Annotated in this window: 26 protein-coding genes; 15 read left to right on the top strand and 11 right to left on the bottom strand. The window is 69.1% G+C overall.

What is annotated here, in order from left to right:
- The coding region (locus ACFVU9_RS22195; RefSeq protein ID WP_387595700.1) for a hypothetical protein at nucleotides 1-188 on the top strand (188 nt) is incomplete at its 5' end.
- Between the two features lie 89 nt (nucleotides 189-277).
- On the opposite strand, the gene ACFVU9_RS22190 is transcribed toward ACFVU9_RS22195, so the two are convergent.
- The 4 genes from ACFVU9_RS22190 to ACFVU9_RS22175 form a co-directional block, all read right to left on the bottom strand.
- The gene (locus tag ACFVU9_RS22190; RefSeq protein WP_387595697.1) at nucleotides 278-1,162 is read right to left on the bottom strand and encodes an LLM class flavin-dependent oxidoreductase; all 885 of its coding nucleotides are present in this window, start codon (nucleotides 1,160-1,162) and stop codon (nucleotides 278-280) included.
- 333 nt (nucleotides 1,163-1,495) lie between these two features.
- Complete coding sequence (locus ACFVU9_RS22185) at nucleotides 1,496-2,179, bottom strand: HAD family hydrolase (RefSeq protein ID WP_387595769.1); 684 nt, start codon at nucleotides 2,177-2,179, stop codon at nucleotides 1,496-1,498.
- Nucleotides 2,180-2,278: 99 nt separating this feature from the next.
- Nucleotides 2,279-2,830, bottom strand: coding sequence for an NUDIX hydrolase (locus ACFVU9_RS22180; RefSeq protein ID WP_387595694.1), 552 nt, complete (start codon nucleotides 2,828-2,830; stop codon nucleotides 2,279-2,281).
- Between the two features lie 117 nt (nucleotides 2,831-2,947).
- On the bottom strand, nucleotides 2,948-3,592 hold the full coding sequence (locus ACFVU9_RS22175) for a dihydrofolate reductase family protein (protein WP_387595691.1): 645 nt from the start codon (nucleotides 3,590-3,592) through the stop codon (nucleotides 2,948-2,950).
- 164 nt (nucleotides 3,593-3,756) lie between these two features.
- On the opposite strand from ACFVU9_RS22175, the gene ACFVU9_RS22170 reads away from it, so the two are divergent.
- Nucleotides 3,757-4,206, top strand: coding sequence for a very short patch repair endonuclease (locus ACFVU9_RS22170; RefSeq protein ID WP_387595689.1), 450 nt, complete (start codon nucleotides 3,757-3,759; stop codon nucleotides 4,204-4,206).
- A gap of 39 nt (nucleotides 4,207-4,245) precedes the next feature.
- Nucleotides 4,246-5,580 carry a DNA cytosine methyltransferase gene (locus ACFVU9_RS22165; RefSeq protein WP_387595686.1) on the top strand — a complete coding sequence of 445 codons (1,335 nt, stop codon included), beginning with the start codon at nucleotides 4,246-4,248 and terminating at the stop codon, nucleotides 5,578-5,580.
- Here ACFVU9_RS22165 and ACFVU9_RS22160 read toward each other — a convergent pair.
- The 3 genes from ACFVU9_RS22160 to ACFVU9_RS22150 are packed head-to-tail and all read right to left on the bottom strand — an operon-like array spanning nucleotide 5,505 to nucleotide 9,549.
- Nucleotides 5,505-6,410, bottom strand: a complete 906-nt coding sequence (locus ACFVU9_RS22160; RefSeq protein WP_380497648.1) for a DUF6339 family protein — start codon at nucleotides 6,408-6,410, stop codon at nucleotides 5,505-5,507. The genes ACFVU9_RS22165 and ACFVU9_RS22160 overlap by 76 nt on opposite strands.
- Nucleotides 6,407-7,408, bottom strand: a complete 1,002-nt coding sequence (locus ACFVU9_RS22155; protein WP_387595683.1) for a hypothetical protein — start codon at nucleotides 7,406-7,408, stop codon at nucleotides 6,407-6,409. The genes ACFVU9_RS22160 and ACFVU9_RS22155 overlap by 4 nt, the downstream gene beginning before the upstream one ends.
- Nucleotides 7,405-9,549: a helix-turn-helix domain-containing protein gene (locus tag ACFVU9_RS22150; protein WP_380497646.1), complete on the bottom strand. Its 2,145-nt coding sequence runs from the start codon at nucleotides 9,547-9,549 to the stop codon at nucleotides 7,405-7,407. The genes ACFVU9_RS22155 and ACFVU9_RS22150 overlap by 4 nt, the downstream gene beginning before the upstream one ends.
- Before the next feature lie 608 nt (nucleotides 9,550-10,157).
- On the opposite strand from ACFVU9_RS22150, the gene ACFVU9_RS22145 reads away from it, so the two are divergent.
- The 4 genes from ACFVU9_RS22145 to drmB are packed head-to-tail and all read left to right on the top strand — an operon-like array spanning nucleotide 10,158 to nucleotide 21,965.
- A complete protein-coding gene (locus ACFVU9_RS22145; protein WP_387595679.1) occupies nucleotides 10,158-14,924 on the top strand; it encodes a DEAD/DEAH box helicase in 4,767 nt (1,588 codons plus the stop codon).
- Nucleotides 14,921-16,837, top strand: a complete 1,917-nt coding sequence (locus tag ACFVU9_RS22140; RefSeq protein ID WP_387595676.1) for a UvrD-helicase domain-containing protein — start codon at nucleotides 14,921-14,923, stop codon at nucleotides 16,835-16,837. Before ACFVU9_RS22145 ends, ACFVU9_RS22140 begins: the two co-directional genes overlap by 4 nt.
- Nucleotides 16,834-20,103: a helicase-related protein gene (locus tag ACFVU9_RS22135; RefSeq protein WP_387595673.1), complete on the top strand. Its 3,270-nt coding sequence runs from the start codon at nucleotides 16,834-16,836 to the stop codon at nucleotides 20,101-20,103. Before ACFVU9_RS22140 ends, ACFVU9_RS22135 begins: the two co-directional genes overlap by 4 nt.
- Nucleotides 20,100-21,965 (top strand): DrmB family protein, encoded by a 1,866-nt coding sequence (drmB, locus tag ACFVU9_RS22130; RefSeq protein WP_387595670.1) that lies wholly within the window; start codon nucleotides 20,100-20,102, stop codon nucleotides 21,963-21,965. The genes ACFVU9_RS22135 and drmB overlap by 4 nt, the downstream gene beginning before the upstream one ends.
- A 97-nt stretch (nucleotides 21,966-22,062) precedes the next feature.
- Here drmB and ACFVU9_RS22125 read toward each other — a convergent pair whose 3' ends face one another.
- Nucleotides 22,063-23,070: a DNA cytosine methyltransferase gene (locus ACFVU9_RS22125; protein WP_387595766.1), complete on the bottom strand. Its 1,008-nt coding sequence runs from the start codon at nucleotides 23,068-23,070 to the stop codon at nucleotides 22,063-22,065.
- Between the two features lie 268 nt (nucleotides 23,071-23,338).
- The gene (locus ACFVU9_RS22120; RefSeq protein WP_387595763.1) at nucleotides 23,339-23,842 is read right to left on the bottom strand and encodes a DEAD/DEAH box helicase; all 504 of its coding nucleotides are present in this window, start codon (nucleotides 23,840-23,842) and stop codon (nucleotides 23,339-23,341) included.
- Nucleotides 23,843-24,081: 239 nt separating this feature from the next.
- On the opposite strand from ACFVU9_RS22120, the gene ACFVU9_RS22115 reads away from it, so the two are divergent.
- On the top strand, nucleotides 24,082-26,004 hold the full coding sequence (locus ACFVU9_RS22115; protein WP_387595667.1) for a DNA/RNA helicase domain-containing protein: 1,923 nt from the start codon (nucleotides 24,082-24,084) through the stop codon (nucleotides 26,002-26,004).
- 104 nt (nucleotides 26,005-26,108) lie between these two features.
- Here the strand turns inward: ACFVU9_RS22115 and ACFVU9_RS22110 are convergent, their stop codons facing one another.
- The gene (locus ACFVU9_RS22110) at nucleotides 26,109-27,038 is read right to left on the bottom strand and encodes a phosphorothioated DNA-binding restriction endonuclease (RefSeq protein WP_387595664.1); all 930 of its coding nucleotides are present in this window, start codon (nucleotides 27,036-27,038) and stop codon (nucleotides 26,109-26,111) included.
- 246 nt (nucleotides 27,039-27,284) lie between these two features.
- On the opposite strand from ACFVU9_RS22110, the gene ACFVU9_RS22105 reads away from it, so the two are divergent.
- Together ACFVU9_RS22105 and ACFVU9_RS22100 are read left to right on the top strand one after the other, a co-directional pair.
- The gene (locus tag ACFVU9_RS22105; protein WP_387595661.1) at nucleotides 27,285-27,890 is read left to right on the top strand and encodes a hypothetical protein; all 606 of its coding nucleotides are present in this window, start codon (nucleotides 27,285-27,287) and stop codon (nucleotides 27,888-27,890) included.
- Nucleotides 27,891-29,580: 1,690 nt separating this feature from the next.
- Nucleotides 29,581-30,327, top strand: coding sequence for a DUF5131 family protein (locus tag ACFVU9_RS22100; protein ID WP_387595658.1), 747 nt, complete (start codon nucleotides 29,581-29,583; stop codon nucleotides 30,325-30,327).
- Here ACFVU9_RS22100 and tcmP read toward each other — a convergent pair.
- Complete coding sequence (tcmP, locus tag ACFVU9_RS22095) at nucleotides 30,317-31,468, bottom strand: three-Cys-motif partner protein TcmP (protein WP_387595655.1); 1,152 nt, start codon at nucleotides 31,466-31,468, stop codon at nucleotides 30,317-30,319. The two genes, ACFVU9_RS22100 and tcmP, sit on opposite strands and share 11 nt — an antisense overlap.
- A gap of 349 nt (nucleotides 31,469-31,817) precedes the next feature.
- Between tcmP and ACFVU9_RS22090 the strand changes: the two genes are divergently transcribed.
- The 5 genes from ACFVU9_RS22090 to ACFVU9_RS22070 all read left to right on the top strand — a co-directional run bounded on the left by ACFVU9_RS22090 (nucleotide 31,818) and on the right by ACFVU9_RS22070 (nucleotide 42,922).
- Complete coding sequence (locus ACFVU9_RS22090) at nucleotides 31,818-33,938, top strand: N-6 DNA methylase (protein WP_387595652.1); 2,121 nt, start codon at nucleotides 31,818-31,820, stop codon at nucleotides 33,936-33,938.
- A 79-nt stretch (nucleotides 33,939-34,017) separates the two neighbouring features.
- Nucleotides 34,018-36,009, top strand: coding sequence for an N-6 DNA methylase (locus tag ACFVU9_RS22085; RefSeq protein WP_387595649.1), 1,992 nt, complete (start codon nucleotides 34,018-34,020; stop codon nucleotides 36,007-36,009).
- Between the two features lie 32 nt (nucleotides 36,010-36,041).
- A complete protein-coding gene (locus tag ACFVU9_RS22080) occupies nucleotides 36,042-37,322 on the top strand; it encodes a restriction endonuclease subunit S (protein ID WP_387595646.1) in 1,281 nt (426 codons plus the stop codon).
- Entirely contained in the window at nucleotides 37,319-40,501 is a 3,183-nt protein-coding gene (locus tag ACFVU9_RS22075; protein WP_387595643.1) for a type I restriction endonuclease subunit R, read from the top strand. Before ACFVU9_RS22080 ends, ACFVU9_RS22075 begins: the two co-directional genes overlap by 4 nt.
- Before the next feature lie 285 nt (nucleotides 40,502-40,786).
- Nucleotides 40,787-42,922 (top strand): AIPR family protein, encoded by a 2,136-nt coding sequence (locus ACFVU9_RS22070; protein ID WP_387595640.1) that lies wholly within the window; start codon nucleotides 40,787-40,789, stop codon nucleotides 42,920-42,922.
- Nucleotides 42,923-43,151 lie beyond the last annotated feature (229 nt).

Genomic DNA, 43,151 nt, shown 5'->3' with positions numbered 1-43,151 from the left:
TCGCCGACCTCGACGGCGACGGACGCACCGACCTCATCTACGACCAGCCCGCAAACAACCCCCAGAACGACCCCGACGGCACACTCCGCGCCTGGCACAACGACAACGGCTTCACCACCGCCCCCTTCGGCAACTCCATCATCATCGGCCAAGGCTTCACCAACCCCACCAGCACCTACTTCGCCTGAGCCCCCAGCTCTCAGCCCCGCAGCCCCACCCCCCGGAAGCCACCTGGCCACCCCAGGTGGCTTCCGCCGTCGGCCGCCCCCGAAAGCGCTCACCCCAGCTGGGCCAGGCCCTCGGTGGCGATGCGCTCGAACACAGCGAGGTCGGCAGCGAAGCGCGAGTCCGGGATCGGCCAGTGCACGACCAGCTCGGTGATCCCCAACTCCCGGTAGATTCCGGCCCATTGGACGAAGGCGTCGAGTGAGTCGAGCGGCCGCTCGCCGGTGAAGCCCTGGAGGAGCAGCCGGTCGAGCGAGGCCGCGTCCCGCCCCTCGGCCTCGCACGCGGCGGTGAGCTTCGCGAGCTGTGCGGCGACGACGCCCGGGGCCCGCTCCGCCGGGACGTCCGGGTCGGCCGGGTCCCCGCAGGTGACCCAGCCCTGGCCGTACCGGGCGGCGAGCCTCAGCCCGCGCGGGCCGGTCGCGGCCACGCAGAAGGGCACGCGCGGGCGCTGGACGCAGCCGGGGATGTTCCGGGCCTCGACGGCCGCGTAGTAGCGGCCGTCCCGCGTGGTCGCGTCCCGGCGCAGCAGCGCGTCCAGGAGGGGCACGAACTCGCCGAAGCGGTCGGCCCGTTCCTTCGGGGACCACTCCTCGTGCCCGAGCACCTGCGCGTCGAAGCCCGTCCCGCCGGCGCCGATGCCGACCGTGAGCCGTCCGCCCGAGACGTCGTCGAGCGTGATCAACTCCTTGGCCAGGGTGACCGGGTGGCGAAAGTTGGGGTTGGTGACGAGGGTCCCGAGGCGGATGCGTTCGGTCGCGGTGGCCGCCGCCGTCAGGGTGGGCAGCGCGCCGAACCAGGGTTCGTCGCGGAACGACTGCCACGACAGGTGGTCGTAGGTGTAGGCGGCGTGGAAGCCGAGCTCTTCGGCCCGCCGCCAGAGCTTCCGTCCCTCGCCCCACCGGTGGACGGGGAGGATCACGGTGCTGAGGCGCATGCGGCCGACTGTAACCCGTCGGTTCCGCGCGCCGGCGGCGACAGGCCCCGGTCGGCGGTCGGCCCTCGCGGGGCGGCGCCCCTGGCCGCAGCGCCGTCGGCCGGGTGGAAGCGGTGCCTCCACTCCTCCGTCGCTGTCCTCAACTACCCGTCTCCTCGTATCCGTTCCGCGCCGTCACGCGCAGCAGCGGATCCGGGGAGCCGACCGCCCCGACACAGCGATGAACCCCTATCCGACCGCCCCCACCCCACTACCGGGCGCTCCGCGGGCATGCGAAAGGGGACGGCCCCCCTGGTGTGGGAGGGCGGCCGTCCCCGATGTCTTCACCTCACGTCAGAAGTGCCGCAGCAGCTCGCCGAAGCGCGCCAGTCGCAGCGTCGCGTCCTCGGGTCGCAGCTCTTCGTGCTCCATGACCCAGGTGTGCTCGTGCGGGATGAAGACGGCCTTCAGCCCGGCACGGACGGCGGGCAGGATGTCCGACTTGGGCGAGTTACCGATCATCCAGGTGCGGCCGGCGTCCAGGCCGAGCTCGGCGGTGAGCCGCCGGTAGGTGTCCTCGTCCTTCTCCGGCACGATGTGGACGCTCCGGAAGTGGTGGGCGACGCCGGAGGCGTCCACCTTCCACTGCTGTTCCTCCACCGCTCCCTTGGTGAGCAGCAGCAGCTCGTGGCGCGGGGCGAGGGCGGCGAGCGTCTCGGCCACGCCTTCGATCAGCTCGACCCGACGGTCCGTCAACGGCCGTAGCAGCTCGGTGATCCGGGCGTCGTCCTCATCCGTCGCCACCCGGCCGCGGACCTCCTGGAGGCACTCGCGCAGGCTCAGCCGGAACACCTCGGAGCCGTAGCCGTGCGCCGCCACGTTCCGCGCCTCGATACCGTCGAGCAGGGCCCTCGTCCGCGCCTCGTCCCCGGGAGCGGCCACCCAGTCGATGAAGCCGTCGATGACGCGCTCGAAGAGAACGTTGTTCTCCCACAGTGTGTCGTCGGCGTCGAAGACGAGCGTCTGGCCCTTGAGCATCTGCTCCACTGATCCACCTCACGTGTACGGCAGGACGCCCGACGCTACCCGTTCCGCTTCCGCCCGCCACCCGATTTTCCCGGCCGCCCGGCACCGCGCTCAGGCCCCCAGCAGCCGCCCGGCGCGGTCGATCGTCTCCCGGAAGTTCGCCTCCGTGGTCCGCTCCCGGGCCTGCGCCACCGTGAGCCACTCCAGCGGCGACTGCGGGTTCTCCGGCCGTACGGCCTCGGGCGTCGCGGTGGCCAGCAGGAAGCGCAGGTCCGCGTGCTCGTGCGCCGGCTCGCGGATCGAGGCGGGCACCGGCACCACGGCGACGTGCACGAGCGCCGCGTCGGGCCAGGGGGCGAGGTCCGTCAGCCCGGTCTCCTCCAGCCCCTCCCGCAGCGCGACCGCCAGGGCCTCGGTCTCCCCGGGATCGCCGTGCCCGCCGACGTGCAGCCACGCCTGCTGCCGCACGTGCCACCGCAGCAGCACCCGCCCGCTCTCCGGGTGCACGATCAGCGCGGACGCCGTGAAGTGCAGCGGCGTCCCGCGGTCCCACGCGTCCACGCCGCTCCCGAGGAGCCTGCGCGCCCGCTCGACGTCCGCCGCCTCGACCGCTCCCCGCGCCCGGTACTCCCCGAGGAGTTCCGCGGGCCCCGTCCCACTCACCACGCCGACACCCTCCACACGCCCCTTGCCCCGCAAGCCCGTTGACCACGTCAGCCCCCCACCGTACCGGGCACGCGCGCTCCCCCGGCCGCATTGAATCCGGGCCGGCCGTCGCCCCTACGGCCGCGTGAACGTCACGTGCGTGACGCCGCTCGGGGTCGTGACCGACTCCACCTGGAAGCGCTCCTCCAGGCCCTCCAGGCCGTCCCACAGGCGCTCGCCGCGGCCGAGGACGATGGGGACGACCACGACGTGGAGGTGGTCGACCAGGTCCGCGGCGAGGAAGGCGCGGACGGTGCTCGGGCCGCCGCCGATCCGCACGTCCAGGCCGCCCGCGGCCTCGCGCGCCCGGTGGAGCACCTCGTGCGGGGTGCCGTCGACGAAGTGGAAGATGGTGCCGCCGTCCATCTCGACGGACGGGCGCGGGTGGTGGGTGAGGACGAACACCGGGGTGTGGAACGGCGGGTTGGCGCCCCACCAGCCGGTCCAGTCGTGGTCCTCCCAAGGCCCCTGCTGGGGGCCGAACTTGCGGCGTCCCATGATCTCCGCCCCGATGCCCTCACCCCACGCGCGCGCCACGGCGTCGTCGACGCCCGTGCTGCCGCCCTCGGCCCCTTGCATCTCGCGGAACGTCCGGGTCCCGAAGAACCACTGGTGGAGCCGCGTCCCGGCGTGGCCGAACGGCTGGTCGAGGCTCTGGCCCTCCCCGGTGCCGTAGCCGTCGAGGGAGATCGAGAAGTTGTGGACTCGCACGCGGGACACGACGTGGCCTCCTGCCATCGATCCGGGGTGCGGCGGCTCACCGCACTCACCGCTGCCGAGCGTAACCGCGCCCGGCACCGGATCCCGGCAGCCCCCGGCCGCGCGTCGTACCGCCCACCGCGGCCGCCCGCGATCCTGTCGGTGCTCCGCGCCAGAATGGGACCATGCACTCCCTGGAGACCACGCCCGAGACCCGCGATCGGATGAGCAAACAACGCAGCCACGACACGAAGATCGAGGTGGTGCTCCGCAGCACCCTGCACGCCGCCGGACTGCGCTTCCGGAAACACCGCAGGCCACTCACGGGGGTGCGCCGAGAGGCGGACATCGTCTTCGGTCCTTCGCGCGTCGCGGTCTTCGTCGACGGCTGTTTCTGGCACGCCTGCCCCGAGCACGCGACGTGGCCGAAGAACAACGCCGAGTTCTGGCGGGAGAAGATCGAGAAGAACCGCGCGCGGGACCGCGACACGGATGCCCGCCTCGCCGAGGCCGGCTGGTTGGCGGTCCGGGTCTGGGAGCACGAGAAGGCCGCCGAGGCCGCCGAACGGATCGCCGCCGTGGTCCGGGAACGGCGACCGCAGCGCAGGGCTGCGCGTAGCACGAACACGGACTGAGTAGGTCGTGGCAGCCGTCGCCGGCTAGACTCTCGCCACATGACCAGCTCGGACGCCGCCGCCTTCCATCTCGAGGTTCCGTACATTCTGGACCTCTTCGCCGGTCCAGGCGGTCTGGACGTGGCTGCGCACATGCTGGACGTGCCGTCGCTCGGGATCGAGTGGGACAAGGACGCCTGTGACACGCGGTACGCGGCCGGGCTCAAGACGTGGCACGCGGACGTCAGCGAGGTCCGTCGCAACCGCTTCCACGAGCTGCCTCCCGGCCTGAACGTCCTGGCCGGCGGTCCGCCCTGCCAGACGTACTCGGTCGCCGGCAACGGCGCCGGGCGCAAGGCGCTGGACAAGGTCGAGAAGCTCATCCACGAGTTGGTGGCCGGCGTCGGCGAGAAGGAGATCGACGAGGAGCTGAAGAAGCTGGGCGGCGACGGCAGGACCGCCCTCGTCCTGGAACCGCTCCGGTACGCGATCAAGGCCCTCGACTGCGAGAACCGCGACAAGCGACCGTTCGACGTGATCGTCCTGGAGCAGGTTCCCGCGGTCAAGGCGCTGTGGCAGGTCTACAAGGAGGCCTTGGAGACGGGTCTGCCCCGGGAGGACGGCACGAGGGTCCGGTACAAGGTGGCCGAGGTGAAGACCCTGCACACCGAGGCGTACGGCGTCCCCCAGACCCGCCGCCGGACGATCCTGATCGCGCGGCTCGACAAGCACCCCGCTCCCCCGCTCCCCGCCCCCACCCACCACACCTTCAATCCGCACAAGCCGGAGCAGGGCGGCCCGGAGGAGAAGCAGACCGCGCTGCCGGTGGACGGGACCACCGTGCTGCTCGAACCGTGGGTCTCGATGGAGAGGGTCCTGACGAGCCGTAAGGGCCCCTTCGAGATCGTGTCGAACTACGGCAGCGGAGGCGATCCCAAGAAGCGCGGCATCCGCACGTACCGGCAGCCGTCGTTCACCGTCACGGGCAAGGTCTCCCGCAACGCCGTCCGTCGACACCCGGACGGCCCGGCACTGGACCCGGACCGCCTGACCATCCCCGAGGCCGGCATCCTCCAGACGTTCCCCCCCGACTACCCCTGGGACGGCGGCGACCGATCGCAGCAGGTGGGCAACGCCGTGCCTCCGCTGTTCGGCATGCACGTGCTCGCGGCAGCGCTCTCCCTGCCCCTCCCGCCGGAGGAGAAGCTCCGCGGGAGCTGGGGCCGACTCGACCCGAAATCGGCCGAATACGCGCAGCTGCGTACCGACGGTTGCAAGGCTCCGGACGGTTGCGGACCCGACTGTCCGGAGCCCGAGGGTCAGTCCGCTCCTTCTTCCTCCTCCGATTCGTCCCGCCCGCGGACCGGCGCGTCCGCCAGGAGATCGGCGAAGTAGTCCGCCAGGACGGTGACCGAGAGCTCCGGCGCGCGTTCCTCGTCGGGACCGGTCGGGAGCACGTTCCTGGACACCTGGCGCGCGGTCTCGGCCTCGTCGATCCAGTCGAGCAGCGGACGGGGGTCCCGCTCCGGGTGGTCGGGGGCGATCACGTCGTACATCAGCGTCGCCGCGGCGGCGTTGACGGCGCCGGCCAGGGCGTTGGCCTCGCGGCCGGTGGCGACCGAACCCTTCTCGACCAGCCGGACGATCGCCTGGGCGGTGGGTCGGTGGTTGACGAGGGACATCCGGAGCGCGGTGTTGAGGATGTCCTGGTTGCCGCAGGCCGTGACCACGGGACCGTAGTCCGAGCCGTCACGGAAGAGCTCCGCCGCCCACCAGAGCCGGGCGAAGGCCTGCTTGTGGTACGAGCCCCGGAAGCGTTCGGCTGCCACCTTGGCGACCTTGCCGTCCTTGGGTTCCGAGAGGTGCCGCCAGACCACGTAGTCCGGGGCGACCCCGAGCGCGAGGTAGTTCCAGAAACCGGGATCGGCCGCCTCGCGGCGACTGAGGCGGAGCACCGAGTGGAGGCGGGGGGCGAGCCAGGCGTCGGCCTGGGTGGTCTTGAGCCCGCCGTTCCGGCAGTAGGCCATGGCGTCCTCGGCCAGGTCGCGGACGGGCCGCAGCTCGCCGCGCCGGTCGGCGTGCGGGAGCGGTTCGGTGACCTGGTTGAGCGCGATGCTCGGCACGTCCTCGCGGCCGGTGAGCAGGCCCTCGGTGAGGAAGTCGCCCACCTCGGCGTTCGGCAGCAGGGCGAGGCGCTCCGGGAAGTGGCTGGGCCGGTCGGTCATGCGTCCCCCTGCGTGAGGCGTTCCAGATCGCGGATGGTGGTGGAAAGCGTCCGGGGGACGTTGGCCCGCCGGGAGGCGGCGAAGTGGATCCGGGACTGGAGTTCCCCCCACCCTGCGGCGGAGGAACCGATGCGCGCCGCGTGAACCTCCCGAAGCGCCTCCTCGGGCCGGCGGTCGGGGTACATGTCGGGAAGCATCTCGAGCAGCACCTCGCCCTGCCAGCCGTGCGGGAACACCGGGGTACCGTCGTCCTCCACCTCGAGGTCTCCGACGGCCGAGTGGAAGACGGCCGTCCAGACCTCGGAGCACATCTGCGCGAGGAGGAGTTCCCGGACGGTCTTCTCCGGGCCCGTGCCGCCGTCGGCGCCGATCAGGTCGCCGAGGCCGTCGAAGTCGATGTTGACGCGCACGGCCGGGATCCGGCCGGTGGTGTCGACCAGCCAGGGAGAATCCTTGTAGCGCTGGAGTCGACTCGCCCCTGCGCCGAAGTTCACCATCTTGACTTCGAGTTCACGGGCGAGCAGCGGCACGACCTCGATGACGTCGACGAACCACTCCGCGTCGGAGGTGGCGATCACCCGGCCGGGCACGCCGTCGACGGTGGCCACGACGTGGACGACGAGCGATGCCCGGTCGAGGAGGTCGCGCCGGTAGAGGTACAGCTCGGCGGTCCGGTCCCGGCCGTCGTCGGAGACCGGGGAGAACTCCACGCTCGTCCGGGTGTTGGTGGCCCGCTCGGTCAGGACCGCGACGACCTTGACGTCCTGCCACGGCCCCGAGGGATCGAGCGCCCTGACCGGGAGGCCTACGGAGAGCCGCAACCGGGCCTGCGTCCAGTCGGGGCGGTCCTCGTCCGGCCCGAGTGCGACGACGCGCTCGACGGTGGAGAGGTACTTGCTCTCCACGTCCTCCCACGGCTCGCCCTCGGCCTTGGTCTGGGCGCTCTCGACGCGCCAGGACACGTTGCCGGTCAGCCGCCGGTAAGGGTAGACCTTCACGCCTGCTCCCCCTTTCCGATGCGGAGTTCGACGACCAGCCCGGTGAGTTGGGCCCGGACCGGGTGGCGCGACACGTCGGTGACACCGCGGAAGACAGCCTTGCGGCTGCCCGGCGACAGCTGCAGGGCCCCGTCGACGACCTCGCACCCGCTGATGGCGACGAGGTCCCTCCAGGGCGCGGCCGGACGAGGGCCGGAACGCACGTCGAACTTTGCGACCGGTGTGACCGGACGGTCCGTGTCCGCGCCGGACGGGACCCTGAGGTCCACGGTGACCGACCAGGCTCCCGTCTCGTCGATCAACGCGTCCACGTTGTCCAGTTCGGGCAGGACCGCGGCCGCTGCAGGGCGCGGCTTCTTCGCGCCGCCGCCCACCTTGAGCCGGCCGGCGATCTTGGCCTCTCCCCCGTTTCGGCGCTTCGCCCGCGGCACGGCGACCAGGTCGCGCACCGCGGTGTTCGCCGCCGTGGTCAGGGCGGCGATGCGCCGGTAGGCGGAGGGCGAGTAGGCGAGGCGCAGTTCCTCCGTCTGCCCCCACTTGTCGTGCTCGGGCGGTTCGGAAGCACGGAGGAACTCCTCGGCCGCCTCGGCGCCGGGGGCGTCCGGGCCCGCCGCACGACCGGTGAGGAGGATGGCCTGGAAGGGGTCGGTGCCGATCGGGAGGTTGGTGACCGGACTGTCCTTGACGGTCATGCGGTTGCCCCGCATGGAGACCAGCCGGTTGGAACCGCCATCGGCGTCTTCGGCGGCGGTGACCAGGACCACCGCCTCGTGCGTCACTCCACCGCGCACCTGGCCTCCGTGCAGAGGCACGTTGAGCGTGACGGCGGTTCGGGCGACCTGCCCGGGGCCCGTGAGGCGGTCGACGGTGGTCCCCTCCAGGAAGGCACGCAGGGCACGGGTACGGGAGGGCTGGGTGACGACCGGATCCACGTCCTCGTCACGCACGAGGGAGCCGTCGATGTAGGTACGGACGGACGCTTCCAGGTGCGGCTTGTGGTCGCCACCGCCGGTCATGGCGGCCCAGAAGTTGCGGCCGAGCGCGTCGACGAGCCGGGCGTGCATGCGGAGGACGGCGTCGTGCTCGTTCTCCTCGGCTTCCACCTCGTCTTCGGTGCCCTTGGCGGGCACTCGGCTGGCGACGTCGTGAGCACCGACGATGAGGAAGGAGGTGCCGGGCGCCGCGCTCTCGCGGGTGAGGTAGAGCTTCTCGACGGTATCCTCGTCCGCCCACCAGGAGCGGGCCACGTCCGCGGACTTGGTGGTCGAGTCGGGGCGCCCGAACCAGGCCGGCCCCGCGAACTCCCGGCCGTCGACCTCACGCCAGGGCAGATCGAGCCGGCCGATCAGCCGACGTTCGGTTCGACCCTCGTGAGGTTCCGAGAGCGTGGAGTTCATCAGCACGAGGCCGAGCCGGCTGGTCGCCCACAGGGTGGCCTTGCCCAGGCCGTAGGAACCGCCCGCCCCGAGGTCCCGCTTCTGGCTGTCGAGTTGACGCCGGACGACGGCAGCGAAGATCCCGTCGTCGTAGTCGCCACCGGTCAGGCCGGTGGCGTTGTAGTCGTCGATCCGGAGCAGCACCAGGCGGTGGCTCTGGTACATGTCACGCAGTCCACCGGCGATCGTGCGCGCGACCTTGCCCTGCTTGCCGTTGTCGACGGTCAGCGCGTCGTAGTGCGGAAGGAGGTTCTCCCAATCGATGGCCTCACGGAACCGGGCAACGGCCTCGCCGGAGAGGTGGTGCAGCGTGTAGCGCACCCGAACCGGCTCCGCCGGGTCAAGGCGCGCGTCGAGACTGTTCTGCGTGGCCTCGCGGGCGAGGACCTCGACGTCGGCCTCGAACGCGAACGCGGCGGCGTTGCCGTACTCGCGGCCGCCGTCGGCGTGCGCCGGCCGGTGGTACCAGGAGACGGGAAGCCCCAGTTGAGCGTCGGCACTGCGCGTGTGGATGGTCTCCAGGTCGGTGTTGAGCACCTCGGCGATCAGCCGGATGGTGTCGTCGCGGGGCACCGAACGGCCCACGATCCAGGCCGAGACCGCAGCCCGGGTCACGCCCAAGTCCTCCGCGAGCTCCGTCTGGCTCTTCCCTGCGTTCTTGAGCTGGCGCGCCAGCCAGGGGCCGAAGTCCTCAGCCGCCTTCACGTCCCACCTGCTTCCGCATGGCTTGTTTCACGAGGTGGGAGCCACGCTACCGCACCACTGTTGACAGCGACACCCCATTGTCAATCAGCCTTTGACGGGTGCCATGTCCGGCGCAAACAAACCCCGAACGCAATCGAAAATTCCGACCCGGGACCCGATCCCATTTGCCCGAATTCCCCCAAAAAAGCCTCGAATAGGCCCGGCGAACCTGGGCCCACAGGCCCCCCATCAGGCCTCTTGCGCGCCGACGGAGCCCGTGGCAGACTTGTCGCCACTTCCACGGCGAACGTCGTGGAAGTGGCCCTCGAATGGGCCCGGCTTCGTTGTTTTCCTGGGGGGAATTCATTACGGCCGCCTCCGGAATCGCTTCCTGGATTCCGTGGATTCTCGCGCGGTCCGCTTTCCCTCCTGCCCCACCTCGCACCACTTCGTCGCATGGTCCACGAAAGCGAAAGCGCAGGTAACCCCGGTGTCCCCGCAGAATTCCCCGCGTGCCATTCAGTTCATCTGCCGCACCGCCATGTTCACCGTGCACCAGGACCGTTGACGGAACGTCCGACGTACAGCGCCGCCCGACCTCTCCCTCCGCACCCGAAGTGGAACCATCCGTGGCCGACCTGCAGTCCCCCGTGATCCGCACCGTCGTCGAACAGTCCCTCCGCGTCCTGGAGACGTACGGCATCGACGCGGGCCTGATCCCCGAACACGCCAACGGCGAACGCCGCATCACCCAGGGCGGGTACGGCGACCGCCAGCTCTTCGAGCTCGTCCAGAACGCGGCCGACGAGCTGCGTGACGAGCCCGGCGGCCGGATCCACGTCGTCCTCACCGAAACCCATCTGTACTGCGCCAACCAGGGCAACCCGGTGACCCCCGAGGGCGCGGAGACCATCCTGCGCATGAGCATGTCCCGCAAGCGCGGCGGGCAGATCGGCAGGTTCGGCGTGGGGGTGAAGTCCGTCCTGGTGGTGACGGACGCACCCGAATTCTTCTGCCTCGAAGGGAGCTTCGGCTTCGACCGGGCCTGGTCCTACGAGTTGATCCGCAACGTTCCCGGTGTGCGCGAGCGGCTCGGCGAGGACTTCGAGGCGCCCGTACTGCGCATGGCCCGCGAGCTGGACATGGTCGCCGAGCGCCTCCGCGACCAGGTATTGGACGAACTGCTGGAGTGGGCCACCACGGTGGTCCGCCTGCCGCTGCTCCCCGGCGCCGCCGACCGGCTGGGCAAGGACATGCACGGGCACCAGGGCGTGGCCGGTCACGACACCCGCGAGGAGTTCCCCTCCGGCTTCCACCTCTTCTCCCCGCACGTGGGGCAGGTCGGCCTGGAGGACCGCCGGCCCCGTCCGATCGCACGCCGGGCGCTGCGCTCCGAGCGGGCCGGCAGCCTGCACACGATCCACGAGGAGCGGGTCGGCAAGCCGCCGGCAACGTCGCAGTGGCGGGTCTTCACCCGCACCCACGAGCCCACCGAGGTCGCCCGGCGCGACGCCGGCGAGCTGCACGACCGACTGACCGTCGACCTGGCCTGGGCGGTCCCGGCGTACAGCCCGGACGAGCGGACCGGACTGCTCGGCGCCGCCGACGCGCGGGGGCGCGGCCGGTTCTGGTCGTTCTTCCCGACCAAGTACGAGATGACTCTCAGCGGCATCCTGAACGGGGCGTGGAAGACCAACGAGGACAGGCAGAACCTGCTGGACTCCTCGCCGTTCAACATCGAGATGATCCGGACCGCCGCCGGTCTGGTGGTCGATTCCCTGCCCGAACTCGCGCCGGCGGAGGACCCCGGGGCGTACCTCCCGCTGTTGCCGGGCCGTTCCAAGGGCGTGGAGACGATCAGTTGGGCCGACCGGCTGCTCACCGAGCAGATCTGGGCCACCACCGCGGTGCGCCCGTCGCTGCCCGACCAGGACGGTGTCCTGCGCGTTCCGGCCGGCCTGAACATCCACCCGGATCTGGGCAAGGACAGCACTGCGGTCAACCGCTGGCTGCGGGCCTGGCACGCGTACCCGGGGCGCCCGCGCAACTGGGTGCACCCCTCGGCCGAGGCCACCGACCTGCGGACGGGCAAGGTCCAGCACATCCTCGCCGCGGCCCGTCGGCAGCGGGCCTCGATCGTCGAGTGGCTGGAGGCGCTGGTCTCCGACGGCACCGCGGAGGCTTCGGCGGCCGCGATCCGGATCGTCGCCGACATGATCGCTTCGAACGCCGGCTGCGCCGCCGAGGCCCGCACGGCCAGGATCGTACTCACCGAGGAGAACGGCCTGGTCGCCCCGCGGGGACGCGAGGTGTACCGCCGGACCGAGGAGGACGGCCTGCGGGAGTCGCTGGTCTACGTGGATCGCGCTCTGTCCGACGACCTGTCGCTGCACTCCGCCCTCACCGCTCTCGGCATCCAGGAGGCCGACGTCCGGGGGCGTTTCGTAAGCGTCCTCGACCAGGGCTTCGGCTCGTACGGCCCGCAGGAGTGGAACCGGTTCTGGGAGCTCTTCCACCGTGCGGGCGCCTCCGTCGTGGGCCACGAGGTGACCAAGCGGGTGGAGTCGCCGCTGGAGACGCTGATGGTGCGAACGGCTGACGGCCATTTCCACGCCATGCGCGAGTGCATGCTCCCCGGTGTCGTCGTCGCCGCGGAGAGCGACCCCGCGATCGCGGTGGACATGCGCTTCCACTCCGACGACGCGGGATTCTTCCGCGAGTTGGGCCTGCGGGACCGCCCGACCGGCAAGCACAGGCCCGAGGAGGAGCCCTGGTTCGAGGAGTACCGGACGGCCGTGCACGCGGCGTACTGCCGCACGCTGGACGACCGGGCGAGTCGACCGACCCTGGCCAGGATCAGGATCGAGGGCTCGCCCGTCGGCGGGCCGCTCCACCTGCTGCCCCGTCTCTCGGAGCCCGCACGCGCGGCCTTCCTCCGGGAGCTGCCCGAGGACGCGCTGGTCGAGCACTGGACCCGGCAGATCGGGGCTCAGGTCGACTCCCGCCGATCGGTGTCGTCCCCCATCCGTTGGATGCTCTCCCGACACGGACTCGTCGAGACCTCGCAGGGCCTCAAGCCTCTCAAGGAGGCCGTGGGGCCACAGCTCGGCGCCTATCGCGACGTGCTTCCGGTCGCGTCGATCAGCGGGGAGAAGGCCCGGAAGCTGGGGCTCGCCGACAGCGTCGAGAAGGTCCGTCCGAAGCAGTGGGAGCAGCTCCTGGAGAAGCTTCAGGAGAGTGAGGACGACACGTTCGTCGGATCCACCTACGCCCTGCTGACCCGGCTGGAGATCCCCTTCCCCGAGGACTCGCTGACCCGGTGCCGGGTCGGCGACGCCTGGGACACCCGGGTGGACAGCGAGATCGCCGTGGCCGCGAACCCGGAGGAGTACCGCTCCTTGCAGACCGAACGGGTGCCTGCGCTGCTGATGCCGAACCAGGAGTCCGCCGACCTCATGGTCGAGCACTGGGGCATGCTGCGCCACGACGACGTCGTGAGTCGGGAGACCCGGCACGAGTCGAGCGTGGAACCGGTTCCGCTGGTCGAGGAGTTCCCGACGCTGCGACAGAAGATGGGCACTTCCGTCGGCACGTACTCCCTGCTGCGCTGCTCCACGCTGGAGGAGGTCGTCCGCACTCCGCACGGCGCACGGGCGAAATCCCTGGAGAGCGCCCGCCAGAACAACGTGATCAAGGTCCTGGACTCCCTGGACCGCCTGGGCACGCTCCGGGCGGTGGATCGCGAATTGGGTCTGCGGATGGGAGAGGCCGGCTGCCGGTCCCTCCTGGAGGCCCAAGCCCGTCAGGAGCAGGACGAGAAGGTGCGGTCCGCGCTCAAGGCGATCCGCGAGGCCACGGACGTAACGACCAAGCTGGAACTGCTGATCGGCGCGGAGGCCCTGCGAGACCGGCTCCCCGCCGGCCTCATGGATGCCGAACGCCAGGACCCGGACGGGCAGGAGCCCACCGGTCGGCGGATCGCACAGATGGCGTTCAACGCGCACGGCGACACCGTGTTGAAGACCCACACGCGCGACATCCAGGAGCGCTTCCCCAGCGCCCCGTCCTCCTACAGCGGAGGGCCGGCGGCGGTCTCCTTCGTCGCCGAACTCGGTCTGCCCGCGCCGTTCGCAGGCCACCGAGCCCCCGTCCTGGAACAGAGCCTGACCGTGGAGGGCCCCCGGGACTTCCCACGCCTGCACGACTACCAGGAACGGCTCGCGCTCAACATCTTCGAGATGCTGGACCGACTCGCCCCGCAGCGGGCCATGCTCTCGCTGCCCACCGGCGCCGGAAAGACCCGCGTCACCGCCGAGGCCGTCATCCGCTGGGTCAAGCAGACGGGCACGCTCAAGGGCCCGATCCTGTGGATCGCCCAGACCGAGGAACTGTGCGAGCAGGCCGTGCAGAGCTGGCAGTTCGTCTGGAGCAAGGCCGGCGCGCAGGATCGGCTGACGATCAACCGGCTGTGGACCTCGAACGAGGCCGCCCCGATCACGGACGGTCCGCAGCTCGTGGTGGCCACCGACGCCAAACTGCGGGTGTGCCTCGAGACCGACCGCTACGCCTGGTTGCGCGAGGCCGCCCTGGTGGTGGTGGACGAGGCTCACGTGGCGACCAGCCCGAGCTACACCGAGATCCTGAGCCTGCTCGGTCTGACCCAGCACCGGACCGATCGGCACCTGCTCGGTCTCACCGCCACACCGTTCCGGGGCCACAACGAGGAGGAGACCCGCCGGTTGGTCAACAGGTTCGGCGCGCGCCGGCTGGACGAGGGAGTCTTCCCCTCCGACGATGCCTACGGTCACCTCCAGGAGATCGGCGTGCTGGCACGCGTCGAGCACCGGGAGTTGACCGGCGGCATCATCGAACTGTCCCGCCAGGAGCGTGAGAGCGCCGAGCAGTTCAGCCTGCTGTCCAAGGCCGCCGAACAGCGACTGGCGGAGGACCACGACCGCAGCCGCCGCATCGTCGAGGAGGTCGCGGCGATGGACGAGAACTGGCCCGTCCTGGTGTTCGCCACCTCCGTGGAACACGCCAAGCTCCTGGCGGCCATGCTGATGGACCAGACGATCTCCGCGACCTCGGTGGACGCGACCACCTCCGACGCCGACCGCCGGGCCCGGATCCGGGAGTTCCGAGACGGCCGGGTGCGGGTGCTCACCAACTACGGCGTCCTCACCCAGGGGTTCGACGCGCCGGCCACCCGCGCGGTGGTCGTCGCCCGCCCCGTCTACAGCCCGAACGTGTACCAGCAGATGATCGGACGCGGTCTGCGCGGGCCCCGCAACGGCGGCAAGGACACCTGCCTCATCCTCAACGTCCGCGACAACATCCGGAACTTCGACAGCGCCCTCGCGTTCACCCGGTTCGAGCACCTGTGGAGCGCCCGATGACCCTCTCCCCTGCGGACGGCCCCGCCCTCACCGCCGAACAGCAGGCCGTCGTCGACCAGCCGTGGGACGCCCGGCTCCTGGTCACCGCCGGCGCGGGCACGGGCAAGACCCACACGCTGGTGCGTCGCATGGACGCGCTCATCGGCCGCACCGACCCGGACGAGGCGCTGGAGGCCTCCGAGCTGCTGGTCCTCAGCTTCTCCCGCGCCGCGGTCCGCGAGCTGCGGGACCGGATCGCACGGCACGGAGAACACGCTCGACGGGTACGGGTCCAGACCTTCGATTCCTGGGCGTACTCCCTGCTGCTGCAGGCGTACCCGGACGGGGAGTGGTCGGTGCTCTCCTTCGCCGAACGCATCCGGGCCGCCACCGAGGCGATCGAGAAGGGTGCGCTCGAAGCCCTGGAGGCCGGCCCTCCCGCGCACATCGTCGTCGACGAGGTGCAGGACCTGGTGGGTACTCGCCGGGAGATGGTGGAGTCGCTGCTCGACCGGCTCCAGGATTCCTCAGGGTTCACCCTGGTCGGCGACCCCGCCCAGGCGATCTACGACTTCCAGATCGAGGACCCGGAGGAGTACGCCGATCGTGCCGACCTCTTCCTGCGCTGGGTGCGGGTCTCCTACGCGGACGACCTGGTCGAGCTCCGTCTGACCCGGAACTTCCGGTCGGTCACCCCCGAGGCCCGCACCGCGCTCCCGCTCGGCCCCGCCGTCCAGGGCATCGGCAGTGCCGCCGAGGGCGCGGACGCGTCCGCCGAGCGCCTCCACGGGGAGCTGCGCGAACTCCTCCTCGACCTCCCCGACCTGGGTCCGCTCACCAACTCCTTCACCTTGGACTCGCTCCGGTCGTTCCCGGGCACCTGCGCGATCCTGTGCCGGGACAACCGACAGGCGCTGGTGCTCTCGGAACTCCTGCACACCCAAGCGGTCCCGCACGCCCTGCGACGTTCGCTCCAGGACCGACCGGTGCCGCACTGGGTCGCCGAAGTGCTCCGTCGCACCCGGGCCGTCACTCTCGACGAGCAGCAGCTGCGCGCACTGCTCACGGCGATCCCGTTGCCCGAAGGCACCGACGTCGACCGCGTGTGGCGCTCCCTGCGGGTGGCGGCACGCGGCGCCGGTCGCGGCACGCTCGACGTGGCGCGGCTGCGCCGTCTGGTGGTGGAGCGCCGGTTCCCGGACGAGCTGGCGGATCCGGAACCGGCGCGCCTGGTGGTGTCCACGGTGCACCGCTCCAAGGGCCTGGAGTTCGACCGGGTGGTCCTGCTCAACCCGCCGGCCATGACCGAACTACGGCGCCGGACCCCCGAGCTCGACGTCCCGGCCGAGGCGCGCGCGCTCTACGTGGCGATGACCCGTGCTCGGGAGGACCTGTACCGGCTCGCCGCGCCCGACACGGCGACGGTACTCCGGCACAAGCCGACCGGACGGTGGTACCGGGGAGTCCCGAACCCGAGCCACCGGTGGCGCCGCGACGGGGTCGAGGTGCGGGCCGGCGACGTGGACACGCTGGAACCTGCCGACGCCCCGGTCGATGCCCCCGCGGCCCAGGCCTACCTGCTGGAGCGGGTGCGTCCGGGCGACGCGGTGACCTTCCGGTTGCGCGACGACCTCCCCACCGGCCCCGAGCAGAGCCCCCGGTACGCCTTGCTGCACGGAGATCGGGAGATCGGCGACGCCTCCGAAGCCTTCAGGAGCCATTTGCACTCCGTCCTGAAGGTCGGCACGAACTGGGAAATCTGCTGGCCCGTGGAGGTCTCCGGACTGCGGATCGACTGCCTGGAATCGGTCGCGGGCAGCCGGGCGGCCGGAACCAACGCGGGCCTGGGCAACCAAGGGGTGTGGATCGCCCCCCGCATCAGTGGAATCGGACGGTTCCGGCACGCCGCCGGAACCGAGGAGGAGCAGGAATGACCATCCACGCAGGACGGCACGCCGGGCACTACGAGGTCCGCGAGGACCTGGTGGCCCGGCTCCGCCGAGAGCTGCTCGGCCCCGACACCGACGCCTCCGTCGAGGACCGCGCCGAGGTCCTCGACCAGGACGCTCCGATCACCCGCTATCCGATCGGCGTGCTCTTCCCCCGCCCTGCGGACTCCGCGGCCGGCCGTCGCCTCCTGGAGGACGCCGCCGAGCAGGACGGCCTCGACGAGGAACCCGTGAGCAGGGCGGACAGCCCCGACGAATCCGGGGCGGCCGCCGAACGCCCCAACGCCGGCGACCGCCGTCCGTCCTCCGTCGGCCTGACCTTCGCGGTCGACCTCGACGCATGCCGGGAGATCGTGGTCTCGGCCCGCGCCGCCGCATACGAGCCGGAGGACTCCGCAGGGCGCAAGGTCTCGGCCCGCCGGAGCGAGGCCCGCACCACCGCCGACCAGCGGGAGCACTGGCGCCGGGTCGAGCTGGACCTGCCGGATACCACGGTCGACGTGACGTACCCGGGCCGCGGTGCCTCCCGCGACCTGCTCGACGGCACGGCCCGGCTGGAAGTCAACGTCCGCCGGCCCTCGCCGGAGACCGGTACGGTCACCGTCACGGTCACCCTGGTGAACATCCAGAAGGTCGGCGAGCGCGAACTGCAGGACGCCTTCGCCCTCTTCCAGACCGGGCTGACGGTCCGGGCCTGCAACGGATCGAGCGCCTTCGTGGAGCGCCCGGGCGCGCTGTCCGCCGTCGATTCCGAGCTGGAGACGAGCCGACTGCTGCACCGCCACGCCCCCACCTTCGCCGCGGGCCACGGCTGCGCGGCCGTGTGGGACTGGACCCCGTCTCCGATCGGCCTCACCGACGTGGTGCGAGCGGGCGTGGCCGAGGTCCGCACCGAGTTCGTGCCCACCCACGAAGTGCTGCTCACCGACTCCAACCCGACGATCGACGCGAGCGCTCTCACCATGCTCGGACTCGCCGAAGCCGACGACGCCGAGGTGACCTTCGCTCTGGAAGGGCTCGCCCTGGGCTACGAACGGTGGATCGACCGGAAGCGGGACGAAGCCGCCGCCCTCGCCGGCACCCCGTACGAGCAGGCCGCCGACGACCAGGTCCACGCGTGCGAGGAGGCCCTGGCTCGGATCCGCGAGGGCATCGCCCTGCTGCACGACAAGCCCGACCTGATGCGGGCGTTCCGCCTGGCCAACCGGGCGATGGCGACCCAGCGTGCCAGGGCCGCCTGGGTCAAGAACGGCCGAGCGGGCGAGCCGGACCCGGCCTCGGCGCGCTGGCGACCCTTCCAAATCGCCTTTGTACTGCTCTGCCTGGCCGGGGTGGACGATCCGAAGCACCCCGACCGTGGTGTGTCCGACCTGCTCTGGTTCCCCACCGGTGGTGGCAAAACCGAGGCGTACCTGGGCCTGATCGCGCTGACCACCTTCCTGCGCCGGATGCGCCTGGACACGGCGGGTGGCGGTGTCACCGTCCTCATGCGCTACACCCTGCGCCTCCTGACGCTGCAGCAGTTCGAACGCGCGGCCATCCTGATCTGTGCAATGGAACGGATGCGTCGGGAGAACCCCGGCGAGCTGGGCCACGAGGAGATCTCCATCGGCATGTGGGTGGGGCGTTCCGCCACCCCGAACACCCTGGACGTCGCCGCCCGGCAGCTCGGTACCGCCCGCTCCGGCCGGGTGCTCCAGAAGGAGAACCCCGTCCAACTGCACGCCTGTCCGTGGTGCGGCACCGCCCTCGACGCCCACCACTACTCGGTGGACGACGAGGCCCAACGGATGGACGTGCGTTGCCCCGGTGCGAACTGCGACTTCTCCGACGGACTGCCCGTACACCTGGTCGACCAGGCGGTGTACGCGGCCCGGCCCACCCTGGTGATCGCGACCGTCGACAAGTTCGCCTCGATGCCCTGGCGCGCGCAGACCGCCGCCCTCTTCAACCGGGACCGTCAGGACGCCACCCCTCCACCGGAGTTGATCGTGCAGGACGAACTGCACCTGATCTCCGGCCCGCTGGGCACCCTGACCGGCCTGTACGAGACGGCCGTCGACGTCCTCGCCGACCGCCCCAAGGTCATCGCCTCGACCGCGACCATCCGCCGGGCCGCCGACCAGGGCAGGGCACTGTTCTCCCGCGAGGTCCGGCAGTTCCCGCCCGCCGGTCTGGACGCCCGCGACTCCTGGTTCGCCGTGGAGACGCCGGCGAGCGAGAAGGCGTCCCGCCGCTACGTGGGGCTGCTCGCCCCGGGCACCAGCCAGTCCACCCTGCTGATCCGGACCTACGCCACCCTGCTCCACCAGGCGATGCGTGCCGACACCACGGAAGAGGTGCGGGACGCGTACTGGACGCTGGTCGGCTACTTCAACAGCCTGCGTCTGCTGTCCGCTGCCGAACTCCAGGTGCACGACGACGTCGTGGCCTACCTGGACCACCTCGCCGACCGCGACGGGTGCGCACCGCGATCCGTCGGCAACCACTCCGAGCTGACCAGCCGGGTCGACGCCAGCGAGATCCCGGCCCGTCTCAAGCAGATCGAGCGCCGGCTGGCGGACGACGCGGCGGACGTCGTGGACGTCCTCCTCGCCACGAACATGATCGCCGTCGGCGTGGACGTGGACCGGCTCGGCCTGATGGCCGTCATGGGCCAGCCTCAGACCACCGCCGAATACATCCAGGCCACCAGCCGGGTGGGCCGTGCCCACCCCGGTCTGGTCGCGGTGATGCTCAACGCCGGCCGCTCACGGGACCGTTCGCACTACGAGAACTTCCAGCACTTCCACTCCGCGCTCTACCGCGAGGTCGAGTCCACCTCGGTGACGCCCTTCTCGGCCCGCGCACGCGCCCGCGGACTGCACGCGGTGATCGTCGCCCTGGCCCGCATCGCGATCCCCGCCGCCCGCAGGGACGAGGACGCGGGGAGGATCCACCTCTTCCGGGACGAGCTGCGGGAGACGATCCGCCCGCTGATCCTCGAACGGGTCGCGAGGGTCTCCCCGGCGGATACCGCAGCCAAGGAGGTCGCCCTCGTCGCCGCGGCCTTCGACGAGTTCGTGGACTGGTGGTACGACGAGGCCGAGGCACACGGCGGTCTGTACTACGAACCGAAGCGCGGGCGCTCCGTCCCCTCGCTGCTCAAGCCCTACAACGACGCCCTGGAGGACGTCGAGGCATGGGAGACCCTGTGGTCCCTGCGCGACGTCGACGCCGAGTCCGCCCTGTTCATGGAGGCATCCCGATGACCCCGCCCCCGTCCCGCCGCCGGCGCGGCACCGACGGCTCCACCGCACCGACCCGCAATCTGCCCCGCCGCGGTGCGGTCCGCCGGGCCCAGGCCATCACCACCTACGGCGTGGGGTCGCTCATCGCCGTCGACCAGGAGTCCTTCATCGTCGCGGGCATCGACGGTGCCGCGGAGCACTGGCCCCACGACGAGGCACCGGTGATCCGCGAGCCCCGCCTCGCCCGGGTGTTGGACGTGCGACACTTCCGGCTTCCACCCGCCTCCGCCGACGACAGTCGGGACGGCATCCGGGTCCGCCGCTTCCCGCTCTGGCACCATTGCCCCGAGTGTCACGCCCTGGACCACGTGGGCAAGTTCAACCCACCTCCCGGACGCAACGAGTGCGGCGAGTGCGCCGAGCCACTGGTCCCCTCCCGCTTCGTGGTCGCCTGCGAGGACGGGCACATCTCCGACTTCCCGTACCGGGCTTGGCTGCACCGACGGCTGCGCGGGGAAGGCACGGTCGTCACCTGTGACGGCCGGATGAGCCTCCGGTCGTCGGGCCGAACCTCGTCGCTTCGCTCGGTGGTGCTCTCCTGTTCCTGCGGAGTGCCCGAGGTGTCCATGGAGGGATCCTTCCGGGCCGGCGCCCTCAAGGAGCTGAACATCGGCTGCAAGGGCGAACGGCCGTGGCTGAAGGACGCACCCAAGGACTCCTGCCTCCTGACACCCCGCACCCTCCAGCGCGGTTCGTCCTCCGTCTGGCAGCCGGTGCTCCGCTCGGCCCTGTCCATCCCGCCGTGGAGCGACACCAGGGTGAACGCCCTGGACAAGCATTGGGACAAGCTCCGCGGCTGCACCAGCCTCGTGGAGATGGAGATCCACCTGAAGCACATCTTCGACGGGGTGCCCTCTCCGGTGACCGCCCAGGAAGCCTTGGACCTGGTCGCTGCCATGGAGGCCGAGGACCCCTCCGGCGAAGACGCTCCCGACCGCGACCAGGAGCAGCGCTACCGGGCCCTGCGCGACCTCGAGTACCAACGCCTGTGCGCCGGCAACCCCGAGGAGTTCGGCCACCATACCGAGCAGTTCGTCTGCGAGCCGCCGGTCGGCGACGAGAAGCCCCTGACCGGCCTGGGCCTCGTCGCCCCGATGCTGGTGAAGAAGCTCCGCGAGGTCCGCGCGCTCAAGGCCTTCACCCGGGTCATCGACCCCGAGACCTCCTCCGAGGGCCACGAGGCGCCGCTGTCCCTCTCTCCCACCGACTGGCTTCCCGCCATGGAGGTGCACGGCGAGGGCGTGTTCCTCCGCTTCGACGAGGAGAAGGTCGACGCCTGGGCCGAACTCCCGGCCGTCGCGGCCCGCGTGGCCCGGATGCGGCACCGCCATCAGCAGGTCCTCACCGAGCGGGCCTCCGACCCGACCCGGGCCCCGGTCTCGCCCGCCGATCCCCGCATGGCCCTGCTGCACACCTTCGCGCACGTGATGATCAACGAGTGGAGCCTGGACTCGGGGTACCCGGCTGCCTCCCTCCGTGAGCGGATCTACTCCGGCGACGAGATGGCGGGCGTCCTGATCTACACGGCCACCAGCGACTCGGCCGGGAGCCTCGGCGGACTGGTCGCCCAGGGGGAGATCGAGCGACTCGCCCGGGCCGTGCGCTCGGCCGTCCACCGCGCCGAATGGTGTTCCGCCGACCCGCTCTGCGTCGAGACCGAGATCTCCGGTGCGGGCGGCACCAACCTGGCCGCCTGTCACGCCTGCGTGATGCTCCCGGAGACCAGCTGCGAACACAACAACGGCCTGCTCGACCGGGCCCTGATCGTCGGTACCCCCGAGGACCCGTCGATCGGCTTCCTTTCACACCTGCTCACCCACTGAGCACCGAGCAGTGACGCCCGCGGCGGACGGCACCCTTGTGTGCCGCCCCGCCGCGGGCGTCACCGTCACACCGCGACTCGGGTCACCGCCGGTCCCGCTATGCAGGTGCGGGCAGGCCCAACGCCGCCCGGATTGCGAGCCCGAGAGCCCGGGCCACCGGGGGCGGCGACGCGTGCCCCACTTGCCGATAGCGGACCGTCTTCCCACCGGCGAAGGCCCAGTCGTCGGGGAAGCCCTGAAGCCGGGCCGCCTGTTCGACCGTCAGCTTCACCATGTCCGTGCCGTCCGGCGAAGGGTCCCAGCCGTCCTCGGGTCCGGGGACCCGGTCGGCGACGGTCCCTCCGTTCACCCTCATGCGGGCCCACGAGCGCTTCGATCCGGTCGGGCCCAGATCCGGCCCACCGCGGTTCCAGGAACCTCCGACCAGGGTCGGGGCGATCTCCCGGGCCTGCTCGGCCCAAGCCTCGGCATGCGGCCATCCGCGGGCCGCCATCGAGTCGCCCAACGCCTCCCCCACCGTCAACGGCGGCTCACCGTTCGGTGCCGGCGGCACGAAGTCATGCATGCCGTCGTCCTTCAATGCCACCAGGATCCCCTGCTTGCGGTCCTGGGGCACGCCGTGCCACTTCGCGTTGACGACGAACCAGTCGTACGTGTATCCGAGGTGTCGGAGCTCGACCTCGACCTGGGAGCGGATGGGTTCGTACTCGGGCTTGACGGCCAGCTCGGAGACGTTCTCGATGAGCAGGGCACGCGGCTGCACACCGTGCAGGAGCATGACCGTCGCTTCGAGCAGGCGGAGTTCCGCGTCGCTGTCCTCGCGCCCCACCGCCGCACTGGCCTTCACCCGGGGCAGACCGGCCGCCACGAGGTCCACGTCGTAGACCTCCTGGTGCTCCTCCGGAACGAAGTCGAGGAGATCGGCCTCCAGGACGTGCCACTCCGGGCGGTTCAGCCTCAACGTCTCGCAGGCCACCGGACGGTTGTCCAGCAGCAGCACGGGATCGAACCCGGCCTGCTCCAAACCGAGCGCGAGCCCGCCCGCCCCGGCGCACACGGCGAGGGAGGTCAGGCGTTCGCGACGGGACTCTTCCATGATCACCATCTGCACTCGTCGGGAACTCGGCGAAGGCTGACGCCCTGAGCCACCGATGATCGCATCTCCCACCCACACACGTCGATGGTGCGGATGCGCACGACATGTGGTCGGGCAGGGTGGCCACGGATGCCGGCCGCTCGCTCTCGGACAGTCGTGGGCGCAGCGAGCTTCCTCGGTGACGGCACGGAGCTTGTCGTCCAGCGATTCGGGCGCGGTGCTCTCGTTCTCGACCAGTGCGGTGGCCGCCGTGCCCCTGTCTTCGTGATCGTCGCTGTCACGCCTGCCACAGGTGCTCCATGCGAGTGTAGGCCAACCCCCGACCGAAGTTCTCGATGTTGTCGGCAACGTTGAGGATCAGGCAGGAGGCCTTCCCGCCATTGAGCTCGCCTCGCAGACCACGACCGATCATCTGGATATAGGTGTTCGGGCTAAAGGTCGGACGGGCGACCACCACGGCACGCACCGCGGGAGCGTCGAATCCCTGAGTCAGCACCTTGAAGTTGGTGAGGACCCGGATACCGCCGCCCCGGAAGGCCGCGATGCGCCTGCGGCGCGTGCTCGGAGGAGTTTGACCGTCGATCGAGGCGGCGGTGATGCCCCGGTCCTGGAGCAACGCGGCCAGCACCTGCGCGTGTTCGACCGAGGTGGCGAAGACCAGGACCGGCCAGTTCGCCGGGAGCTGTTCGATCCGGTCCACGATGCGGCGCGTCCGCTCCACGTCCTGCGCCAGCCTCCGAACGACGTCTGCCGGCAGCGCCATCGCGTGAGTGCGCTCCATCTCACGCACTTGGAGCTCGTCCAGGACACAGGAAGAACCGCCGGAAACCGCCTACGCCCTGCGAAAGCAAGGCGGGATGACAGGATTTGAACCCGCGTTGGCGAAGGCTCAGGTGTTCGGGTACGAGCTCAGGCTCTCCGTTGTAGGTTTGGCCCTGTCATCAGCGCGGCCCGCCGGGCTTCCCTCCAGGGACATGCCCCCACCCGCACGAGTCACTTCGTGCTGCCTGGGAGCATTCCTTGCTGTTCCGCGACTCCGCGTCCGCGGTCGCCGCCGAGAGCCTGGCCGGATCACTGTTCGTGCGCCTCATCGACCAGTTCGTCCACAAGCACGGCCACAAGCCCAGCCCGTCCGAGGTGCGTTCGTGGGAGCGGAGCATCCCGGTCCTGACCAATGCTCTGCTGGACGCCGGGCTCGGCATGGTGGAGGTGCTCCTCGAGTACTCGCTTCCGCTCAACAGCAAGCGCGCGGACGTCATACTCGCCGGCGTCCACCCGGGCACGGGCGCACCGTCGTACGTGGTGGTCGAGCTCAAGCAGTGGAGCAGCGCGCTTCCGGAGGACGGCGAGCCGCTGCTCTGCCGGGTCGACGCGTACACCCGGCCGGTGCTGAACCCGATCGAGCAGGTCCGCGGCTACTGCGACTACCTGATCTCCTTCAACGGCGCGCTCGCCGCTCATCCCGAGCGGCTGTCCGGCGTGGCCTTCCTCCACAACGCGACTGAGTTCGGCGTCCAGGGCCTCTACGAGGTGCCGCAGGACGAGCGCGGCCGGCTCTTCACCGCCGAGCGCCGCGGGGAGTTCGTGCAGTACCTCCGCTCGAAGCTGAAGCCGGTCTCCGGCGCAGAGGCGGCAGATCAGTTGCTCGCGGGCAAGGTGGCCCCGTCCAAGCAGCTGATGGCGGTCGCCGCCGAAGAGGTTCGCGAGCGCGAGCAGTTCGTCCTGCTGGACGAGCAGAAGGTCGCCTACGAGCTGGTACTGCGCGCGGTCCGTCAGGCGCAGCAGTCCGACCACAAGGAGGTCGTCGTCATCACGGGCGGCCCCGGCACCGGGAAGAGCGTCATCGCGCTGTCCCTCCTCGGCGATCTGTACCGGCGTGGCGTCACGGCTCTGCACGCGACCGGGTCCAGCTCGTTCACCACCACGATGCGTCGGGTCGCCGGCGCACGGAAGCGTGCGGTCCAAGACCTGTTCAAGTACTTCAACAGCTTCATGACCGCCGAGCGCAACGGGCTGGACGTGCTGATCTGCGACGAGGCCCACCGGATCCGGGAGACGTCGGCGAACCGCTACACCCGGGCCGCCCAGCGCACCGGCAAGCCGCAGATCGAGGAGCTGATCGACGCCGCCCGAGTGCCCGTGTTCCTGCTGGACGAGCACCAGGTCGTCCGGCCGGGCGAGATGGGCACCGTGGCCCAGATCCGGGCCGCCGCCGCCGTGAAGGGCCTGGACTGCCAAGTGGTCGAACTGGACAGCCAGTTCCGCTGCGGCGGCAGCGACGCCTACCTGCACTGGGTGGTACGCCTCCTGGACCTCGAACCCGGCGGCCCCGTCGATTGGGAGCCCGACGGCAAGGTCGCCCTGGAGGTGGCCGACAGCCCCCAGGAGCTGGAGGCCTTCCTCGACGCCCGGCGTGCGGAGGGATACGGCGCCCGCATGTCGGCCGGATACTGCTGGAAGTGGACCACGAAGGTCGCTCCCGGAGAGCCGCTCCCCCTCGACGTGCACATCGGTGACTGGGCCCGGCCGTGGAACGTCTACGGCGACCGCTCTATCGCCGGCGCCCCTCCCGCCGCACTCTGGGCCACCGACCCGGCCGGCTTCGGCCAGGTCGGCTGCGTGTACACGGCCCAGGGCTTCGAGTACGACTGGAGCGGCGTCATCCTCGGGCCGGACCTCGTCTGGCGGACCGACCGGTGGATCACCGACCGGACGGCGTCGAAGGACCCCGTCTTCCGCAAGTCCACCACCGACGCCGACATCGACCGCCTGATCCGCAACACCTACAAGGTGCTGCTGACGCGAGGAATGATCGGCACAGTCGTGTACTCGACGGACCCGGAGACCCGCGCCAAGTTGCGGGACCTGGTCACCGGGCAGCAGACGGGCCGGATCGAAGCAGCGCACGACCGCGGCCGATTGCCACTCACTGATCACACGTGAGGCAATCGCGACGAACCAGTCTGCACGGTCGGGGACAGCCGTGCAGGCTGGAGTCGGACGGCACATGACCACCGCTGATGGGTCGGCGATCGGACAGCCCGCTCTCAGCCGACAGGAGCCGGACCCAGAGCCGCTCGGGGCGTACCGCGGAAGACCTGTTCGGCGTGCCACTCCCGGTGTCGCCCGGCGACCGATGGAATCCCTGCCTGCGGGCCGATGACCGGCCGCCCGGCCAACGCGAGCACATGCTGCCTGCTGGCCTCGCTGCGTCCGACGAAGCGCTGCGAGACGAGTATGCGGTGCCCCGCGCCCAGGCCCAGGACGCCCTTGTCGAAGAGCTTGTGGTGCAGGGAGCACAGGCACAGACCGTTGTCGACCTCATCCGGCCCGTCGTAGGACCACCAGCGCACGTGAGCTGCTTCCAGGCCCACCGTGCTCGCTCCCAGCATCCCGCCGTAACCACAGAAGGCACACTGGAACTCGTAGGCGGTCAGGACGAGTTCACGCATCCGCTTGTCCCGCTGCCGTCGCGCCGCCCGCTCTGCTCCGCCCAGGGTGCCGGTCACGCCCTCGGTCTCGACCAGGTCCAGGTCGAGACCAACGGCCTCGCACAGGTCTGTGTGCAGCGACGGCGGGAAGTGGAAGTCCAGGATCACCCGCGCCAGACGGCCCAGGAGGGCCGGCTCCTTCCACAGAGCCGTTCGCAACTCGGGCGCGAGCCTTCCGGTCGCGCCGCTGGAGCGGAGGACCCGCACCCCGCTTCCAGGGCTCCCGAGCCCATGGTCGGTCCTGACCTCCCAGACACCGTCACTGACCAGATGATGGAACGGGTACGCAGGGGTCGTCGGATGGGACGGCCCGTACTCTTCGAGCAGCCGCTTCAGCTCCTCCTCGACAGCGCTGTACCTCAGTTCACCATCAGCATCGCGCTGGAAGCTGCCCAGCGCGTACAACAGCAACAACGGTTTGTGCGGCGCCCGAACATCGTTGTTCGTCCACCGCCTCAGCTTCGCCACCCGCTCCAGCCAGTCCATGGCCGCCCAGCGTATTCCGGGACACCGACACCACCTCAGCCTCAGCCCTCCACACTGAAAATCGGCCTGGCGTCGCCGCCCTACACAGGGTGGTCCCTAACTCCTCCCGACGATCCTCAGCCTCACCAGACAGCACTACCTGCTCCGTGCACCCTGAGATCCCCCGATGCGCCCTTGATCCACCGTGTCGTTCAGCGGACTGTCAGACCCTGAGTTGGTCATACGACGATCGATCGGGGGATTCTCATGTCGGACGCACACTCCGCCAGTCCGTGGGCACGTACGGTCTTCGGTTCCCTCGCGGCCGAGGTCACGGCAATCGTGCCCGCATGCCTTGTCCGGGCCCACGAACGCGCCCAAGGCGGCCACGAAGGCGTCCACACGCAGACGCTCGAAGCGTACGGACACGGGCTTTACGCCGCACAGTACGAGGAACTATCGGCCGGCCTCTCTCAGCTCCCCGGCGTTGAGCTGGTGCGGCTCCAGGCGCGGACCGTCGCAGTGATCGCCGGCCATGTCATCTACCCCTACCGGTACGCGAAGAAGGACGTGCCCGTGACTGCTGCCAGACTCCGCAGCGCGTCAGGGCTTCGCGCTGACCTCATCCGCAGGCACGGCCCCGACCCACGTCAGGGAGAGCTGGATCTCGACATCGAACTGCCGGATGAGGACGAGCCTCATGCGGATCTCGCCCGCCTCTCGCCGGACACCAAGCTTGTTCTCGTCGCCTACGCCTGCTCGCTGACTGACGGCGTGGTCCGCCTGGAATGGGGATCCGCGGAACTTCGCCGCGAAGATCGTTCACTAATCTGGCACCGCCATGAGCCCCTGCCTATCCCCCGAAAGCGCTGACGTGAGACCTCCCAGCGGGTGGCTGCTGAAATTCGACCAGCAGCGCACGGTGGCGGGTAGTGGCGGAGTGATGGCAGCTCCAACGCCATGCTGCGTCGGCGGACGCCGTCGAGGTGCTGCTGGTGTGGTGGAATCTCACCGCCGTAATCAAAAACCACCTCCACCTTGTCCACCCGGGTCATCGTCTCGCTGGAGCGGTGTGCTGCGGCCACGCGGGCAAGTCTGCCGGATAGCGCCTCCTTCGAAGGACTCGTGTTCTGCCAATCGGACGGCGCACCGCTACGCCCGCCCGCATCCTGATCGACTCAGAAGTCCCGCTGGTCGTCGGATCGAAGACGCTGCAGCACTCGACGCTGTCGACCACGGTCAACATCCACGGGCACCTGCTCCCGCACGCCACCCGCGATGCGGTCACCGCACTGCGCCAGGCCCTGGACGACGCCTCGCCACCATCCGCCATCCCCAGCGGCGAGTCGCCAGTCCTCTCGAACACCCCATAGCCGGCCACGCGTCACGGGACCACAGGCCTGCCATCACCATTCACTCAAACGAGAACAGCGGGTCTGTCATTTCTGACAGACCCGCTGGTCACATACGTCGGGACGACAGGATTTGAACCTGCAACCCCTTGACCCCCACAGTCAAGGAGTTCAACTATTGTCGGCAGTCGAGACCTCAATGTCTCGGCTTCTCTGTTGCTCAACCACCCTGAGGTGCACGTGAGTTGGAAGTTTTCGACGAGAGCAGTGCATCGGAGAGCTGACAATTCGCCAATGTTTACTTTGCGCACAGCATCCGCTTTCGCCCATCGGCGTTCATGAGCGCTCATCCCACGTGGTCCCAAAATGGTCCCCAGGCTGACCACCCCACCGCAGCTACTGCCGGTGACCGAGATCTGTCGCCCCTTCAGCAAGCACCACCGTGCGATCCCGACAGCCGCTGCGCCGGCGGCGCCGGCCAGCTCGCGGGGCCAGCTCCTGCGAGCGGATCACGGTCGCTTACCCACCGACTATGGATTGTGATCTTCCAGGTGGTGTGTCGTCTTGAGCGTGTCTTCTCCAGATGGTTCTGATGCGCCTCGCGCACCGCCCCGCACACTCTGCCGCCAAGCGCCCCGCTGGACAGCCAGCCTTGGAATGGCATCACCGTGCTCTTCGCGCAGCGCGGTCGGTTCTATCAGCAGTGCTGGTGCAAGGACGGACAAGGGGAGTATTTAGGTCCGTAGCGTTCGAGGCTGGCTATGGAGCACCACGATCGCTCACAGCCACATTCTCGAGAACTCGGCCGACGAGACCGCTCTCACACTGACACGGGCCATCGACCGCGCTGAATCGGGCAGCGGCTGGTCGAGCACACTGGGGTTGGCAGCGGTGACCCCGTGGCAGTGTGAGCTATGCCTGCCGTCGGCCGAAGCTTGAGCAAGCCCGGTAGAGCGGTCGCCGTCACACGATCACTGCGGGTGAGCCATGGCTGCTTCCGTCAGCGCTGCCGGGCTCCGAACCAGGCGCTGCGCCCAGTGCATCTGACCCCCTTCGGGAGCACTCCGGCGTACGAACACACTGTTCGATCACGCGAGCACGGGAGTGACTGTCTGGGGCCGCACACTCAAGTCAGCTTTGATTCCGCTAGGTTGAGAAGCAATAGTCGAAAGGGCCTCAGTCAGACGTGGTGGCCCAACAGGAGGCCACTGGTGAGCGATCGCAGCGCCATCGAATGGACGGAGGCGACCTGGAACCCCACCACCGGGTGCGACCGGGTCTCATCCGGATGTGACAACTGCTACGCCCTCGCGCTGGCACGGCGGTTGAAGGCGATGGGCGCGGAAAAGTACCAGGCGGACGGTGACCCCCGCACGTCCGGGCCGGGTTTCGCTCTCACGCTCCACCGGGACGCCCTGAAGGTGCCGTACGGCTGGAAGAGCCCGCGGACGGTGTTCGTGAACTCGATGTCGGACTTGTTCCACGCGAAGGTGCCGCTCGACTTCGTGCGCCGGGTCTTCGCGGTGATGGCGGACACCCCCCAGCACACCTACCAGGTGCTGACCAAACGGGCGAGGCGGCTTCAGCGCGTCGCCGACCGGCTCGAGTGGCCGGAGAACGTGTGGATGGGCGTGTCCGTGGAGAGCTCGGCCAAACTCGACCGCGTCGACGACCTCCGCGGCGTCCCGGCGGCGGTGCGGTTCCTGTCGTGCGAGCCGCTGCTCGGCCCGCTGGAGGGGCTCGACCTGGACGGCATCCACTGGGTGATTGCCGGCGGCGAGTCGGGCCCCGGGCACCGGCCGATGGACGCGTCCTGGGCCAGGCAGGTGCGCGACGCCTGCCAGGAGGAGAACGTGGCGTTCTTCTTCAAGCAGTGGGGAGGCCGCACTCCCAAGGCCGGCGGGCGGTTGCTGGACGGACGGACCTGGGATCAGATGCCCTTGCCTGTCACGGTCTGACCGGCGGGCGCACCTCCAGCTTGTGGACCGGGGATCCCTTACCGTCACTGGGCGTTCCCCCCGCTCCGTGCAAGTGCTTGACCGCCTGGCGGGCGATGGTCTCGGGCACCTGGCCGTAGTGCTCCCCGAACACCTCCAGCGTGTGGTCGACCAGCTTGAACGGACGACCGGCCCGCAGCAGTTCGTCGAGGTTCGCGGCCATGGCCGGCACAGCCTCGGCCCGGACGTGGTCAGGATCGGGACGCTGCAGGGTCGCCATCGCGAACAGCGCGCTGTCCTCGGCCTCCTCCGTCAGTTCGAGCCCCTCCCACCACGTGTCCCGGGCCCGGGCGTGTGCATCACCGAAGGCCCACAGGCCGTGGTTGCTGCGCGTCCCGAACACCAGGTTGTAGACGGCCTTCCGGCCCGGTGCGCTGGTGACCGGCACCGAGACCGTACTCATGCCCGTCCGTTCGCCGAGGCGCCTGCTGTACTCGGCGGCCACCTTGTCGTCGGCATCCCTGGTGTAACCGTCGGCGAAGAAGTCCCGCCACCAGCGTCCGCCGCACACCTCGTCCAGGCGCTCGTTGGTCCGCTCATTCCCCTTCGCGGAGTGGGAGTTCCCTCCGATCCGGCGCACCGCCATCATGCTGAAGTTCAGCAGCAGCTCGGTCGGCGGCCAGGTCTCCTTGCGGCGCCTGGCGAGGACGTCGACGAGGGTGTCGAACGGCAGGGCGAGCCCGCACGGGTCCAGGAACAGGAACAGCGGACGGCCTGCGGCGGCGGCCAGCACCTCGTCCATGAGTCCAGTCACGTCACCGTGGAAGGCGCGGGCGTCGACGCCCTGCCTGCGGTACTCGGCGACGACGGACTCCAGATGGGAGAAGGACGTCGCGGACTTCTCCGCGAAGAAGCAGGTCCAGCGGACGAGGTTCTTCGCCTGATGGTCGGCTGCGATCTTGAGAACGAGTTCGGCCGATCCCGCGGTTCCGTTCTCGTAGCGGCCCTCGCCGGCATACCCGTCCAGATAGACGACCTCGCCACCGCTCTTCGAGGCGGTCATCCCTCCGAACCGGGGTATGTAGCGGCTGAGCAAGGTGTGCTTGAAGATGCTGGGCAGCGCAGGTGCCGACCAGTACTCCCCCGATGTGCCCTTCGACATTCGTCCCCCTCCGCGCCCGGCAGGACCCGACCACTGATCGCTCCAGGGTGGGTGAGGCGCATGCATTGCGTAAAGACCACGTGTCAGCCATCCCGCCACCCCGCGTGCCGCATGGGACACGACGGGCACAGTCCCGTGGGCAGGCATCCAGGGGCATCGCAGCGGGCAGGGAAGGCGCGCTTCACGCTGGGAGGCGCCACTCGCCATCGGAAGCGATTACATGAAAGCACAGGCGTGAAAGCACCGTCTAACGCCTTTCTGAAGTTGACTTGTGCTGTATGGTGCAACCAAGCCGACGATCGGAGCCAGGACCACACCCATGTCGCAGCCACCCGCACCATCCGCCCAGGTGACAGCCGCCGAGATCTCCCGCATCGCCGGAGTCACGCGCGCCACCGTCAGCAACTGGCGCCGTCGACACGAGGACTTCCCCGCGCCCACGGGCGGTACGGACAGCAGCCCGCTGTACAACCTGGAGAAGATCCGCGCATGGCTCGCCTCACGCGGACAGCGCACGGCGGCCACGCCCAGCGGGGAGCTGCGCACCACCCTGCGCCTCCGGGAGCGTGCCGGCGCCGGCACGTCCGATCTGCTCCTGATGGTCATGACAGCAGCCCGCCGCCCCACCGACGTCCTCACCGATCTGAACGCGCTGTCCGATACCGATCTGGTGAGGCAGGCGAACGACGCGGCGGCCGAGGTCGTGGATGTGGTGCCGGGCACTGAACCCGTCCAGTTCACCGTTGCCGACGCCCCGGTGCTGCGAGCCCTGCTGCTCTGTGTCCGCGATGAGGGCGCACAGATGGCGCTGGACGTACTCGCGGACAGGGAGCTGGAGGACAGTGCCGTCAGTGGGGCCTACCGGACTCCGGCCCCGCTCGCTGACCTGCTGGCCCGCCTGGCACCAGGCTCTCCGGCCCGGGTTCTGGATCCCGCCTGCGGCAGCGGCACCCTGTTGTCAGCCGCCGCCGCGCTCGGCGCACGCGAGCTGTACGGCCAGGACAGCCTTCCCGTCCAGGCGCGACGCACTGCGGTCGACCTGACCCTGACGGCCGACGAGGACGCCGCCGTCACCGTACGCACGGGTGACAGCCTGCGGGCCGATGCCTTCCCGGACCTCGCCGTCGACGCCGTGCTGTGCAACCCGCCATACGGCGACCGTGACTGGGGCCACGACGAACTGGCCTACGACCCGCGCTGGGCGTACGGTTTCCCGCCCCGCGCCGAATCCGAACTCGCCTGGGTCCAGCACGCGCTGGCCCACCTCGAGCCGGGCGGCCACGCCGTGCTTCTTCTACCGCCGGCCACGGCATCCCGCTCCTCCGGCCGCCGCATCCGCGCCGAGCTGATCCGCAGCGGCGCGCTGCGAGCGGTGGCAGCCCTGCCGCCGGGGGCAGCGATTCCGCTCCACATCGGCCTGCAGGTATGGGTACTGCAGCGGCCGAAGCCGGCTTGGCCGACATACCAGACGGTGCTCTTCGTCGACACCACGGGCGAACCCACGGCTCCAGGCCGAGGCGGAAGCCGTTCCGGTGCGGTGGACTGGACGCGAGTGACCGAGCAGATCCTCTCCGCGTGGAAGACCTACACCGAGGACCCGAACGCGTTCGAACCGAGAGCCGGTGTGGCACGAGCAGTGAGCGTGGTCGACCTGCTCGACGAGGTCGTCGACGTGACCCCTGGCCGCCAGGTGCGTGCGTCCCAGGCCGACATGGACCCGCGGGAACTGGCCGACCAGGCTGTCACGGCCCAGGAGGCACTGACCGGAGCAACGCGGTCGGTCGCCTCGCTGGCAGCCACGGAGCTGTGGGACGCGGCGGGCGCCTCGGCCCGGCAGTGGCGATCCGCCACGGTGTCCGACCTGGCCCGGGGCGGCGCGCTGAAGGTTCTGCGGACACCCTCCGCGGCACCGAGGCAGGCGGACGGCGAAGGCGGTCCGGGGACAGGAGGCGGGGCAACCCGACCTGCCCTCACCGGTGGCGACATCGCCCGCGGAAGCAGACCTACCGGGAGGATCGACGCACACCTCACCGAGCAGGTACCGGAGATCGCCGTCGGCGACGTGCTGGTCCGTGGCCTGATCGGCGGCCGGGGCCCCGTTGCGCGGGTCGCGGGCGAGGAGGAGGCGGGCGTGCTGCTCGGCCCGAACATTCACCTCTTCCGGCCCGACCCGGCGCGACTCGACTCCTGGTTCCTCCACGGCTTCCTCGGCTCGGAAGCCAACCTGGCCGGCGCCTCCACCGGCAGCTCCACCCTGCACCTCAGCCCAGGCCGGCTGCGCGTCCCCCTGCTGCCGCTCGAGGAACAGAGGCGGTACGGAGAGGCGTTCCGGCATGTCGCCGCCCTCCGCGAACAGGCCCGCCGAGCCGAGGAGTTCGCCGAGCAGACAGCGCAGCTCGTGGCCAACGGCCTCACAGGCGGGCAGCTCGTCCCGAGCGCACCCGGGGCACACGAACTCCCCCACTCATGATGCGGACAGACGAGGCCTCCAGTCTCCCACCGCACTCCATGTCATCCGTACCGGCCCTGGAAGGGAAGCGGAAGAAGTCTTGAACAGCAGCAAGCACACGGAGTTGGCGAACCATGCATGGTCCGTCGCCGACCTCCTGCGGGGGGACTACAAACAGTCCGACTACGGCAAGGTCATCCTGCCGTTCACGGTGCTGCGGCGACTGGAGTGCGTGCTCGAACCGACCCGCGAGAAGGTCGCGGAGCTCGCGGAGCAGTACAAGGACAGCGACATCGACCCGGACCGCTTCCTGAGCCGGGCCTCGGGCCACACCTTCTACAACAGGTCCAGCCTGACCCTGAAGAAGATCGCGGCGGACCCGCAGAACGCAGCCAAGAACCTCGCGGTGTACGTCGGGGCGTTCTCCGACAACGCCCGAGGCGTGCTAGATCGCTTCGAGTTCGCCCAGCAGATCAAGCGACTGGACAGTGCAGGTCTGCTCTACCAGGTCATCGGCAAGTTCACCGACCTGGACCTGCGGCCCGAGATCGTGCCCAACCACAACATGGGCTACATCTTCGAGGAGCTGATCCGCCGCTTCTCCGAACAGTCCAACGAGACGGCCGGTGAGCACTTCACGCCGCGTGAGGTCATCCAGCTCATGGTGCGGCTGCTGGTCGCTCCGGACGGCGACGCGCTCCAGCTTCCGGGCGCGGTGCGCACGGTCCTCGACCCCGCGTGTGGCACGGGCGGCATGCTCTCCGCGATGGAAGACCTGATCACGGAGCTGAACCCGGACGCCACGGTGGAGGTGTACGGCCAGGAGCTCAACCCCGAGTCGTGGGCGATCTGCCGGTCCGACCTCATGATCAAGGGCCAGGACCCGGAGAACATCGCCTTCGGCAACTCTTTCTCCGACGACGGCCACGCCCGCAAGACCTTCGACTACATGCTGGCCAACCCGCCGTTCGGCGTGGAGTGGAAGAAGGTCAAGGACGAGGTCGAGGCCGAGCACAAGTCGCTGGGAGAGGCAGGCCGCTTCGGCGCGGGCCTGCCCCGCATCAACGACGGGTCGCTGCTGTTCCTCCAGCACATGATCTCGAAGATGAAGCCGGTGGATGTCAACGGCGGGGGCGGCTCACGTCTCTCGATCGTCTTCAACGGCTCGCCGCTGTTCACCGGCGCGGCCGGCTCGGGTGAGTCGGAGATCCGCCGCTGGATCCTGGAGAACGACTGGCTTGAGGGCATCGTCTCCCTGCCTGACCAGCTCTTCTACAACACCGGCATCTCTACGTACTTCTGGATCCTGACCAACCGCAAGAGCCCCGACCACAAGGGCAAGGTCGTCCTCCTGGACGCCCGCGACCAGTGGCAGAAGATGCGCAAGTCACTGGGCGACAAGCGCAAGCAGCTCAGCGCCGACCACATCGCCACGGTGGTCAAGCTGTACGGCGAGGCCCTCGACGTGGCGGCGGACTCGGACCACCCGCTGCACGGCAAGGTGAAAGTCTTCCGCAACGAGGGCTTCGGCTACCAGCGGATCACGGTGGAACGCCCGCTGAAGCTGCGGTTCGAGGTGACGGAGGAGACGCTGACGGAGCTGGAGGCGTCCAAGGTCATTCAAAAGCTCCCGCAGGCCCCGGCCCTGGCGGACGCGTTCAAGTCCCTACTGGGCACTAGCTGGGCAACGAAGCAGGACGCCTGGCTGACCCTGAAGGACGCAGTGGTCCAGGCCGGCGGAACCTGGCCCACGGGCGCACCGTTCAACAAGGCACTACGCGAGGTGATCGGCGTCCGGGCCCCGGAGGGCGAGGTCCAGCTCATTAAGGGCCAGCCCGAGCCGGACGCGGAGCTCCGCGACTACGAGAACGTCCCGCTGGGCGAGGACGTCGAGGAGTACCTGGCACGAGAGGTCCACCCGCACGTACCGGATGCGTGGATCGACCACGACAAGACGAAGATCGGGTACGAGATCCCGTTCACGCGACACTTCCACGTATACGATCCGCCGCGGTCGTTGGCCGAGATCGACGCAGATCTGAAGTCGCTGGAGTCCGAGATCCAGGAGCTGCTGGGGGAGGTTACCGAATGAGGCATGCTCGGCTTCCGTACGGTGGTGGTGCCATGCCTGACACCTGGGCCATCGTCCCCCTCAGGTACCTGGCCACACTCACGAATGGCTACGTGTTCAACTCCGCGGACCGCTCCGACGAGGGCACCCCCATCATCCGGATCGAGAACCTGAACGGTTCGCCCAACTTCAATTGCTCCAGCCTGTCCCTCCCCGACAAGTACCGCGTGGAGGCAGGAGACTTGCTGTTCTCCTGGTCGGGGAACCCTGGGACCTCTTTCGGCCCGTACCTGTGGACGGAACCCGGCAAGCACTATCTGAACCAGCACATCTTCAAGGTGGGAGTCCACGGCTGCGACCCTCGATGGCTCTACTGGGTCCTCAAAGCGGCCACGCACTGGATCGAGCGGCACCTGGCCAGCGGCATGATCGGCATGGTGCACGTCACGAAGGAGGATCTCACCGGAGTTCCGATCCCGGTTCCGCCCAGGGAAGCACAGATCCGCATCGCCGATTACCTCGATGCCGAGACCAGTCGCATCGACGCCCTGGAACGCGTCCTCCAGCGCGAACTGGATCTTCTCGCGGAGCGCCGTTCGGCAGGTGTGGTGGCGGCCGTGTCCGGCAGTTCGCACGAGCGTTGTCGGACGTCGACGCTGGCCTGGCTCGACACCGTCCCTGTGGCCTGGCAGGAGGTGCGTCTAGGGCTGCTGGCTCGTATGGGCAGTGGCCACACCCCCAGCCGCTCCCATCCGGAATGGTGGACCGACTGCACTATTCCGTGGATCACAACAGGCGAGGTCAAGCAGGTACGGGACGATCGCATCGAGGATCTCTATGAGACCCGGGAGAAGATCAGTGAAATCGGACTCGCCAATTCGGCGGCCGAGCTGCACCCGCAGGGAACCGTGTTCCTGTGCCGTACGGCCTCGGCCGGCTATTCGGGGGTCATGGGGCTCGACATGGCGACGAGCCAGGACTTCGTGACGTGGACCTGTGGACACCGCCTGGTCCCGCACTTTCTCTTGTGGTGCCTTCGGGCCATGCGGCCTGATCTTCTGGGGCGCTTGGCCATGGGATCCACCCACAAGACGATCTATGTTCCCGACCTCCAGATGCTGCGCATTCCGTTGCCGCCCGTCGAGGAGCAGGAACGGATCGTCAAGGAAATCCGCCGGCAGAACACACGACTCGACGCGTTGACCGACCGGGTGCGACGCCAGCTGGAGCTCCTCAAGGAACGCCGCCAGGCCCTCATCACCGCCGCCGTGACCGGCCAGTTCGACGTATCCACCGCCATCGGCCACAACGTCACCGGAGGAGTCTCCGCATGAGCCCCGTGCACGATGAGTCGTCCTTCGGCTCCGCCATCGTCGCTGCCCTCTGCGAGCGGGGCTGGCGCGAGGCGAACCCCGAGGACTACCGGCCCGACCTCGGCCTGGACACCAACGAGCTTTTCACCTTCATCGGCGCGACTCAGCTCGACGAGTGGAACGAGCTCCTCACCGTCTACGGCGGCAACCCCGACGAGGCACAGCGCGGTTTCGCGCAGCGCCTCGACCGGGCGATCTCCGACGACGGCCTTCTCCACGTGCTCCGCAACGGCGTGAAGGACCGCGGGGTCCGTCTCCGCGTCGCCTACTTCAGGCCCAACCTCATCTCCGCCGACTCCGTCCTCGACGGCTACCGGGCCAACCGCCTCACCGTTGTCCGGGAACTCCCCTACGCCACCAAGCAGGCCGACTGGGGCCACCGCCTCGACCTGACGCTGTTTCTCAACGGCATCCCCGTCGCGACCGCCGAGTTGAAGAACCCGCTCACCGGTCAGGGCGTCGAGCAGGCCAAGGAGCAGTACCGGGACGACCGCGACCCGACCGAGCTGATCTTCACGCGCCGCGTCATCGCCAACTTCGCGGTCGACCCGGACCTGGTCTTCGTCGCGACCCAACTGCGCAGCAAGAGCACCCGGTTCCTGCCGTTCAACACCGGCTCGAACGGCCCCGGCCAGCCCGGCGGGGCGGGCAACCCGGCACCCACCGCCCACGGCAAGTACGCCACCTCCTACCTCTGGGAGGAGGTCTGGCAGCGCGACAACTGGCTCGACCTGCTCCAGCGTTTCGTGCACCAGCAGAAGCACAAGACGCCCGGCGGCGGCACCACCAAGTCGACCGTCTTTCCTCGCTTCCACCAGTGGGACGTGGTCCGCAAGCTCACCGCGCATGCGGCCACCCACGGCGCCGGCCAGAACTACCTGATCATGGCCTCGGCGGGCTCCGGCAAGTCGAACACCATCGGCTGGCTCTCCCACCGCCTGAGCGACCTGCACGCCGACACCGACCCGGAGATCCTCGACCCCGAGGCCGTCGCTGTCGGCCGTATCAAGCCCGGCGAGCCCGTCTTCGACAAGGTCATCGTCATCACCGACCGCCGCAACCTGGACGCTCAGCTCCGGGAGACGGTCGGCAGCTTCTCGCAGACCGACGGCCTGGTCGTAAAGGTCGACGAGAAGCACGGGGCGAAGAGCGAGCAGTTGGCCCGTGCCCTCTCCCGGGACACTGGCAAGATCGTCACGGTCACCCTGCACTCGTTCCCGGCGCTGCTGAACTACATCAAGCGCAACCCCACCGAGATCAAGGGCACCCGCTTCGCGATCATCGTGGACGAGGCGCACTCCTCCCAGTCCGGCGACGCCGCCACCGCCGTGAAGTCCGCCCTGCGCGACCTCGGCCTGGACGCCGACTCGGACGACCAGGGCACGACCAGGGTCACCGTGGAGGAGAAACTGAAGGCGAAGGCGGTCGAGCGCTCCCAGGCCGCCAACCTCTCCTACTTCGCCTTCACGGCCACCCCCAAGGCCAAGACGCTCGAACTCTTCGGCACGGAAGGCGTGGAGGACGGCAAGGACGTCTACCGCCCCTTCCATACCTACTCCATGCGCCAGGCCATCGAGGAGGGCTTCATCCTCGACCCCCTGCGCAACTACGTCACCTACAACACCTACTGGAAGCTCGCGAACCTCAACCGGGACGAGAAGGAGGTTGACCCCTCCAAGGCGAACAGTCTGCTGGCTCGTTTCGCGCTCATGCACGAACACACGGTGTCCCAGCACGCCCAGGTGATCGTCGAGCACTTCGTCGCCCACACCCGCGGTCGGCTCGGCGGACGCGCCAAGGCCATGGTGGTCACGGCGTCCCGCCACTCCGCCGTGCAGATGGCCCGCGCCATCCGCAGCTACATCGCCGACCGCGAGTACGACACCAGGTACCCGGACCTCGGGGTCCTGGTCGCCTTCTCCGGTTCCCTCACCATCGACGGTGAGGAGACCACCGAGAGCAAGGAGAACGGTGGCCTGTCGGAGAGCGCTCTGCCCAAGGCATTCGCATACACCCGCGCCGACGACAAGGCAGCCAAAGCCGGCGGCAAGGGGCAGCAGGAATACCGGATCCTCGTCGTCGCCGAGAAGTACCAGACCGGCTTCGACCAGCCACTCCTCACCACCATGTACGTCAACAAGACGCTGACCGGCATCGCCGCTGTGCAGACGCTCTCGCGCCTCAACCGCACCGCCGACCTCAAGTCGCAGGCCGACCTGGCCATCCTGGACTTCGTCAACGAGGCCGAGGACATCCAGGACGCGTTCCGTCCCTACTTCGAGGAGGCGCATACCCTGCCCTCCAACCCGAACCTCCTGTACACGGCCCAGGGCCGCGTCATGTCCGCGCCGATCATCTCGGACAAGGACATGGACGAGTTCGTCGCCGCGTACTTCGAGGCGCAGGAGAAGGCCGACGGGTCCCAGACCAAGTGGGAGAGGCTGCACGCCGAGCTGTATCGGCTGCTGTCCCCCGCCGTCATCCGCTTCAGCACTCTGCTGGAGAGCGGGGAGGAGGACGACGTCGAGGCTGCCGAGGAGTTCCGGGCCAACCTCAACGACTACGTCCGCAAGTACGGGTTCCTCGCGCAGATCGTTCCCTATCAGGACACCGACCTGGAGCGGCTGTACCTGTACGGGCGTTACCTGCTCAACCGGCTGCCCCGCCTCGCGGACGGCGGCGTAGACATAGGCGAGGTCGACCTCAGTCACCTGCGCGTGGAGAAGACCGGCGAGCACGACAAGTCCCTGCTCCCCGAAGGTCCCGCTGAGCTCAAGGGTTTCGGCGACGGGGTCGGCGGCGGGAAGGACGCCGAGAGGTCGCTGCTGTCCGAGCTGATCGAGAAGTTCAACGCGAAGTTCGGCACGGAGTTCACCGAGGAGGACGTCCTCCCGGCCTTCAACGCGACGAAGAAGGACCCGAAGGTCCGGGCCGCCGCCCTCGTCAACGACGAGGAGAACTTCGGTGTCGTCTTCGACAAGAAGTTCGAGGAGAACATGATGGACCACGTCTCCACGATCGACACGCTCGGCAAGCGGTACTTCGGGACGGACCGGGACTTCAAATCCAACCTCGACCGCAGCGCCCGCCGCGCCGCCTGGCGGATGATCCGCCGGGAAGAGGGGCTGGACGACTTCTGACGGGTTGCGGTCCGGCACCATCGGTGTCGGACCGCAACCTCGCCTGATGGGCATGCCCGGGTCCACAGGCCATGCCCATCAGACGATCGGTGGATCACCGCCCCATCGAGAGCACTTCAACGCCCGAAGCAGTGGGACCCTGCGCGGCCCCGGAGGCGACGCCCGGATCTTGAAGCTGCCCACGCCAACCCGCCGCGCTCCGAACATCCACCGACTTCGCCTACGGACCGTCATGAAGGATCTAAACTGCGTCAGGAGACGCAGGTCATAGCGCTGGGGGAAGAGTTGGACGAAGCAGAACGCAGGGCCGCAACCGCCCCTGTCCATATCCACCAGATCCGCACTGCGCTTCTGCAGCAGTACAAGGGACTCATCTACGACGAGGACCTGAAAGGGTACGACCAGCAGGGTTACGAACAGCGGTTCCTCTCCCGTGCGTTGACGGCGGCTGCTGTACGCGAAGTGACCGGCTGCGATCACGAGGCCGCTGGCGCCTCCGTCATCGATGGCGAAGATGATCAAGGCATCGACGGCGTAGCAGTCACCGAGGGCACACAGGAGGTCTGGCTGGTTCAAGCCAAGTGGAGCGACGAGGGTAAGGGCAAGCTCGACACCAATGCGGCCCACAAACTCATCGCTGGTCTCCGCCTCATCGAGCAGCGAAGTTTCGACCGCTTCAACGACCGCCTGGAGCCAATCGCCGCTCGTGTCAACGCAGCGATGCACGACGCCCGGCTAAAGGTGACTCTGGTGATCGCTGTCATGGGTGTCGGGACCCTCAGCAAGGAAGCCGCCAACGTTCTCGAGGACGCTCGGAACGAGTTCAACGGCCTCGGGCCGGTTCTTGAGCACCGCGTAGTCCACGCCGCGGACCTCCTCCGACAGATCCGTGACGATCTCGCGCCCAAGCCTGTACGGGTGACCGTTCGGATGACGAACTGGCTCCGGCGGAACACTCCACTCACCGCTTACCAGGGCACGGTTCCGGCCAGCAATGTGGCCGAGTGGTACCAGGCACATGAAAGCCGATTGTACGAGCAGAACTTGCGCCAGTCCCTCGGTACTACGCGAGTCAATTCCGGAATGCTGAGCACTCTGATGAATGAGCCGGAGAACTTCTGGCTCTTCAACAACGGGGTGACGGTACTGTGCGATCAGCTCGAAGAGGAGTGGCCAGGACGCCGCCGGCCGGACGAGCCCGTACACTTGCATGCCTCGGGAGTCAGCGTCGTGAACGGCGCACAAACCGTCGCGGCGGCACATCGCGCGATGGAGGCGTCCCACCAAGCGGTAGAGGACGCCGAGGTCACGGTCAAGGTGATCGTTGTCGACAAGAACGTGCCGGACCTCGCGCGGCGCATCACCGAGACGACCAATACTCAGAACCACGTAGAGCAGCGCGACTTCATCGCCTTGGACGAGGTACAGGCGATGATCCGCGAAGACTTCATGCTGTCGCTTCAGAAATCCTACGTGTTCAAGCGTGGTGAGCCCGACCCAGCACCGGACGAGGGCTGTTCGGTCGTGCACGCCGCCATTGCCCTGGCTTGTGCGCATCGCAACACCGAGCTCGCCGTACGTGCAAAGCGGGACACGGACCTCCTCTGGGAACGCGGCAGCAGAGGCGCCTATCCCCGCCTCTTCGGAGAGCGCCCCAGCGCCTTCCAGATCTGGCGCTCGGTACTGGTGCACCGCGCCGTGGGTACTGCTCTCAACGAAGAACGCAAGCGGTTCCAGAAGCGCGCCGCCGACGTGAGTCAGCGGGGCGACCTACTCATCACCCATCTGGTCTTTCAGCTTCTCGATCAGGATCGCATCGACGATCCGGAATTCGACTGGAACGCGGCACTGCAGGGGGTGTCTGCACTCACCAGTCGGGTCCTGTCCTGGTTGATCCACCACATCGACGCCGAGTACGGACCCACCTCCTTCCTGAGTGGGACACTGACTGACGCCGGACGCTGCAAGCGGCTTGCGGAGCTGGTGCTGCGCGACGCCGAACGTGAGGGAGTCATCCCCGACCTGCCGGCGATCTACAAGGCCACCAAGGAGAGCAAGCGCAGGCCACGTCGACCCAACGCCGTGCCGACCCTCGTGGACAACGGAAGAATCAAGAACGGCACGCCTGTCCGGCTACGTTTGTGGAACAAGCCCGAGATCGAGGCACTTACCCCTTGGCTCGCGGAGGACCCGCGACGCGGTGAAGCAACCTGGGTGAACGACCGGACACGGTGCCTCGTATGGGCGGTCGACGGGAAGGCGTATTCGCCGACCCGCCTGGTCCTCAACCTGTACGAACTCGCCGGCTGGCAGGAGGCGCCCGTGGCCGTGCAAGGACCAGCACGGTGGACGCTCGACGGTACTGACACTCTTTCTGATCTTGCACGAGCACTGCACGATGAGGAGACCGAACAGGAGTGAGCACGCACGTGCCGTGGCGCGAGCTGCGGCATGGCAGTTCGCTTGGTGACACCGACAAGGGTGAACTCGCGTGAAACCGGCCGAATACTCGGTGTGGCGCAATACGCGCCGCCTGCGGCCTTCTTGGCCCTCGGCTAGGGCCTGTTTTAGAAGGCGTCGAAGGTGTGCCTTGTTGGCCGCCCGGGGAAGCTCCGGGCGGCCAACCAGAGGATGAGGTCGCGGGCGATCG

Source organism: Kitasatospora sp. NPDC057936, from assembly GCF_042887525.1.
Classification (GTDB): Bacteria; Actinomycetota; Actinomycetes; order Streptomycetales; family Streptomycetaceae; genus Kitasatospora.
Note: the sequence above shows the minus strand (reverse complement) of the source record. Positions and strands in the feature narration are given on the sequence as shown.

Coding starts and splice junctions, on each gene's coding strand:
- ACFVU9_RS22140 (WP_387595676.1), top strand. CDS start 14,921: ATGACCCTCTCCCCTGCGGACGGCCCCGCCCTCACCGCCGAACAGCAG.
- ACFVU9_RS22190 (WP_387595697.1), bottom strand. CDS start 1,162: ATGCGCCTCAGCACCGTGATCCTCCCCGTCCACCGGTGGGGCGAGGGA.
- ACFVU9_RS22125 (WP_387595766.1), bottom strand. CDS start 23,070: ATGGTGATCATGGAAGAGTCCCGTCGCGAACGCCTGACCTCCCTCGCC.
- ACFVU9_RS22105 (WP_387595661.1), top strand. CDS start 27,285: ATGTCGGACGCACACTCCGCCAGTCCGTGGGCACGTACGGTCTTCGGT.
- ACFVU9_RS22110 (WP_387595664.1), bottom strand. CDS start 27,038: ATGGACTGGCTGGAGCGGGTGGCGAAGCTGAGGCGGTGGACGAACAAC.
- ACFVU9_RS22075 (WP_387595643.1), top strand. CDS start 37,319: ATGAGCCCCGTGCACGATGAGTCGTCCTTCGGCTCCGCCATCGTCGCT.
- ACFVU9_RS22160 (WP_380497648.1), bottom strand. CDS start 6,410: ATGACCGACCGGCCCAGCCACTTCCCGGAGCGCCTCGCCCTGCTGCCG.
- drmB (WP_387595670.1), top strand. CDS start 20,100: ATGACCCCGCCCCCGTCCCGCCGCCGGCGCGGCACCGACGGCTCCACC.
- ACFVU9_RS22165 (WP_387595686.1), top strand. CDS start 4,246: ATGACCAGCTCGGACGCCGCCGCCTTCCATCTCGAGGTTCCGTACATT.
- ACFVU9_RS22135 (WP_387595673.1), top strand. CDS start 16,834: ATGACCATCCACGCAGGACGGCACGCCGGGCACTACGAGGTCCGCGAG.
- ACFVU9_RS22120 (WP_387595763.1), bottom strand. CDS start 23,842: ATGGAGCGCACTCACGCGATGGCGCTGCCGGCAGACGTCGTTCGGAGG.
- tcmP (WP_387595655.1), bottom strand. CDS start 31,468: ATGTCGAAGGGCACATCGGGGGAGTACTGGTCGGCACCTGCGCTGCCC.
- ACFVU9_RS22185 (WP_387595769.1), bottom strand. CDS start 2,179: ATGCTCAAGGGCCAGACGCTCGTCTTCGACGCCGACGACACACTGTGG.
- ACFVU9_RS22080 (WP_387595646.1), top strand. CDS start 36,042: ATGCCTGACACCTGGGCCATCGTCCCCCTCAGGTACCTGGCCACACTC.
- ACFVU9_RS22170 (WP_387595689.1), top strand. CDS start 3,757: ATGCACTCCCTGGAGACCACGCCCGAGACCCGCGATCGGATGAGCAAA.